Origin of the sequence: Micromonospora sp. NPDC049171, assembly GCF_040648275.1 — a bacterium.
GTDB lineage: Bacteria > Actinomycetota > Actinomycetes > Mycobacteriales > Micromonosporaceae > Micromonospora.
In genome coordinates this window covers 1-57,671 of record NZ_JBEZDJ010000001.1, presented here as the reverse complement: position 1 = coordinate 57,671, position 57,671 = coordinate 1, and the positions used below count along the sequence as shown (strand labels likewise).

Below are 57,671 nucleotides of genomic sequence, written 5' to 3'. Positions count from 1 at the left end.
GGCTGACCGACGCGAGCCGGACCGTCGCGCCCCAGGGCGCGCTCACCATGTCGAACGGCTCGCTCACCGTCACGCTCCCCGCCCGCAGCGTGATGACCTTCGTGACCAGCGTGACCGGCACCACCCCGGTGGGTGACACCTACAAGCTGGTCAACGTCGACACCGGTGTGGTCCTCGGCGTCCAGAACATGTCCACCGCCGATGGTGGTCTGGCCGTGGTGTGGGGCGACACCGGCACCGCCGACCACAACTGGGTCCGGGTCACCGACGGCAGCGCGTTCCGGTTCCGCAACGTCAACAGCGGCAAGGTCCTCGGCGTCGAGAACATGTCGACCGCCGACAACGCCCGCGTCATGCAGTGGAGCGACAACGGCACCGCGGACCACCGCTGGACCCTGGTGGCCAACAGCGACGGCTCCTACCGGATCCGCAACGCCAACAGCGGCAAGGTGCTCGCCATCCTCAACGGCTCCAGCACCTGGGGCACCCAGGCCGTCCAGTACACCGACAACGGCAGCACCAGGAACAACTGGCGTCTGGTGCCGGTCGGCTGACCGAACACCGCACGCCTCCGGTGGGGATCAGGCTGATCACCCGATCCCCACCGGCCGGTCCCCCTCGGTCAGCCCAGGTACTTCTCCCACGGCCCGGTGATCGCCAGCGTGAGGCCGGGGTCCTGCATGTTGACGAAGAGCACCCTGCCGTCGGCGCTGAAGGTCGGCCCGCAGAACTCCGAATCGTTGAGCTGGTTGCGGGCGATCGCGTACGTCGGTCCACCCGGGGTCGTACTGAGCACGTGGGAGGCCCCGGTGCCGTCCTCGGCGAGCACCAGGCTGCCCCACGGGGTGACCGACACGTTGTCCGGGCCGTCGAAGGTGAGGTCGTTGTACTTGACCGGCGCGCCCTCCTCGGAGGCCACCTGGTGCGGGAAGTACGTCACCAACTGGATGGTCTGGGTCCGGAAGTTGTAGAACCACACCATGCCGTCGTGCGGCGCGGCGTCGGCCGGCAGGTCACCGTCGTCCCAGGCGTAGGAGTTGACCACGTAGACGCCCTCGTCGGTGCTCCACACCCCCTCGAACTTGCGTCCGCGGGTGACCTGACCGTCGGCGAACTGCTCGCGCACGGACGTGTGCCGCGCGTCGCGGTCCGGCACCTCGATCCACCGTACGGGGAAGGGGCGGCCCAACTGGGCCGAGGTCAGGTAGGCGACGTCCGGCAGCACCGAGCCGTCATCCATGATGATCTGCATGGCGGCGAGGACACCGGCGTTGGGTGCGAGGCGGGTGAGCACACCGGGGCCGAGCTTGACCCCGGCCGGGGCGGTCCAGCGGTAGAAGAGGCCGTTGGGCTCGTCCGCGTCCTCGGACAGGTAGATCCGGGTGCGGTCCCGGTCGACCGCCAGGGCCTCGTGGGAGTAGCGGCCCAGGCACTTGATCGGCCGCGGGTCCGCACTGCCGTCGGCCCAGACCTCGAAGACGTACCCGTGATCCTTCTGGTAGACGCCCGACCGGGTGCCCTCCTCCCACTCGTCGCCGGCCCGGTCCTCGGTCTCCTCGCAGGTCAGCCAGGTCCCCCAGGGGGTCGGCCCGCCCGCGCAGTTGGAGATGGTGCCGGACAGGGCGACGAACTCACCCAGGTTGCGGCCCGCGCGGTCGGTCCTGATCACGGTGCAACCGCCGGCGTCGGTGGCGCCCGCGTCGTACACCGTGCCCTTGACGTGCGGTACGCCGAACTCGGCGCCCGGGTCGATCTCGTGGTTCTGGATCAGTGTGTAACGGCCGTGGCCGGCGTCGTAGACGGCCATGCCGTCGTGGTCCGACGGCGTCACGCCCTGGCCACGGTCGAGTCGGGTGACGCCGGTCCGGGTGACCACCGTGTAGCTGAAGCCCTCGGGCAGGGCCAGGATCCCCTTGGGGTCGTCCACCAGCGGCGGGAAGGGCACGTGACCGCCCGGGACCGGCGAGTGCGGCCGGCCGGGGCTGGCCTGGGCCAGGGACGGCAGGCCACCGGCGACGGCTAGGCCCACACCGGCGGCGGCGCCGCCCGCGAGGAAGGTACGACGGGAGGAAGGCACGCGGATCAGCTCCTGGTCCAGGGATGTACGACGGCTGACAGCCAACTCCCGTGGACGGACACCGACACGTCGCCCGAGGGTTCCCGTGGTGACATCGAGGTGAAGAATCAGGGCCGGGCACCCGTCGCGAAGCTGGTCACAGGTCTTCGCGGACCTCGATCCGGCGGCGGGATACCCTGACCGCGGTGACCAGCGGAGCCGGACCGGAGGAGTCGATGCGGGAATGACGGCAGAGCGACAGATGCCCTCCCAGGACGACGTACTCGGCTATTTCGACACGCTGTCGAACTGGGGACGGTGGGGCGACGACGACGAACGCGGCACGCTGAACCACATCACCGACGACGTCCGGCTGGCGGCGGCGCGGGCCGTGCGCCACGGCAGGAGCGTGTCCTGCGCGTGGGAGGTCGCCGCACCGGCGGACATGGAGCGGTCGACGACGACGTGCCCGTGCGCCGCCGACATGCCGGGCGCCGAGCACATGCCGCCCCACTTCCACGGCGACCGGAGCTGGGGCTTCTCGTCCGAACGGCTCGGCATCACGTTCCACGGCAACACCCTCACCCACGTCGACTCGCCCTGCCACCTGTTCTGGGACGGCAAGATGTACAACGGGCGGTCGCACGCGTTGGTCGACGCCGAGACGGGATCGGCGTGGGCCGCCGTGACGGCGGCAGCCAACGGGATCATCACCCGTGGAGTCCTGCTCGACGTCGCGGGGGCCCGCGACGTGCCGTGGCTGGAGCCGGGGCAGGGTGTCTTCCCCGACGATCTCGAAGAGGCCGAGCGCCGCCAGGGCGTACGCGTGCTCCCCGGCGACGCGGTGCTCCTGCGCACCGGCTACGGCCGCTTCCGGCACGAGGCCGGCGCGGCCAGCGGTTTCGCGCAGGCCGGCTGGCACGCGTCCTGCCTGCCGTGGCTCCAGGATCGGCAGGTCGCGCTGATCGGCGCGGACAGCCCCCAGGACGTGCAACCGTCGGGGTACGAGCGCGTGTTGATGCCCGTCCACGCGGTGGGCCTCGTCGCGATGGGTCTGTGGCTGCTCGACAACTGCGACCTGGAGGCGTGCGCGACGACCGCCGCCGAGCTCGGCCAGTGGGACTTCCAGCTCGCGGTCGCACCGGTCCGCTTCGCCGGCACGTCCGGCAGCCTGGTCAACCCGATCGCCACCTTCTGACCGCGCGTCGAGCGGCGGCCCACCGGAGCGGCCGGGAGGACTTCCGCTCGGATGGGTGGGACTGACACCGCTCATACCCGTGTGCGTCGCACGCCTAGGAGTGGCGCGTGACTAGGTTGCGGTCCTCGCTCGGTCCGAGGGCCGAGTGCAGCTCACGCCGTAGGCGTCCGCACGGGGTGGTGCGTCGTGGTTGCGGTCCTCGCTCGATCCGAGGACCGAGGACTGAGAACCGAGTGCAGCCTTTGCACTGCACCCCAATATGCGCCGGTCACAGACGTTGCTAGATCAACATGGAAGACAGTGCCGCAGCGGGCCGCTCGATGGCGCCACCAAGTCGCACCACTGCCGCAGTGTCACACGTCGCCCGCCGCGGTCCTGGAAACGTAGCGTTGATTTCCACCCGAATGATTGGCCCGAGCAGTACGTACGAGCAGGGTACAGGGCCCGTCGCGTCCCGCGGGTGTGAGTCCCTGCGGCCCCGGCCTGGCCGCACACGCGTGAAGGGAGGATGACGGTGGCGAAACGAATCAAGTGGTTCGTCCCGGCCCAGGATAGTCGGCAGTACCGGCCGTTCGGCATCGACTGCGAAGGCGCGGCGACGCTGTTCGGTCACCGCAGCGGATGAAACCGGACAGGCGCGGCCGGCCCGGACCAGCCCTCGCCGCAGGGGCTCGCTGCGGAGAACCGCGCCTTCTGGGCGGCTCTCGATCGGGTACCTGCTGATTGCCAGATCGGTCTCGACCTGCGCGGCGACGAGATGCCCGCATGACGCACGAACCCAGCGAACTGCCTATCGTCGAGCCTGGGACGCTGCTGAGGCTCAATCCCGACGACTGGTCTTTCGGCCGGGACCTGGCCCCTGGCTCCCCCGTCGACGTTGTCGTCGCCTGGCTCCGCACCGACCTGGCGCACCGCTGCGACGAGTGGTTGTGGGCACATGGCCACCGGCCCCAGTGCAGCTACCCCGACGTTGATCCACACCCGCCCTGCGTGGAGTTGCGCGTCAACGTCGCCGCGCTGAGGCGGATCGCGCAGACGCCGTGACCGGCACCGACAAGAGCGCCCGACCCGTCGACCACTTCGAGTCGGCCCGCCTAACGGTCCTCCAGCACGTCGGCGACCGCACCTGCTTCCACTGCACGGACAATGAATGCAGGCAGCACGCCTGGGCGGTGGAGGAATGGCCAGCCACGTTGAACGGACCGCTCACTCAGCGGATGCGCACGCCGTGCATCGACGTGGCCAGCGGCTGATCCGCATCTATGCTGAAAACGTGCCATGCGTATACAAAGGATTCTCCTTACCGCGGCCAGCATCCTGGCGGTAACCGCAGGGTGCGCCCAACAACCTGCCGACGACGCAGCGCAGCCAGCGCCCCCGGTCCCTACCACCACCCAGTCCCGGCATCTGGCTACCGGCCCCGCCGCCGTCCCTGGTGACTCCGAGCGAGAGACGCTGATCCGCCACGCCGAACGCGCCTACCCCACCACCTCGTACGCCGGCCTGACCACGGACGGTGCGGCCTTTGTCGTCCACCGCGTGCCTCTGCCGCAGGTGGACCAGATCGACGCCGCCCTGCGCAGCCAACATCCCGCACTCCACATCGCCTTCGCCGACGCGCGGCACGCACGCACCGTCCTCAACCAGGTCACCGAGAGAATCAAGAAGGACATTCCGTACTGGCGAGCCAACGGAGTCGCCGTCGCGGCGGTGGTGCCTCGCGCCGACGGATCGGGGGTCACGGTGCTGGTGCGACAAGTCCCCGCCGACCTGGCAGCAGCGATGCGGGAACGATACGAATTCCCGAACCTGGAGCTCAAGGAGGGCGAGATCATTCCTGCCTGACGAATCTACGTTTCTGCGTGGTGACCCTTCCACTCCTCGGCCGGCGTGAGCGGGACCGGCGTGGGCCGTCGCACCCCGGTCGTCAGCTCGATCCGGCGGCCTTCGGCTGCCGACTGGAGCAGCGTGGTCATCGTTTCGAGTACGTGTGGTGCGAGGTCGCCGCCCGCGCGCGGCGGACGCTGACCGTCGGCCCGGACGAAGTCGATCAGGCCGATGCCGCGGGACGACTCGGCGTATCCGGCCTGCGGTTGGAGAACGCGCCATTCGGTGCCGCCGAGCGCGAAGAGGCGGACCTCGCACAGGGTCAGAAGGCCGGCGCTACTCGGCCGCCGCATCCCGTTCTTGTCGAAAGAACACCAAGCTAGGCTGACCGCGTGACGACCCGGCACCACGCCCAACTGCGCATCGCGGTTGATCTTGTGATCCTGACCGTTCGTGAAGACGCGCTACACGCCCTCGTCATCACCCGTGGCAACGAGCCGTTCGCGGGCCAGTTCGCACTGCCCGGCGGTTTCGTGCGAACGGATGAAGACCTCAACGCCGCCGCCGTACGCGAGCTGCGGGAGGAGACCCGTCTCGACGGCGACGATCTGCACCTTGAGCAGTTCGGAGTCTACGGCGAGCCGCACCGCGATCCTCGCGGTCGAGTTGTCAGCGTGGCCTACCTGGCCATCATGCCCAACCTCCCGCGGCCAATCGCCGGATCGGACGCGAGCGATGCCGCGTGGGTGCCAGTCGATCAGACAAGAGGAAAGCTTGCCTTCGACCATGATCGAATCCTCGACGACGCCGTGGAGCGAGCACGCCGACGGCTGGAGCTGACCACCTTGGCGACCGCCTTCTGTCCGTCCGAGTTCACCATCGGCGACCTGCGCTCGGTCTACGAGGTCGTCTGGGGTGAGACGTTGGACCCGCGCAACTTCAGCCGCAAGGTGATCAACACGGAGGGCTTCATCAGGCCAACCGGCAGAAAGCGCATCCCCGCCACCGGCCGGCCGGCCGCGCTCTACCGCGCCGGGAGCGTCACCATGCTCAATCCCCCGATCCTTCGCCCGCGGACCAACTCCTAGTTATTGTCGAAGAGACATTAAGACGGTACGCTCTGTGTGTTGGTGACACTGGCCGTCTCCGAGGTGGTGCAGGATGTCTCGCGTACGTCAACTCGACCTGATCATCACCGTCGCCGTGGCCATCGCCGTCGGCCTGCTCGGCGCTTTCGGCATGGTCGGTCCGGCAGTCACCGGCGGGGCCACGCTCACCACGCTGGGCCTTCTCGCGATCAGCTCCCTGCACGGCCGGTCGGCGCTGACCGGCCTCACCCGTTCCGTCAAGCAACTCGGCTGGGAGATCGGAGACCGGGCCAGCGCCGACCGCCTCCTGGGCCTGTCGACACCCGGAGTGGGCTTCGACCTCCACTTGGCCTCCGACATCCGAATGACGGGAGTCACCCTCGCGCGGACCCTGCGCAATCATTACGCCGCCCTGCAGGTGCGGTTGGCGGCGGGCGCCACCGTACGCATCGCCCTCATCGCGCCGCACGAGGCCACCCTTGCCGAGGCGGCCCGACGCAGTACCGTCGCGAGCAACCCCTCGATGTTCGAGCACCGGCTACGCGCCACCCTCGACCTTGTCGACGCCCTGGCCGAGCAGGCGGCTACTGGCACTGGCCGCCTCGAGGTCCGTCTTCTGGACTTCGTTCCGGCATTCGGCCTGCTGGCCATCGACCCGAAGACCTCGAACGGCGAGGCTCAAGTCGATATCTACTCCCACCGGTGCGGCGTTCCCGAGCCGACGTTGTCGCTGCACGCCGACCGCGACCCCCGCTGGTTCGGCCACTTCCTTGCCGAGTTCGACCGCATCTGGGCGATCGGCAAACCCTACGAGCACGCCCACCGCTGAGGTGGGGTCCACCGCCTTCCAACCGCGCGCTCCCGTCACGACCCGCCCCTGCCCGGGCCAGTTCAGCCCCGGGCCCGTCGACGCTTGTTCATATCGACACGAGCAATGGACGGTCTGATGCCCTTGCAGACGCTCCACCCCTCCTCGTCAAACGTGGCGGCCGCTCCGCCTCCGCCCGTCGAAGCGACCGCCGCCACCCGCTACCTCAGCGCTGGCGCGTACCTCAACCCCGTCTTCCGGGATCGCTGCCTGCGTGAGGTCTACTACCAGGAACGGCGCTTCACGGCACCGTCCTACGGGTTCGACCTCGTCACCGTTCTCGAGCACTGCCTGCGGGCCCGCAATCTCTCAATGTGGCGAAACGGATCGATCGTCCTCGTGCTCGTCGCGGGCACCTACCTCAACTGGGTCTCTGCCGCATTGGTCGGCATCGCACTGGTCTGCCTTCACGTCACAGCCGCCGCGTGGCGGCTCATCCGTGCCTACCTGGAACGGGTGCGCACCGGTACGGCGGTCGACACGACCAGAAGTCCGAGCCGGGGTCTGCTCCTCCTGCTCCGATGGGCGACTGCGTGGATCGCCCTCATCATCCTGGTCGGCAAGGCTCTCTCCGCCGCTTCTGATTCCACCGGCCTGCGCGTGGGCTTGACGCTGCTGGTGGCACCTACCGCCCTTCTGCTCCCCGTGGTCTTCGCGCTTTGGCAGCAGAAGCGGATCGAGGACTTCACCGTCTACGGCGAGCCACCGCCGATTCGTTGGAACAAGCGCAAGCGGGTGATCAGCGAGCAGCAGGGCGGCAACACCATCGTCTATGGCAACTTCGAGCCTTTCATCGGCGCCGGAGATGTCGTGTCGAGCTGGGCCTTCGCCCAGCGACTCGTTCGCAAGCAGCCCACCAGCCCGGCCGGGGCGTTCGGCGAGCCGACCGAGGGGCAGCGCGAGTTCGACGCGCCGCCCTTCAATGCCGACCAGATCGTCGGCTATGTCCGGCAGCACCTGAGAGAGCTGACCACGGAGGCGCTGCCGGAAATGTCCATTCCGGATCTGACGGTCGAGGATCGCGTCTTCCAGTCCGCCCGGGAGGACGGCCCGCGAACCACCCTCACCACTCCTGAGGAGATGGCCCAGATCATTCGAAATCCCACGAATCCGGCCCGGCACTACCTCGCGTGTCGGGTCGTCTCCTGGGGAGGTGACGTGGTTACGACCGTCTACGTCCACATCGCCCTTCAGGGCCGCTCGCTGTACCTCGAGGTCACCAGTACCACCATGGCACCCTGCAACGAGCGCTACCGGCTCGTCGACGCCGACGGCGGCACCGGCGCCCGGGCCTGGCTCCGGACCGCGATCGACGGGGCCCGCCACACACCACAGACCATCGTCCACGCCCCGGGCAACCTGATCCGCGCACTTGTCGACATGTCCGGGTACGGCAGCCGCACGCAGCGCGGGACGTCACGCCGCCGCAAGGACTACGGCGCCGTGGTGAGCGTCCGTGACATGGGCTCCCGCGACAAGCTCCGAAACTTCACCCAGCGCCAAGACATCCTCAAGTTCCGCCGGTTGATCGAGAGCAGAGTTTTCGCACATGTACTTGACTTCCTCGACGAGCACGACGTCGACACCTCCGAGGTACGCGCCCAGCGGGCCACCATCCTCTACAACAACGGCATCCTCGTGGGCGGTGACATGAGCGTGAATGACGGGAGCGTCAGCAACCAGGTATCCGAGCCAGCACAGGGGTGAAGGGACTCGCATGAACAACCGGGGCATCACGGTCGGCCGGGACATGAACGTGAACCACGGACAGGTGACCAATATCGTCCAGACAGAAGGGCAGCCGCATCGACGGCACGACGTGGATGTGCTGGTCATTACCGCGTTGGTGGAGGAGTACGACGCGGTGAAGCAGGTGCTCGGGCGAGAGCGGTGGGAGGAGCACGGCACCGTCGGATCGGCGCCCTTCGCCACCACCACGGCCGACGGGCTGTCGGTGGCGCTGGCTCGGCCGACCACGATGGGCGGACGGAGCACAGCCCCAATCGCCACCGCCCTCACCGATCGACTGCGACCCGCCTGTTTGGCGATGAGCGGAGTGTGCGCGGGCAAGCCCAGTGCCACCGCCCCTGGGGATGTTGTGGTCGCTTCTCCGGCCTACCAGTGGGACGAAGGCAAGTACGTCAAAGAATTGTTCCGCCCCGACCACCAACAGCTTCCCTTGGACAGCCGGTGGCTACGTGCGGTGCAGGCCTTCGAGCCGTCGGGCCTGCCAAGTCATGGCACCGCCACCGACGAGGAGGCGAAGGTTTGGTATCTGGAACGACTCCTCAAGGACGAGAACCCTCGTACCCATCCCGCTCGGGACCGCTATTTTCCGCGCACAACCTGGCAGGCGCGACTGGCGCAATGGGAGTCGGAGGATCTGATCGCCTGGCGCGACAGCGCCCTGGCGCTGACCGAGACCGGCCGCAAGCTCATCCAACGCGCCCTGTACAACGACGTGGACGGCCCGGACCGCCTGCCCTTCGAGGTCGCCGCGGGGCCGATGGCCAGCGGCGGCGCGGTCATGGCGGATCCCGAGACGTGGAACCGCCTCGAGGTCAACCAGCGCAAGATCCTGGCCCTGGACATGGAGGCTGCGACCATCGCCACTGTCGCGCACGAACGGCAGGTGCCGCACTGGCTTGTCGCCAAGGGCGTGATGGACCACGCGGATCTCGACAAGGACGACCGGTTCAAGGCGTTCGCCGCCCGGGCTTCGGCCGAGGTTCTCTTCGCCCTGCTCGGAGGTCTACTGAGGCCCGTGGCGGCTTCAGCGCCCGTGCCCCGGCAGGGCGGCGCCGTTCCCGAACTGGTCAAAGCCCAGGTTGTTCGTGGGCTCACCTATGACTGGCAGGATCTCGCCGATTACCTCGGGATCCCCTCTCATCAGGTACGCCGGTTTCGCGCTGGCGATGAAGCGTACGAGGTGTGGCTCTGGCTGCAGAGCCGAGACCGTCTGGCGGAACTGCCAGACGCACTGGAGGAGATCGGCCGCGAAGACCTCGCCGGCCTGCTACGCCCGCACCTCTGATGACGTCAGGCCCGGGCGCGGAGCATGACCTCCTCGTCGGTCAGCGGACTGCTCGGGTGGTGACTCAGAGACATCGGAGTACGAGCCTTGTGCGGTGCCTCGCCCTCGAGTGCGACGTAGAACTCGCCCGCAGTCAGGTTGCCGATATCCGGCACGTCGCCCCCCTTCGCCTTTGCCATCTCCCGTGCGGCCTCGATTTGTGCGGGCACGCCGAGCCGGCCGAAGAAGTGAGTTGCGGCATTGCCGGGGATGCGGTTGTGCAAGTTCTTCGGCGCCTGCGTCGCGAAGATCAACCCTAGGCCGTACTTGCGGGCCTGCGAAGCCAGTGCGAGCGTGCTTTGCGTGCAGCCAGTCATCGCTCCCGAAGGTGCGAACGTTTGCGCTTCGTCCATGACCAGCAGACCCAGCAGCGGGCGATCCCTGGCAGGATTTTGCTTGATCCAGCTGAAAAGCCCCATCTGCAGCTGGTTCACGAAGCTCTGCCGGGCTTCATCTCCAGGCAGCCCGATGAAGCTGATGACGGAGATGCGAGCCCGCTTGCCTGGTGACGGAGTCAGCAGCGTTCCTGGGTCGGCCGGGGTACCGACGCCGGCGAACAGCGGATCATTGTCCATTGAGGCCGTCAGGGTCCGTGCCAGGCCCGAGGCGATCTTGGCCGCGCCGGCGAGCTCGCTGACCCCGTCGGGCAAATCCGACAGGAGCGCGATCAGGGTGCGAATGTCCTTGCCACCCTGCCGGCCGAAGTGCTCGATGGTGCGCCGGAGCACAGCCTTTCCCAGATGCGACTTTTCGGTACGGCCGGTGAGATTGGCTTGCGGAGCGATGGTGGTTACCGCCGCTTCGACCGCTGCGGCGAACTCATCGGGATCGTCCAGCACGCTCTCGAAATCTGGCAGCGGCTGGAAGCTCAACGGCCGGCCTGCCTCACGTCGCGGTGTCCACGTGACGACTTCGGTCTCGGCCAGGTACCGGGCCGCGCGGTCGGGATCATCCGGCGCCCAACTACCGGGCGGAGTCGGCCACGCGTCGCCCAACCGCGCCAGGTCATTGTTTGGATCCAGCACGATCGCCGACACGCCCTGCAACGCGCATTCCTCGACGAGGCGGCGCAGCAGCACGGTCTTGCCGGAGCCGGAAGCGGCGAAGATGGCCGTGTGCTTGCGCAGCGCTTCAAGCGAGAGGGAGACGGGCAAACCGTCCTCGATTCCCGCGCCGATGGCGAAGCCGGCAGTGCGTTCGTGCAACGGCGGAGCGTCCGGTTGGACGTCACCAGTCCAGAGGTCAGCGTCAGCCAGCGCCTCCTTGAAGAGCCTGATCTGCTCGGTGGGCCGATAACGGACCAGCCACGCCTGCAGAATGGCCGGGTTCTCGTTCCGCAGACCGTGCAGGGCGGCGAGAGTCCGCAGGTCCGACTCGTCGACCGTCAGCGTCACTCCGCCGTCGCGCTTGAGTTGCTCGATGACCTCCTGCGTCTTGGCCGACTGACTCCACTCGGCGTTGCGCAGCAGGAAGAGTTTCCGCTTGGCGACCTCCGAGGTGAGCCCGGCTGCCGTGCGGGCGCGGCGAATCCGGTGCAGGGCGGCGACACCGTGGTGGGTGTCACTGATCGCCCGGAAGGCCCAATGCACCTGATCCTCGGTACGAGACTGGTCGGGCGAGTGTTCCCGCTCTTCCTCCGAACGCTCATCGAGGTCGCGCCGGAGGCGGGCGTGCAGATCCGGCCTGGAACTCGGTGGCGCATCGATGCTGAACCGCTGGCCACCATCGCCCCGTTCGGCGATCCACGCCTGCAGGCCCGCAGCGAGCATTGCAGGAAACGTGCTGTCCTCCGTGTCGCGTTCAAGGGGGGAGGTGACGTCGGCGTCCCGCTTAAGCTCCTCGAAGTGGGTCTCGATCCGTGCCAGCTCGTCGTCGGCGACGGAGGGCACCGTCACGGGCGCGCTGGTCAGCGCCGTCTCGCTGGGGACATCGCTCAGCTGCTCAAGCTCGCGCACCTCATCGCGGATCAAACAGGCCCGGATGTGCCGGTCCACATCCATGATCAGCTTGCGGGGTGTGTAGCGGTGGGCTCCTTGGAACGCCCCTTCGCGGACGGGCCAGGTCGGATAGGGCGGCGTGTAGCCGATTTCGGCAAAGCGTGGGGCGAAGCGCCTCGCGATGATTTCGCGGGCGATGGTGGCGTCCCGAATTCCCTCGAGCGTCGGACAGCGGCGGAACCGAGGCGCGAACGACGCCGGCGCCTTCTCTACGAGACGAGCCCACGTGGTCGAGAGGGTGGCCACCACCGTGAGCGTCCGCCGGGTCGTGTCCCGCAGGTCGGTCAGGCCGTGGGCGAGGCTGGCGAGCAGGATCGCCTGCCGCGCATCCACCACACCCGAGGAGGCTCCCGTCAGGTCTTCGTGCAGCGCTGCCTGGGCGACCGCTGTGTCGATCTGATCGAACGCCATAACCGAGGGACCGGTGATCGCGAGAAGCCAGGAGATCTCCCGAACAAGCTCCTGAGAGGTGTGAGGTCGGGGACGAATTCCCCACTCTCGCCGCTCCTCGGTGGCCCCCTCTCTACCGGCGTCGAAGAAGTCGGCCGCAATGTCCTGGTGCTCCTCGTTGTCCGAGGCACGCAGGGCGAGTGCGCGCAGGGTGTCGCGGCACTCATGGGCGACGTGGCTGTCGTACCCGCGCAGCCCGCTGACGAAAGAGTCGAGCGCGGGACGGGTCAGCTCGCTCTCGCCGATTACCGCACGCCGGTCGGCTCGTGGTGCCCCGATCCGGGATGCCAGGCGGCGCAGCAGCAACCGCAACTGGGTCTCGCCGTCCGGCATCTCTCGCGCCAGGCCGTCGAGCAGGAAGACCAGCATCCCGTCCCAGAAATGGCGGCCGTCGAGCAGACCGATCAGGAAGAAGTAGCCCCCCTGCTGCTGCACCCGTTCGCGCACCCAACCCAGCAGATGCGTCTTGCCGGTGCCGTGCCGGCCATCCAGCACCAGGCCGATCGGACTTGAGTCCGCGCTCGCCTCGGCCTCGGCGATACCGTCGCGCACGTCCCGCACCACTGACTGGTGAAGCCCATCCACGTGGAAGTGCGATGGACGCCACACGTCGTCGGGCGCCTGGACCCAGCTGAGCCGGAGTGCGGCGAGCACCGTGCGCTGCTCTTCGTTCATCATTGGCCGATCGCCAGCTTGTGCCGATCCTCACCGCCGATGTGGATGGCAGCATTCCGCTCTCGGACGCCGATCCGGTGGCCAAACGGCTCAGGCTCCAGGCTAACGTCCGGCGAGTCCAACATGCCCTCCAGGGCCTTGTCGAGCGCGGACTTCGACACGTCGGCAAGCAGGACACGAAGGTCGGCAAGCTCGACCCAGTCCCCGGGCGCGCTCGCCAGTTTCCCGTACGCGGCGCGCACCCGGCCAGGGAGATCCGTTGGCTCGGCCCGGTCGACCCCGCTCGCCGATCGCTGAAAGAGTTTCTGCTGCGCCAGAACGGCGGCCCAGTACAACTCTCGCTCCTTGGCCGAGCGCTTCTCCCCCTCCGGCACGCGGCCCTGCTCCAGCGTCAGTGGCTCGAGGAGTGCCTTGACACCCTTGTCGGTAATCGAGTGCCGGTACGGGCTCGGCTTGGTCCTGGAGATGATGTAACCGTCCGCGTTGAGCTTCGCGTAGTCCGGGCTCTTCAGCCGGACACCGTAGATTTCGGCCATCTCGCTGTTCGAGATCTCCCGGCCCTCGGCCCGAAGGATGATCAAATACGCGTACTCCGCGGAGGTCAGGTCGGAAGCCATCAAGGGTCCTCTCATTCACGACTAATGATCTGGCCGTTCGCGTCCAGCCCGAAGGCCCGCAGCCGGATCAGCGACGGATGGTCCTGCGCTGTGTACAGGCCCAGGAGCCGCTCGGCCGCACCTGCCGTTCCGGCGTTCAACTCGGCACGAAGGTTCACCTCGTCACGCAGGTCGAACAGGAGCGAGCAGAGCTTCCCCGGGGCCTCGGGATCTCCCTCGTCGACTGCTTTTCGCAGCGCGTCGATCTCGTACGAGGCGTCGGCGCTCCGATCGGCGTCGCGTTCGAGCTTCGCTAACCGAAGCTCGGCGGCCCGGTCCCCCGCCTCGGCGCGTGCCCGTAACAGCTCGACCTCTCCCCATCCGGCGTAGAGGTCGGCCAATGCCTCCGCAGACCGCAAGTCACCCTGCTCGGCCCGTACTCGCAGCTCGCGCAGGCAACCGCGTTCCAACAGAATCTCCACCAGCCGGTCGGTAGCCATCGCGTCACCGGCCGCGGCTTCCTGGCGCAGGCCGTCGCAAACGCCGCCATCGGCAAGGATCTCGGCGATCTCGGCAGGTATCTGCCGCGTCCGGCGGCCGCCTCGCGGTCTGACATGATCTGTCCTGCTCCGAAGCTCCTGCAATCGGGACAGTTTCTTGACGGCCAGCCGGTCCTCCGGGTGGGCTGCTACTCGCTCGGTGAGCATCTGCTGTGCTTCTGCGAGCCGGTCCTGCCGAACGAAAAGATCGACCAGTTCTGCGCTGGCGCGGCCGTCGTCGAACTCCGCCACGAGCCGGCTCAGCGCGATTTCGGCATAGCGATAGCGGAGCCGGGAGGAGGCACCGTCGGCCAGCCGTCGCAGATCATCCCGCCGGTGCAGCATTGTCGCGAGGGCGTGCCACGCCTCGTGCGGGATTGTTTCGGTTCGTCGTTTACTCCGGACGTGCTGGGCGAGATAGTCCGCAATCGTGTAACCGGCGAGCGTGCCCGGACGCCCATCGTCTGCCGGGAGCAAGGGCGAAACGTCCCCGTAGAGGGGGCCGGTCGCGTGCGGCAGTGCCTGGGTCAGCCAATCTTGCGTCGGCTGCACGCGGTGGCGCGGCCGGAGATAGCCGAACATGGCATTCGCCAGCAGTTCCTCGCTGAGCGGAGATTGCACACCGAGCCGGTGTGCGTCGGCTGCGGCGGTGATCATTGCCTTGACGTAGGCGTTGGCGGGCTGTTCCCAACACATCACCAGCCTCGGCCCGCCGGCGAGAACCTGTGTCATGCCCACCTCTTCGGACTTCAGCGCGTCGCGGATCCGGCTGTCCTGGCGGGCAACCTCCTCCGCTTTCGCCCGCTCGGCGGAGTTCAGCGAATCGGGAACGGGTACCACGAATGCCCCTTTTACCAGGGCGTGGACGTCCTCGCGGCCCGCCGTCCAGTGGGCGTACTGATCCGGCCACAGCGTTCCAACCACTAAATTTCCGTGCCGCACCAGGGCGCGGACACACTCGGAGGTGAGCGGTGGATGACCGCCCAGATACTGGTGCAACTCGTCGAGCCAAAAGACCATGCCACGCGGCGGCGAATTCTTCCACTTCAGCAGATCGGACGCCTCGGCCGGCTGAATCAGCCACCAGTCCGGAACCAGTTCGTACACCGCTTCGTACAAGGACCTGGTCTTTCCGGTTGAGGATCCACCCACCAGGACGACAAAGTTCCCGCGGTCGGGCAGCTTCGAGGCCAGTGCGGTCCTCAGCAAGAAATCGAAATCACGCGTCACATAGGACGGTAAGTCGTCGTCACCGGATGCGGTCGGAATGGCACTGTGAATGCCGAGCTCCCGAGGAATTGCCATATCGACGCGTGGCCGGTCCAGCAATCCCCTTCACCGCCCCTTGATCGGTGGCCAACGATCGAACCGAGGCTATCTCACCAGAGCGAAGATCACCATAAGTGAACGGGTTGACCACGGACCGCAGCCACCGGTGCTCCAGAACGGCAGGCTAGTGGCATCCTCGGCCCTGTCCGACACCGTTCAATGTCCGTGCGCGTCGTACGCCTTCCACTCCTCGGCCGGGGTGAGCGGGACTGGCGTGGGCCGCCGCACCCCGGTCGTCAGCTCGATCCGGCGGCCTTCGGCTGCCGACTGGAGCAGCGTGGTCATCGTTTCGAGTACGTGCAGCGCGAGGTCGCCGCCCGCGCGCGGCGGACGCTGAGCGTCGGCCCGGACGAAGTCGATCAGGCCGATGCCGCGGGACGACTCGGCGTATCCGGCCTGCGGTTCGAGAACGCGCCATTCGGTGCCGCCGAGCGCGAAGAGGCGGACCTCCCCGTCGAAGTGGTTCGGGTCGGGTACGGCCAGGGTGCCGGTCTCCCCTCGTACCTCGATCGGCGCGGCAGCCGTCGTGACGCCGTCGAAGCTCGTGGTGATGGTGGACAGGGCACCGTTGGCGTGTTCGAGCACGCCTGTCACGTGGGTGTCCACCTCCACCGGGATCCGCTGGCCGGTGCGCGGGCCCGAGCCGATGACGCGCTCGGCACGCAGCCGGCTGGCGGCTCCGAGCACCGCGCGCACCGGCCCGAGCAGGTGGATGAGCGCCGAGATGTAGTACGGCCCCATGTCCAGCAACGGGCCGCCGCCCGGGGCGTAGTAGAAGTCGGGGTTGGGGTGCCAGCGCTCGTGCCCCGCGGTGACCATGACGGCCGACGCGGACATCGGGCGTCCGATGAGCCCGCCGTCGATCGCCGCCCGCGCCGTCTGCGTACCCGTGCCCAGGACGGTGTCCGGCGCGCAGCCGACGCGTACGCCGGCCGACGCGGCCCGTTCGATGATCGTGCGACCCTCCGGGAACGTCACGGCGAGCGGCTTCTCGACATAGACGTTCTTGCCCGCGTCGATCGTGGCGAGGGAGATGTCGGCGTGCGCCGCGGGGATGGTGAGGTTGAGCACCGTCCGCACGTCCGGGTGGGCGAGCAGGCGCTCGACGCTCAACGCCTCGGCCCCGGGAATGAGGGCGGCGGCCTCGGCGGCCCGGGAGGCGTCGAGGTCGGCCAGTGCGGCGACGCGCACCGCGGGGTGGTTCGCGAGGGTGTCCAGGTACGCGCGGGAGATGACCCCGAGACCTACGATGCCGACGAGGTGCGGGTCGCCCACCGCATTCCCCTCTCGATGACGGTACGGACGCTCGGGTGCTCCAGCACGTCCAGGCTGTGCCCCGGGGTCGTCACGACGATGCGCCCGGCACCCCAGCGCCGGGTCCAGATGGCGGGCGAGGTGACCGGCCGGTGCCACGGGTGCCACGCCTGGGTGGGGTGGGTCGTCACGGCCAGGACGTCGACGAGGTCGTCGTGCAGCACCCAGTACTGTTCGGTGACCAGGTCGAAGTCGTCGATGCCGGCGGTGATCGGGTGCTCCCGGCCGAGGTCGGTGACGCGCACCGGGTGCGGCAGGAAGTTGTCCTCCGGGCCACCGTGCCGCTCGCACGGCTCCTTGCCCGGGTGGGTGGCGAACTGGCCACCGACCAGATGCAGGTATTCGGATGACGCGCGGAACGAGTCGACGATGCCGCCGTGCCAGCCGGTGAACCCCGTGCCGGCGACGACCGCCGCGCTGAGGCCCGCGACCTGCTCCGCGGTGATCTGCGACATCGTCATGCACTGCACGATGAGGTCGGTGTCGGCCATCTCGGCGGCATCGGCGTAGACCTCGGTCGACTCCTCGACCCGTACGGCATAGCCGCTGTCCTTCAGGAAGGGGAGGAACAACTCCGTCGCCCTGACCGGCTGGTGACCCTCCCACCCGCCCCGCACCACAAGTGCTCTCCGCTGCGCCACCCTCGCTCCCTCCCCCGGTTGGTCGCCACCGGGTTGACCGCTCGCGCCCCGACGATGCCCGTGAATGTCACGCACCGAAAACCGTACTAGGGGTTGCTGCGGTGCGCCCGTCAGCCGGCGGCCGGTGTGCTCTCGCGGACCGTACGCCGGGTGGACCGTCTGAGCATCGCGAGTTCCTCCGGGGTGAACGGAGGAGCCTTCAGCGGCGGGTGGGTGGGCCCGCTGCGCAGCGCCGCGAGGACGCGCGGTTCCATCAGGCTGCTCACCGGGGCCGCGAGTGTGACGACGTCGAAGAGTGCCGACGCGATCTCCGGCTGCCGGGCGGCGGCCGTCCCGATCGCGTCCGTCATCTCCCGTCGAGCGTTGGCCTGCTGCGGCAGCAGACGGTCGTCGCCGCTGCGTACCCGGCAGTTGGGGTAGCAGATGTCCTGCGTGGTGGCGAACGTCCAGGCCTCGTCGACGACGTCGGCGAGGCCGCGCATGACGCGCCGCATCGTCGCCGGGCCGGCGTCGCCGGTGGACAGTTCCCGGTCCAGGACTGCGGCGCTGCGGGCGGCGGTGACCATGCCGTGGCCGTACGACGGGTTGAACGAGGCCATCGAGTCGCCCAGCAGGAGCAGGCCGTCAGGCCAGTCGGCGGCGCGCTCCGGGTACAGGCGGCGGTTGGCGGTGCTCCGCGACCGCTGGACCGAGGTCAGTGGCTCCGCGCCACCGATCAACTCCGCGATGATCGGGTGCCGCAGGTTGCCGGCGAACTCGGTGAAGGACGCGTCGTCGGCCGACGGCTCGCCGCCGCGGGTGCCGGACAACGCGACGATCCACCGGTCGCCCTCGATCGGCAGAAGGTATCCGCTCTGACCAGGGCGCCCGTCGCGGTGGTCCGGCTGCACGCTCACCCCGGGAAAGCTGCCGTCCACCCACTCCGGCACCCGGAACAGCCGCGTGGCGTACGTGATGCCGGTGTCGACGAGGTCCTCCTCGACCGGCCGCAGCCCCAACTCCGCGAGCCACCGCCGGGTCGCCGACGAGCGACCGGTGGCGTCCACGACGAGGTCGGCGGCCAGCTCGGTGGTCTCGCCGTCGGCCACCGAACGCACCGCGACGCCGGTCACCGTCTCGGCCGAGCCGAGCAGGCCGTCCGCCTGCGTGCGATCCCGCACCACGATCCTCGGATCGGCGCGCACCCGCTGGCGGACGGTCCAGTCCAACAGGTCCCGGCTGGCGGAGAGCATGAACTGCGCCTCGGGGAACCGGTGCTGCCACCCGTACGCGCTGAACAGGGCGTTGCCGGTGGGGATGCTGACGCGCTTCGCGCCGGCCCGCAACAGCTGCTGGGTCAGGCCGGGCAGCAGGGTGTCGAGCACCCGCGCGCCGCTGGACCACAACTGGTGCAGGTGCCGGGCCTGCGGAAGCCCGGTACGCGGCTGTGGGCCGGGCGCGCCCAGGTCGTCCCGGTCCACCACGGTGACCGTGCCGAAGTGCCGGGCGAGGACCTGCGCGGCGAGCATGCCGGCGAGTCCGCCACCGAGGACGACGGCCCGGCGCTCCGCCGGGTTCACCGCGTGGCCCGGGTCGTCGGGGCCGCCGTACGCGCCACGCGGCGGACCGCCGAGGCGTGGCGGGCAGGGTCGGTCATGGAGTGTCCTCTCGCGTTCGATGAAGGTTGGTGCGCGGCGGGGTGAACCCGCCGGCCGCTGCCGTCACTGAGGTGCGGGACCCCACCGGAGCAGGCTCGCGCCGAGGCTCATGCCGCCGCCGAAGCCGGCGAGCAGGACCAGGTCACCGGGGCGTAGCCGGCCTTCGCGGTTGGCATCGTCGAGCGTCACCGGGACCGAGGCGCTGCCCACGTTGCCGTACCGCTCCAGGGTCCGACAGGTGTGTGCCCCGGCCAGGCCGCACCGCTGCACCAACTCGCTCAGCAGCACCCCGTTCGGCTGGTGCGGCACGAAGTGGTCGATGTCGTCCAGGCCGACGCCGGCCCGTTCCGCCAGACCCCGCATCGCGGGCGGGACGTGCTCGAAGACGAAGTCGCGCACCCCGCGGCCGTCCATCCGGAAGAAGTGGCCGCCGGCGGCCACCGTCTCCGCCGACGCCGGCAGGCGGCTGCCGCCGGCCGCCACGTGGATCAGCCCGTGTGCGGACCCGAAGCTGGACAGGTCGAAGGCCAGGAAGCCGCTCCCCTCGGGCGCGGGGCCCACCACCGCCGCGCCCGCCCCGTCACCGAGCAGCACGGCGGTGCGGCGGTCGTCGAAGTCCAGCGACCGGGAGTACACGTCCGCACCGATCACCAACGCGTAGCGGTCGTCCTCGCCCACCGCCAGCAGGCTGTGCGCGAGCGCCAACGCGTAGACGAAGCCGCTGCACACCACGTTGACGTCGAAGCACGCCGCCCGGGTGGCGCCGAGCGCGTCCTGCACGAGGTACGAGGTGGGCGGCTGCGGTGAGTCCCCGGTGGAGGTGGAGACGATCACGTAAGCCAGTTGGTCCGCCGACAGTCCGCTCTGCGCCAGCGCCCGCTCGGCGGCCTTGACCGCCAGGTCGGAGGTGGCCTCGTCGGGGGCGGCGTAGCGCCGGGAGGCGATCTGGGTCTTGCGCTCGATCCAGGACGGGTCGAGCCCCATCCGCTCGGCCAACTCCACGCTCGTCACCTCCTGCTTGGGCAGGTAAGACCCGGTGCCGAGGATGCCCGTGCCGCGCGCCCTCACAACGCCTCCGCCGCGACCGGCAGGCGCAGCGGGTTGATCCGCTGCTCGCCGATCCGCTCCCGGGCCGCCCGGTCGGTGACGCCGAGCCCCGGCTCCGGCGCCAGGCAGAGCACCCCGACCTTGCCGATGTGCGAGTTGGTCTGCACCAGCCGGGCCGCCTCACCCACCTCGGCGAGCTGGTAGCTGCGCGACAGCGCCGGCGACAGGTGCCCCAGGTCGAACAGGCGGATGCACTCCGTGTTCTCCTGGAGATTGGCCACGTGGCTGCCGATCACCCGCTTCAGGTTCATCCACAGGTACCGGTTGTCGTACTGGTGCTGGTAGCCGGTGCTGGAGCCGCAGGTCACCACCGTCCCGCCGCGCCGGACCAGGAACACCGACAGGCCGAAGGTCGCCTTGCCGACGTAGTCGAACACGATGTGCGGGTCGCCGCCCGCCCGCTCCCGGATGATCCGGCCGAGGCGCTTGCCGGCGGCGACGGTCTCCTCCGGCCCGTCCTCCGCCCCGCCCAGGCCCAGCTCCTCGCGGTCGACGACGATGTCGCAGCCGAGCCGGCGCAGCAGCTCCGCCTTCTGCGGCGAGCTGACCACCCCGACCGGGATGCCGCCACCGTTCTTCACCATCTGCACGGCATAGGCGCCGAGGCCGCCGGTGGCGCCCCAGATCAGCACGATGTCGCCCTGCTTCATGTCCGCGCCCTGCCGGCTCACCAGCATCCGGTACGCGGTGCCGGCGCAGAGCGTCACCGAGGCCGCCTCCTCCCACGTCAGGTGGGCGGGCTTGGGCAACAGCTGGGTGGCCCGGACGACCGTGTAGTGGGCGAGCCCGCCGAAGTTCGTCTCGAAGCCCCACGCCCGTTGTTCGTTGCCCATCATCCCGTCACCGTGGGTGGCGGGCTCCTGGTCGTCGACGTAGGCGGGGCTGACCACCACGTGGTCGCCGACCCGCCAGTGCCGCACCCCGACGCCGACGCGCACCACGACGCCCGCGCCGTCGGAACCGACCACCTGGTACGGCTGGTCGTGCCGGCCGGCGAAGCCCCCGGTGGCGGCGAACCGCTTCAGGAAGCCGAACGACGGCATCGGCTCGAACATCGCCGACCAGACCGTGTTGTAGTTGATCGAGCTGGCCAGGACGGCGACCAACACCTCGTCCGGGGCCAGCTCCGGCATCGGCACCTCGCCGACCCGCAGGGACTTACGGACGTCCTTGTCCTCGACGCCGGTGAACATCTTGACGTCCTCGACCCGCAGGTGCGCGGCGAGGTAGCGGTCCGGCACCGGCGCCGCGGACAGCGTCTCCGGGGAGGCGCCGGCGAGTACGGCCTCACTCAGTGGGTCCATCGGTCTACTCCTGCGGGTCGGCGAGGTCGGGGAGGATGTCGCCCAGGGGACGTTCCGGATCTGCGGCGATGGACGCCAGGAGCCCCTCGAAGGCTCGGCTCCAGCGGGCGACCGCGCCGGCCGGGAAGAGGCCCGACCGGTGGTTGATCGAGATGAAGATGTTGTCGTACGCCACCGCCGCCTCGACCCGCAGCGGGTGCTCGGTCTGGGCGAGGACCTGCACCGGCGCGGCACCCAGGAGGGACATGAACTGACCCAGGTTGGTGCCGAAGCCCGGCAGGGTCTCGCTGACGAAATAGCTCTCGAAGATCGGCTGCTCGACGGGAACGCCGGTGATCTCGTACAGGGCGGCCGGCGTCACGTACTCGTGTTGGTTGAGCGTCGAGATCCGCTGGTGCAGTTCGTTGAGCCAGGCCAGCAGCGGCGTCGACCGCTCCACCCGAGCCCGCACCGGCAGCACGTTGAACAGCAGACCGACCGCCTGGTCGACGTCGACCGAGGTGGTGCTGCGGCCGGAGTAGACAGCCCCGCAGACCACGTCCGGCGACGCGCTGATCGCGCTGAGCATGAGTGTCCAGGCGCCGTGCAGCACCGTGTTGAGGCTGATCCCGGACTCGGCGGCCAGCCCGCTGAGCCGGATCGACACCTCCTGGCTGACCTGCACCGTCTCCTGCAACAGCGTCGGCACCAGCTCGGTGCTCCGCTGCGCCGGGGGCAGGGTGATGGGTGCCAGCGGGAACGCCACGTCCGCGAGTTCCCGTCGCCAGAACTCCTCGACCGACGTCGTGTCCCGCTGCGCCTGCTCGGTGCAGAAGTCGCCGTACACCCGGGACACGGGCCACGCCGCCGGCTCGCGACCCGCCAGGATCGCGCCGTACGTCTCCAGCAGGTTGACCACCATGATCTGGTAACTCCAGCCGTCCTGCCCCGGGAGGCTGAACATGTGGATGTGCTCCCAGGTGTCGTGCTCCAGGCGGAAGAGCGCCAGCCGCATCTGCGGCGGCGTCCCGTCGAACCCGCGCCGTCGCTGCGCCTCGACGTACGTCTCGATCCGCCGGTGCTGCTCGGTCTCGGAGACCCCGCGCAGGTCGAACCGCTCGATCGGCAGTCGGACGTCGCGGTGGACGACCTGGATCCAGCGGCCGGTGTCATCGCGCTCGTAGCTGGCCCGCATCGACTGGAAGCGGTCGATGGTGTGCTGCCAGGCCCGCTCCAGCGCGTCCGGGTCGAGGCCCCCGTTGGTGAACCGGAACCGCTGGTGGGTGACGTTTATCCCCAGGCCAGGGTTGCGCAGCGCGGTCTCCAGCATGCGCTGCTGGGTGCCCGTGGTCGGGAAGGCGTCCTCCGCGTCGGAGAAGTGCGCCCGGGCCCACTCCAACAGGGCCGGGTCGCGCTCGGCGACCTTCTCCGTCTGCACCGCCCCCCGGGCGCCGACGAGTTCGGCCAGCTCCGCGATGGTCGGGCTCTGGAACACGTCCTGCGGGTTCAGCGCCATGCCCCGGGCGTTGGCCCGGCTGACCATCTGGATGCCGAGCAGGGAGTCCCCGCCGAGGGCGAAGAATCCACTGTCGACGCTCACCTCCTCCAGGCCGAGCACGTCCCGCCAGATCGCCGCGAGTTGCTGCTCCACCTCGGTACGTGGGGTGACCACCTCACCGGTGGCGTGCAGCGCCCGCACCGGCATCGGCAGGGCCCGCCGATCGAGCTTGCCGTTGGCGTCGGTCGGGAACTCCGCGATGGCGACGACGGCCGAGGGCAGCATGTAGTCGGGCAGGCTGTCCCGGACGAAGCGCGGGATGTCGGTGCTCAACCACCGGCTCAACTCGAGCAGGCGGGGATTGTTGGTGTAGTGCCGCGAGGTGCGGCCGGGCAACACCGGGTCGGCCCAGTCGGCGACGTACGCCGACCCGGGCCGCCGGAACGTCACCCGGTAGCGGCCGTCGTCGGCACCACCGACCCACGCCACGTCGACAACGTAACCCAACTCATCGGCGAGCGCCCACCACGTCTCGGGCTCCACCCCGTCGGCCGGCTCGTAGCGCAGGTCGGACACCAGCCGGTCGTCGGCGGCGTCCCGGGCGGCCCTGCGGAAGCCGTTGATGCCGGCCAGCCGGGCGTTCGGGACGTCGTCCACCCGCAGCGCCTCGGGCCGGTCCTCGGTGAGCAGGCGGCGGACCTCCGCCACCGACGTCCACGGTGTACGGATCGGCTCGGCCGACGGCGTGACCGGCTCCCCGATGTGCAGGATCACGTCGTAGCGGTAACGGGTGAGCTCGTTGTGGTGCTCGCCGCGCTTGAGCATCAGCTCGACCCGTGCGATGCCGGGCACCTCCTCGCGCAACGCGGTGAAGAACTCCGGTGCCACGACGAGCTCCCGCTCGTGCTGGGTGCGCTGCTGCACCCGGCCGCGGAGTCGTCCGAGGGTCAGACCGGGCTCGGCGCGGGCCACCTCGACCTCGACGTGGAAGGCGTCCAGGGTCGGCAGGTGCCTGAGGTCACCCAGGAAGACCGCCCCACCCGGGCGAACCTGGGCCACCACCTGAGCGATCACCGCACGCAGGTAGGAGGGGTCGGGGAAGTACTGTGCCACCGAGTTGACCACGACCGCGTCGAACCGCTCGTCGGCCAGGCCGGTGAAGTCGTTGGCATCGCGTTGGAAGAGCTCGATGTCGACCCCGTCGGGCAGCCCGGGCAGCAGGTTCTCCCGGACGTAGTCGAGCACGGTGCCCGAGATGTCGGTGCCCCGGTACGCCTCGGCGTGCGGTGCGATCCGGGCCAGCAGCATGCCCGTGCCGCAGCCGACCTCCAGCACCCGGCGCGGCATCAGGGCGAGGATGCGCTCCACCGTGGAGTCCAGCCAGATCCGCATCTCCGCTTCAGGGATCGGCTCGTCGGTGTAGCTGCTGTTCCAGCCGATGATGTTGAAGTCGGTCTCGGTGACGTCGGTGTCGCGCCCGTAGCTCTGGTCGAACAGGTTCTGCCACTGCGCCACCCGGTCCTCGGCGGACGCCTCCGGGGCGGTGGCGTCCTCGGCGGGGATGACGTACGCCACGAGCTGCTTGTCCTCGGCGTCGTGCGGCAACTCCCGGGCCAGGACCACCACCTCGTCGACGGCCGGGTGCCCGGCCATCGCCGTCTCGATCTCCTCCAGCTCGATCCGCATCCCGCGCACCTTGACCTGGAAGTCCGTGCGGCCCAGGAACACCATCGTGCCGTCGGGCAGGAACCGGGCCAGGTCGCCGGTCTTGTAGAGGGTGGTGCCCAGGTCCGGGCGGAACGGGTCCGGCAGGAACCGCTGCTCGGTCAGTTCCGGGCGGCGGTAGTAGCCCCGGGCCACGCCGATGCCACCGATGTACGCCTCGCCGGGCGTACCGATCGGCACCGGGTTGAGGTGTCGGTCGAGGACGTAGGTCTGGGTGTTGGCGATCGGCGGCCCGAGCGACACCACACCCGGGTCGCGGGGGCACTCCCAGCAGGTGCTGTCCACCGAGCATTCGGTGGCGCCCCACAGGTTGTGGATGGTCGCGCCCGGCCAGCGCTCGTAGAGCGCGCGGATGGACGTCGGGGGCAGCGCCTCGCCGCTGGCCATCACCCGCACCACGGACGTACACCGCTCGATACCGGGGTGTTGCAGGAACACCCGGAGCATCGACGGCACGAAGTGCAGGGTCGTGATCCCGTGTTCCTGGATCAGGTTGCTCAGGTACTCGGGGTCCTTGTGCCCCTCGGGTCGAGCCACCACCATCCGGGCGCCGGTCAGCAGCGGCCAGAAGAACTCCCACACCGAGACGTCGAAGCTGAACGGGGTCTTCTGCAGGACCCGGTCGTCGAGGGTGAGACCGAACGCGTCCTGCATCCACAGCAGCCGGTTCACCACGCCCCGGTGCGTGATCATGGCGGCCTTCGGCTGGCCGGTCGACCCGGAGGTGTAGATCATGTAGGCCAGGTCGTCCATGCCGGCGACGTTGTCCGGACGGGTGTCCGGCTCGTCGTCGAACTCTCCCGGCCGGTCCAGCGGCAGGGTCACCGCGCCGTGCTCGGGCAGGCGCTCCACCAGCCGCTCCTGCACCAGCAGCAGGCTCGGCTCCGCGTCGGCGAGCATGAACGCCACCCGCTGCGGCGGGTACGTCGGATCGATCGGGACGTACGCGCCGCCGGCCTTGAGGATGCCCAGCAGACCGACGACCATCTCCACCGAGCGTTCGACGCAGATGCCGACGGGCTGGTCCGGCCCCACGCCCATCCGGCGCAGCCGGTGCGCCACCCGGTTCGCCCGGCGGTCCAGCTCGCGGTAGGTGACCTCCACCCCCTCGAAGGTCACCGCGACCACGTCCGGCCACCGGTCGGTGGCATCCTCGATCAGCGTGTGCAGGCAACGGGTGAGCGGGTACGGCACGTCCGTGTCGTTCCACTCCACCAGGAGCTGGTGCGCCATCGCCGGCGGCAGCACCGGCAGCTGCGAGACCCGCCGGTCGAGCGGGCCGGCGAACGCCCCGAGCAGCGTCCGGTAGACGTCGAGCAGACGCTCCACGGTGGCGTGGTCGAAGATCTCGCTGTTGTACTCCACGTCCACCAGCAGGGTCTCGGCCTGCTCGGTCACCGAGATCTCGATGTCGAACTTGCTGGTGTCGGTGTGCACCTCGGCCACGTCCACGGTCGCGGCACCGGGCCGGGAGTCGCCGCTGTAGCGCTTCATGTCGAAGACGACCTGGAACAGCGGGTTGGTCGTGGCGCCCCGGTCGGGGGCCAGCTCGGCGAGCAGCGCCTCGAACGGCAGGTCCTGCTCGTCGTAGGCCCGCTTGACCGCCTGCCCGACCCGGTCGAGCAGTTGCGCGACTGTCGGATCGTCACCCAGCGCGGTCTTGAGCACCACCGTGTTGACGAAGAAGCCGACCAGGTGTTGCACGGCGTCGTGCTGCCGGTTGGCCATCGCGGTACCGATGATCACGTCGCCGGTGCCCTGCATGTCGCCCGCGTACCGGTAGAGCGCCACCTTCAGCGCGGTCAGCAACGTGGTGAACAGCGTGACACCGTGCTCCGCGCTGAATCCGCGCAACGCCGCCGAGGTGGCGGTGTCCAGGTCGAAGCTGAGGCTGCCGCCGCTGAACTTCTGCACCGCCGGTCGGGGCCGGTCCGTCAGCAGCTCCACGCCGGTCGACCCGCCGAGCAGCTCGCGCCACTGCGCCAGCCTGGCGGCGAGCCGGTCCTCGCCGAGCCGCTGCCGCTCCCAGATCGCGTAGTCGGCGTACTGCACGGGCAGCTCCGGCAGCTCCGGGCGACGGCCCTCGACGAACGCCTCGTAGGCGACCGCCAACTCCCGGGCGAAGATGCCGCCGGACCACACGTCCACCACGATGTGGTGCACGGTGACGAGCATCCGGTGCTCGGTCGGGCCGAGGCGGTACAGGACGACCCGCAGCAGCGGCCCCTCGGCCAGGTCGAACGTCCGGCGCGACTCCACCGTGACCAACCGCTCGCACTCGGCCTCCCGCTCGCCGTCGGGCAGGTCGGCGAGGTCGACCACCGGCACCGGCACGGTGAGGTGGGGTGCGATGCGCTGCCAGGCCTGGCCGTCGCGGCTCGGGAACGTGGTCCGCAGCACCTCGTGCCGCCGGACGAGCTCGTTGACCGCGTGCTCGACGGCGTCCGGCCGCACCGGGCCGTCCAGCGCCAGCGAGAACGCGGCGTTGTACGCGTAGCTGTCCGGCACGAGCTGGTCGAGGGTCCAGAGCCGCTGCTGGGCGAAGGAGAGCGGGATCTGCTCGTCCGGGGTCGCCACCGCCCGCCGTCGGCGCGCGATGCGCAGCAGCTCGACGCCGTCGTCGTCACCGCCGTCGGACGCGGCGAGTTGCGCGAGGACGAAGTCGGCGAGCGCGGTCGGCGTCGCGTGGTCGAAGACCATGCTCACCGGCAGGGTGAGCCCGGTGGCCCGGTTGAGCCGGTTGCGGACCTCCAGGGCGGTCAGCGAGTCGAACCCGAGGTCGAGGAAGTCGGCGTCCGGTGCGATCTCCTCCGGCTGGCGGTAGCCGAGCACGCTGGCTACCACCCCGGCGACCAGGCCGCCGGCGGCCGTACGCCGGGTCTGCTCGCTTCCGGTGAGCAACAGCTCGCGGGTGTCGTCGACGGTCTCGTCCTCCGCCGGCAGACCGGCGAACGGATCCTCCCCGTCGGCGGCGACGCCCGGCGCGACGGTGTCGATCCAGAACCGCTGCCGCTGGAAGGCGTACGTGGGCAGCTCGACGGCCGTGCCGTCGCCGGCGGGCAGGACGGCGTCCCAGTCCAGCCGGACGCCCGCGACGAACGCCTCCCCCAGTGACGTCAGCAACCGGTCGCGGTCGCCCTGACCGCGCCGCAGCGTGCCGAGCGTGGCGAACGGGTCGCCGACGGCCTCCAACGTCTCCTGCACCCCGGACGCGAGCACCGGGTGCGGGCTGACCTCGATGAACGTGTCGAAGCCCTGCTGGCGCAGGGCGGTGGCGGCCGACGCGAGCTGGAGCGGGCCGCGCAGCACCCGGAACCAGTACTCGGCGTCCATCTCGGTGGTGTCCAGCCACTCGCCGGTGACCGGCGAGAAGAACGGCACCGTCGCCCGAGTGGGGCGCACCTCGGCCAGGTCGGCCAGCAGGGTGTCCCGGATGCCGTCCACGTGCGGCGAGTGCGGCGCGTACCCGGCGGCGACGCGGCGGACCCGCGGCCCGCCGGCCTCGCCCGCGGCGACCAGCTCGTCGATCGCGCCGGCGTCGCCGGAGACCAGGATGGAGGACGGCCCGTTCACGGAGGCCACCACGAGTCGCCCGGACCAGCGGTCGAGAAGCTCGGTGACGGTCTCCTCGGTGGCGGAGACCACGGCCATCCCGCCCCGGCCCTCCATCACCTGGGCGATGGCCCGGCTGCGCAGCGCCGCCACCCGGGCCGCGTCGGCGAGGCTGAGCGCGCCGGCCACGTGGGCCGCGGCGATCTCGCCCTGGCTGTGCCCCAGCACGGCGTCGGGCTCCACGCCGTAGGAGCGCCACAGGGCGGCGAGCGACACCATCACGGCGAAGAGCGCCGGCTGGACGACCGCGACGCCGTCCAGCTCCGGGGCGCCGGGCGTCGCCCGCAGCACGTCGACCACCGACCAGTCCAGGTGCTCCCGAAGGGCCGCGTCACAGGCGGCCATCTCCCGCGCGAAGACCGGCTCGGTGTCCAGCAGGTCGGTGGCCATCCGTGCCCACTGTGACCCGTGGCCGGGGAAGACCAGGACCACCCGGCGACCGGCCCGGCCGGTGCCCCGGGCCACGCCCGCCGCGTCGACCCCGCGGGCCACCGCCTGCAACCCGGCGACCAGGTCGTCCCGGTGGCGGCCGACGAGCACCGCGCGGTGTTCGAAGGGAGTGCGGGCGGCCAGCGCGCGGGCCAGGTCCGCGGGGCGTAGGTCCGGCTCCGCCTGCACGTACGCGAGCAACCGCGCGGCCTGGGCGCGCAGCGCGACGGCCGACCGGGCGGAGACCACCCACGGCATCGCCACCTCCGGGGCGGCCGGCGGCTGCTCGACGGCCGGCGGCTCGGGCGCCTCTTCGAGGATGACGTGCGCGTTGGTGCCGCTCAGCCCGAACGAGGAGACCGCCGCCCGGCGCGGGCGGTCGGTGTCCGGCCACGGCCGGGTCTTGGTCACCAGCTCGACGGCGCCCGCCGTCCAGTCGACCTGCGGACTGGGGGCGTCCAGGTGCAGGGTGCTCGGCACGGCGCCGTGGCGCAGGGCCAGCACCATCTTGATCAGACCGGCGACGCCCGCCGCGGCCTGGGCGTGCCCGATGTTGGACTTGAGCGCACCCAGCAGCAGCGGCCGGCCGAGCGGCCGGTCCGCGCCGTACGTGGCGAGCAGCGCCTGTGCCTCGATGGGGTCGCCGAGGGTCGTGCCGGTGCCATGCCCCTCCACCACGTCCACGTCGGCAGTCGTGAGGCCCGCGTTGGCCAGCGCCTGCCGGATGAGTCGCTGCTGCGACGGGCCGTTCGGGGCGGTCAGGCCGCTGCTCGCCCCGTCCTGGTTGATCGCCGACCCACGGACCACCCCCAGCACCCGGTGGCCCAGCCGCCGCGCCTCGGAGAGTCGTTCCAGCACCACCACCCCGGCGCCCTCGGCCCAGCCGACCCCGTCGGCCCCCGCCGCGTACGACTTGCAGCGACCGTCGGGTGCCAGCATCCGCTGCTGCGAGGTCTCGACGAAGACCTGCGGGGTGGCCATCACCGTCGCGCCACCGACCAGGGCCAGCGAGCACTCGCCCTGGCGCAGCGCGGTTCCCGCCGCGTGCAGCGCGACAAGCGAGGACGAGCACGCGGTGTCGACGGTCATCGCCGGGCCCTCCAGGCCCAGGGTGTACGAGATCCGGCCCGAGGCGACGCTGCCGGAGCTGGTGTTGCCCAGGTAGTCGTGGTACATCAGCCCGACGAACACGCCCGTCCGGCTGCCCGCCAGGGACTTCGGGTCGATCCCGGCGCGCTCCAGCGCCTCCCAGGAGCACTCCAGCAGCAGCCGCTGCTGCGGGTCCATGGTCAGCGCCTCGCGCGGGGAGATGCCGAAGAAGGCCGCGTCGAATTCGGCGGCGTCGTGCAGGAACCCGCCCTCGCGCACGTAGGAGCGGCGTGGCCGTCCCGGCTCCGGGTCGTAGATCGCGTCGACGTCCCATCCCCGGTCGACGGGGAACGGCCCGACCGCGTCCTCACCGTCGGTGACGAGTCGCCACAGCTCCTCGGGAGTGCTGACACCGCCGGGCAGCCGGCAGGCCATCCCCACGACGGCCAGGGGCTCACGGGCAGCGTCCGCCAGCTCCTGGGTCTGTCGGCGCAGCCGCTCGTTCTCGAGCAGAGACGCCCGCAGTGCCTCGACCAACGAATCGGAAGTGTTGCCCACTACTGGTACCCCCATGGATGTGTCGGGTGACGGCTGGCGGTCGGCTCGCTCAGAAGGTTTCGAGCTGCTCGTCCAGGAGGTCGAAGAGTTCGTCGGCCGTGGCGGACTCCACCTGCACCGCCGGCTCCTGCGGGCGGACGTCGAGCTCGCGCATCAGCTCCCGCAGGCGGGCGGTGAGCCCGGCCCGAGCCGAGTCGTCCGGTGGCTGCGCGGCGACCACGGCACGCAGGTGCTCCACGGCGGCGGTCACCGGGTCGGCCCCCGTGGCCTCGTCGCCGACGAGTTCGGTGCGGAGGAACTCCGCGAGCGCGGACGGGGTGGGGTGGTCGAAGACCAGCGTCGCGGGCAGCCGCAGCCCGGTGGCCGCGCCGAGCCGGTTGCGCAGTTCCACGGCGGTCAGCGAATCGAACCCGAGCTCCTTGAAGGGGCGATCCGCGTCGATCGACGCGCCGGCGGCGGGCGGGTGCCCGAGGACCGTGGCGACCCGGGAGCGAACCAGGTCGGTCAGCCGGACGAGTTGGTCGTCCGCCGGCAGCCCCGCCAGGTCCCGCCGCCACGTCGCGGCGTCCCCGACCGAGGCGTCCGCCGCGCCGTCCGGCCCGGACGAGGCGGCCGGTACGCGCACCAGCGAGGTCAGCACCGGCGGCAGCGGGCCGGCGCCGGCCGCCGTACGCAGCGCGGAGAGGTCCAGCCGCGCGGCGACCACGGCGGACTCGCCGGACGCCCGACCGGCGTCGAGCAGGGCCAGCGCCTCCTCCGACGGCATCGGCACGATCCCGGCCGCGGCGAGCCGGCGCAGGTCCTTCTCCGCCAGGTCGCCGGTGAGCCCACTGGTCTGGGCCCAGTGCCCCCAGGCCAACGACAGGCCGGGGAGCCCGAGGTGACGGCGGTGCTGTGCGAGGGCGTCCAGGAAGGCGTTCGCCGCGGCGTAGTTGGCCTGGCCCGCGCCACCGAGCACCCCGGCGAGGGAGGAGAAGAGGATGAACTCGTCGAGATTGTCGCCCCGGGTCAGCTCGTGCAGGTTGAGGGCACCGTCGACCTTGGGCCGCAGCACCCGGTCCAACCGGTCCGGGGTCAGCGCGTCGACCAGACCGTCGTCGACCAGGCCGGCGGTGTGCACGATGGTGGTCAGCGGGTGCTCCGCCGGGATCGCGGCCAGCAACTCGGCGACGGCGGCGCGGTCCGCCACGTCGCAGCGGGCCACCGTGACGGCCGCGCCGAGCGCGGTCAACTCCTCGACGAGCTGATCCGCCCCGGGGGTGTCGGCGCCCCGGCGTCCCACCAGGAGCAGGTGCCGGGCGCCCCGCTGGGTCACCAGGTGCCGGGCCACCGTCGCACCCACCGTGCCCAGGCCGCCGGTGACGAGGACCGTGCCGTCGGCGACCGGCCCCGGCTCGGTGCTGGGGGTGGCGGCCCGGACCAGGCGGGCGACCCGCACCGACCCGGCCCGCAACACGCACTGCGGTTCGGCACCGGCGAGCACGTCGGGCACGACCGCGCCGGAGGCCGGGGTGCCGTCGATGTCGACGAGCAGGAAGCGCCCCGGGTGCTCGGACTGCGCCGAGCGCACCAGCCCCCACACCGCCGCGCCGTCCAGTCGTGGTGTCTCGTCGCCGTCCACGGCCACCGCGCCCCGGGTGACGAGCGCCAGTCGGGTCGCCTGCAACCGGTCGTCGGCGAGCCAGGCCCGCAGCAGCGCCAGCGTGCCGTCGAGCGCCGCGCGCACCGCCTCGGCCGTCGAGGACCCCTGGTCGGCCGGTGCGACGCCGGCGACGACCACGTCCGGCGCGGGCCCGCCCGCGTCCAGAGCCGCGCTCAGCGCCGTCAGGTCGGCGTACCGTTTCGCGGTCGCGACGCCCGGGACGTCGCCGAGCAGCGCGAACTGCGGTGGCCCGGCCGCCTCCACGGTGGGCGCGACAGGCGTCCAGTCCAGGCGGAACCAGGCGTCGCGCAGGGCCCCCCGGGCCGCCCGCAGTTGTTCCAGTGTCACCGGGCGGGTGGTCAGCAGACCGACGGAGACCACCGGCGCGCCGCCGGGGTCCACCGCCGCCATGGTGACGTCGTCCGCACCCCGGTAGGCGAGCCGGACCCGCAGGGCCTCCGCGCCGCCCCGGTGGACCACCACGTCGTGCCAGGCGAACGGCAGGCTCAGCGACCCCGCGCCGGTCGCGCCGTCCGCGCGGTCGACCAGAACGGCGTGCATCGCCGCGTCGAACAGCGCCGGGTGCAGGCCGAAACCCGCGGCCGGTACGCCGTCGGGCAGCGCCACCTCGGCGAAGAGCTCCGCGCCGCGCCGCCACACCCCGCGCAGGCCCTGGAAGGCGGGGCCGTACTGGTAGCCGAGGGTCGCGAGCCGGTCGTACACCCCGGTCACGTCGACCGGGTCGGCGCCGACCGGCGGCCAGGCGCCGCGGAGGGCGGACCAGGCCGCCGGGTCCGGCTCGGGCAGGTCGGCGCGCACGATGCCACCGGCGTGTCGGACCCACGACGCGTCGGCCGCCGTGCCGGCCGGTCGGGAGTACACGGCGAACGGCCGTCGGCCCGTCTCGTCCGGGTCGCCGGCGGTCACCTGGAGAGCCAGCTCGTCCTCGTCGGGGATGACCATCGGCACCTCGATGGTCAGCTCCTCGACGCTGCCCAGGCCGGCCCGCGCCGCCACCTGGCCGGCCAGTTCCACGCAGACCGTGCCGGGCACGAGCAGGGTGCCGCCGGCGGCGTGGTCGGTGACCCAGCTCTGGTCGGCCGGGGACAGCCGACCGGTGAGCACGGCCCCGGCAGCACCGGCCAGGTCGACAGTCGCGCCCAGGAGCGGGTGGTCCACCGGCAGCAGGCCGGCGGCGCGGACGTCGCCCTTCGCGCGGGCCGGCTTGTCCAGCCAGAAGCGGCGGTGTTGGAAGGCGTACGTGGGCAGCGGCACCCGCCGGGCGCCGGTGCCGGTGAAGAGCCCCTGCCACTCGACCCGGCCGCCACGGACGTGCAGCTCGGCCAGGGAGGTCAGGAACCGCGCGGGGCCGCCGTCGTCGCGGCGCAGTGAGCCGGTCACCGTCACCTCGAAGCCCCGGTGCTCGGCCAGTTCCTCGATCCCGTGCGTCAGCACCGGGTGCGGGCTGCACTCGACGAAGGCGCGGTGTCCGTCGGTCAGCAGCGCGTCGACCGCGCCGACGAAGTCCACCCGACGACGCAGGTTGTCGAACCAGTAGTCGCCGGTCAACTCGCCGCCGTCGAGCGGGCCGGCGGTGACCGCGGAGTAGAAGGGCACCCGGGTGCCAACGGGCCGGACGTCGGCCAACACCGCCCGCAGTTCGGTCTCGACGGCGTCGACCTGGGGCGAGTGCGAGGCGTAGTCGACCGGGACCCGCTGGGCCCGGACGCCGTCGGACGCGCAGGCGTCGAGGAGCGCGGTGAGCGCCTCCGGGTCGCCGGAGACCACAGTGGAGCCTGGGCCGTTGACCGCGGCGACGAAGAGCCGCCCGTCGTCGAGGAGCCGCTCCACCTCGGCCACCGGTCGGGCGACAGACGCCATGCCACCGTGGCCGGCCAGTGTGCTGCGGATGGCGCGGCAGCGCAGGGCCACGGCGCGGGCGGCGTCCGGCAACGTCAGCGCGCCCGCCACCACGGCGGCGGCGAGCTCGCCCTGGCTGTGCCCGACCACGGCGACCGGTCGGACCCCGCGGGCCTCCCAGAGCGCGGCCAGCGAGACCATCACGGTGAACAGGCTGGTCTGGACGACCTCGACATCGTCCAGGCCCCGCGTCCCGGGGGTGGCGCCGCGCAACACGTCGGCGAGGGACCAGTCGAGGTACGGGGTAAAGGCCGCGACGCACTCCTGTGCCCGGTCGGCGAACACCGGCTCCGCGTCGATCAGCTCGCGGGCCATCCCGACCCACTGCGAGCCCTGCCCGGGAAAGACGAACACGGCGCCCGGGGCGGGAGCGCCGGTCGCCACGCCCTGGACCAGGTTCTCCGCCGGCTCGCTCGCGGCCAGCGCGGCGAGCCCGACCCGCCGGCTGTCCCGGTCGTGGCCGATGATCACCGCCCGGTGCCGCAGGGCCGCCCGGTCCGCGGCCAGCGACAGGGCGACGTCGGAGTCCGACGCCGCGGGCTCCGCGTCCAGGTGGGCGAGCAGCCGTACGGCCTGCGCCCGCAGCGCCGGCGCGGTCTTCGCCGACAGCACCCAGGGCAGGGCGGGCAACTCCCGCACCGGCTCCTCGGCGCGGGCCTCCTGGGCGACCGGGGCCTGCTCGACGATCACGTGGGCGTTGGTGCCGCTGAAGCTGAACGAGGAGATCCCGGCCCGCCGCGGCTCGCCGGTCCGGGGCCAGGGGGTGGGCTCGGTGAGCAGCCGGACCTGGCCGGCCGACCAGTCGATGTGCGGGGTGGGCTCGTCGACGTACAGGCTCGCCGGCAGCACACCGTGCCGCATGGACAGCACCATCTTGATCACGCCCGCCAGGCCGGCGGCGGCCTGGGTGTGGCCCAGGTTCGACTTGACCGAGCCGAGCAGCAGGGGGTGGCGTCCGGCGCGTCTGGTGCCGTAGGTGGCGAGCAGCGCCTGGCCCTCGATGGGGTCGCCGAGGGTGGTGCCGGTCCCGTGCGCCTCCACGGCGTCCACCTGGTCGGGGGTGAGCCCGGCGTTGGCGAGCGCCTGCCGGATCACCTGCTGCTGGGCGATGCCGTTCGGGGCGGTCAGCCCGTTGGACGCGCCGTCCTGGTTGAGCGCGGAGCCACGGATCACGGCCAGCACCTCGTGGCCGGCGCGCTGGGCGTCCGAGAGCCGTTCCAGCACGAGCATGGCGACGCCCTCGGAGAAGGAGGTGCCGTCCGCGGCGGCGGCGAAGGCCTTGCACTGCCCGTCCGGGGCGAGGCCACCCTGTCGGCTGAACTCCACGAGCAGCCTCGGTGTGGTCATCACCGCCGCCGCGCCGACCAGGGCCGTGGCACAGCCGCCCTGGCGCAGCGCGTGACAGGCGTCGTGGATCGCCACCAGCGCCGAGGAGCACGCGGTGTCGATGGTGACGGCCGGCCCGTGCAGGCCGAGCGCGTACGCGATTCGGCCGGAGGCCACCGCGCTGCTGTTGCCGTTGAGAAAGAAGCCACCGAACGCCGATGTGCCCTGCGCCGATCCGGTGAGCCAGCTGCCGTAGTCGTTGTGGATCATGCCGACGTAGACGCCGGTGGGCGTGCCGCGCAACGAGTCCGCCGGGATGCCCGCCCGTTCCAGGCTCTCCCAGGCGACCTCCAGCAGCAGGCGATGCTGCGGGTCCATCGCCAGCGCCTCGCGGGGCGAGATCTCGAACAGCTCGGCGTCGAAGTCCGCGGCGTCGTGCAGGAAACCACCGGTGCGAGGGGCGGGCGGCGCGTCGCCGTCGGTGCCGGCGTCAAACTCGGCCAGATCCCACTCCCGGTTGTCCGGCAGGCTGCCGATGCCGCTGCCGCCGCGCTCCAGCAGCCGCCACAGATCCTCAGGTGACCGAACGCCACCGGGAAAGCGGCAGGCCATGCCGACGATCGCGATCGGCTCGCCACCACTCGCGAGTCGCTGCCGGGCCTCCAGCAGCTCGGCGGTGACCCGCTTCAGGTAGCCGCGGAGCTTTTCCTCACCGCTCACCGGACATCTCCCCCCTGTCGCCGACCGTGTCGGGCGGCGTCCGGACGCGGCGGCCGGTGGATCGGACGCCAGCGGCTCGACGGTTGTCGGCCGGGACCCGCAACCACGTGTCCACCTGCGAATGATTGGTAGAGACGGCCCACCCGGTCCAGGCAGAACCGGCGGCAGATCACGGGCCGGGGATCGAACCGCGCCCATGGCCGGCGGTCACGGCCCGGTCGGGATGACTGGTCAGAGCCGGTACCCGCCGCCGTCGGCGCCCCCCGGCACGTCGCCCGTGGTGCCGATGGGAGGAGCCAAGTCCACCTGATCGGCCGCTTACGCAAGTCGCCGTCGGTTCTGCCTGGACCCGGCGTCCACGCCTCGTCGATTATTCGGACGCTAGGCGGTAACTCGGCACCGCCCGTCCGAGCCCGCTTCCCGCCCCCGTCAGGCCCGTGTCCGCGGCAGGACGGGACGAGCCGAAAACGGAGGTCGACAGTGGTCTTCAATCCCACCCGTGGTGAGCTGCCCGTGCGCTTCGGGCAGAGCGTGCCGGCGGTCCCGCCGATCGGGCCCTCGACGGTCGACGCGAACGTCTACCGCGACCCACAACGGTACGAGCTGGAACGGACACGCGTCCTCAACCGGAGCTGGCAGCTCATCTGCCGTTCGGAACAGATCCCCAACCCCGGTGACCACCACGTCTGGGAGGGGCACGGTGAGAGCATCGTCATCACCCGCCGACCGGACGGCGGCCTGGCCGGCTTCCACAACGTCTGCCAGCACCGGGGCGCGCGCATCGTCGCGGAGAGCGGCACCGGTGCCCGCCGCTTCACCTGCCGCTGGCACCGGTGGGCGTACGACATCGAGGGCAAGGTGACGGGCGTCCCCGACCGGCACGACTTCGACCAGGAGGTGCTCGCCGGCCTCTGCTCCCCCGCTCTGGACCTGGACGAGTGGGGTGGCTGGGTGTGGGCGGTGCTGGCCGGGCCGGGCGTGGCCGGGCCACTGCTCGACTGGATCGGGCCGGAGATCTCCGCCGACCTCGGCGCCTACCGCATGCAGGACATGAAGCTGGTCGAGAAGCTGGAGTGGGAGGTGAACGTCAACTGGAAGGTGTGCATCGACGCCTTCAGCGAGTATTACCACGCCCAGGCGCTGCACAACGTCCCGCCGAAGGAGTCCCGGGACGCCCGCCACTCCACGATGGACGTGTTCGGGCGCAACGGGATGATGGTGGTGCCGTTCATGGGGGTGCTGGAGGAGTTGCAGAGCACCCTCGACCACATCAACCTGGCGATCTGCAACTACCAGCTCTTCCCCACCGTGGTGGTCAACGCCAACCGCCTGCACACCCAGATCTTCCGCGCGGTCCCGCTCGACGTCGGCCGGACCCGGTTCGAGGCCTGGGAGCTCCAGTACGACTCCGACGACGCGGAGTACCAGGAGAGCGTGTCGTTGTTCTGGACCATCTTCAAGGGCGTCATCCAGGAGGATGTCGACGAGTGGGCCGACGTCACGGCCACGCGGCAGTCGTCCGCGTACCGGCGCAACGTGCTCAACGAGCGGGAGTGCCTGATCACCCACTTCCACCGGGTCTGCGACGACATGCTCGCCGGAGGCGACGGGCTCGGTCTCGAACCGGGGCGCGGCGAGGACACGCCGGCGACGGTCGCCGGGACCTGAGCAGGTCTCAGCTGGCTACGGCGATGGCGGTGCCGGCCAGACCGGCCCGGATCCGCCATCGCCCACCCAGCCGGGCGAGCGGAACGACGCAGTCGGTGGGCACCGGCCTGAGCAGGGTGGCCGTGAAGACACCGGACGGGTCCAGGTCGATCCGTGCCTCGTGGAAGTCCAGCCACAGGCCGGTCACCGGGAACCACGTCTTGTACACCGACTCCTTGGCACTGAACAGCAGCCGGTCCCAGGGGACCTCCGGGTACGTGACGGCCAGCCGTCGGACGGCCAACTCCTCCTCGGGCAGCGCGATGGCCTCCAGCACCCCCTCGGGCAGCGCGGCGGCGGGCTCGGCGTCGACGCCGAGCGCGGCCACCTCCCGGCGCAGGGCCACCGCGCTCGCGCAGTAGCCCTCGCAGTGGGTGATGCTGCCGACCACGCCGTCCGGCCACCCCGGCGCGCCCCGGGGGCCGGGAAGGATCGGCACCGGGTCGAAGCCGAGCCGACCGAGTGCCGCCCGGGCGCAGTGCCGGGCGGTGGCGAACTCGCGGCGCCGCTTGTCCACGGCGCGCGCCACCACCATCTCCTCCTCGGGCATGAGCACCACGTCGTCGCGGTGCCCGAACGCCTCGACGACCACCACACCGGCGGGAACCAACCCGCCCACCGGACCGACGGGCGTGCTCACGCCGGAGCGAGCAACTGCCGGGCGACCAGGTCGGCGACGGCCTGTCGCTGCTCGGCCAGGTAGAAGTGGCCGCCGGGGAGGACGTGCAGGCGGAATTCGCCGGTGGTGTGGTCGCCCCAGGAACGGGCCTCGTCCTGGTTGACCTTGCCGTCGTCCTCGCCGATGATCGCCGTGATCGGGCAGGTCAACGGCGGCCCGGGCCGGTAGCGGTAGCTCTCCACCGCACGGTAGTCGCTGCGCATCGAGGGCAGGATCATCCGCAGCACGTCCTCGTCGTCGAGGATCCGGCTGTCGGTGCCGCTGAGGGTCTTCAGCTCGGCGATCAGGCCGGCGTCGTCACGCAGGTGCACGCTCTCGTCCCGGAACCGGGAGGGCGCCCGGCGGCCGGAGGCGAAGAGGATGGTCGGTGCCGCGTCCAGCCGCTCCCGCATCAGGGTCGCCACCTCGAAGGCGATCATCGCCCCCATGCTGTGGCCGAAGAACGCCACCGGCCGGTCCAGCAGCGGGCGCAGCGCCCGGTACGACTCCTCGGCCAACTCGACGATGCTGCTGAGGCAGCGGTCGCGGAGCCGGTCCTGGCGGCCCGGGTACTGGATGGCGAGCACCTGGAGAGTCGACCGCAACTCGGCCGAGAACGAGGTGAAGTAGCTCGCCGACCCGCCGGCGTGCGGGAAGCAGACGAGTGTCGGCCCGTTCTCCGGGCCGCGGTGGAAGCTACGGACCCACACGTCGTCCACAGTGGTCTTCGTCATCACAGCTCCAATCGTCGAGGAAGAGTACCGCCCGAACCGGGTCAGCGGCTCCCGCTCAGGTAGGCGGCCAGGCCCTCCAGCAGGCGGTCGATGTCCTCCTCGGAGGTGTAGGGCGCCAGCCCCACCCGGACACCGCCGGTCTCGCCCAACCCGAGCCGCCGGGACGCCTCGACCGAGTAGAACGTCCCCGAGCCCACGTCGACGCCCTGGCCGGCGAGGTAGCGGTGCACGTCGCGGGGGTGGTGGTCCGCGACGCCCAGCAGCAGGGTCGGCGTACGCCGGGCGGCGCGGGAGTACACGGTGACCCCCGGCAGCTCGGCCAGCCCGCGTTCGGCGCGTACCCGTAGTGCGTCCTCGTGCTCCTCGACCGCGTCGAACGCCGAGGCGAGCCGCGCCCGCCGGTCGCCGTCGCGCAGCGGGCCCAGACCGGCGAGAAAGTCGACTGTGGCGCGGGCGCCCGCGAGCACCTCGTAGGGCAGGATGCCCAGCTCGAACCGCTCCGGCACGTCGTCGGTGGCGGACACCAGCTTGTCCGGTCGCAGATCGTGCAGCAGCTCGGGGCGGGCGGCGAGGACGCCCAGGTGCGGGCCGAGGAACTTGTAGCAGGAGCAGGAGAGCAGGTCCGCGCCGAAGGCGTCCAGGTCGACGCTGGCGTGGGCGCTGTAGTGCGCCGCGTCCACGTAGAACAGGGCGTCCGTCTGGTGGACGAGGCGGGAGAGCGCGGCGACGTCCGGTCGCGTCCCGATCAGGTTCGACGCGGCGGTGACGGCGACCAGGCGGGTCCGGTCGGACAGCACGGCGGCGAGGTGTTCGGGTGTCAGCTCGCCGGTGGTGGGGTCGAAGTCCGCCCAGCGAACCGTGGCGCCGCGCCGCTCGGCCGCCTGCACCCAGGGTCGGACGTTGGCCTCGTGGTCGAGCCGGGTGACCACCACCTCGTCGCCCGGGCCCCAGTCGCGGCTCAACGCCCGGGAGATGTCGTAGGTGACCTGCGTGGCGCCGCGGCCGAAGACGATCCCCTCCGGCGTCGCACCGAGCAGGTCGGCGAGAGCACGGCGGGCCTGCACGACGATGGCCTCGGCGTTGCGCTCGCCGGCCGTGTGCGCACCGCGGTTGGACACCGGGTTGGCCATCGCCTCGGCCATCGCGTCGATGACCGGCTGCGGAATCTGGGTCCCGCCCGGCCCGTCGAAGTGGGCGGACCCGGCCTTGAGGGCGGGGAACTGCGCCCGGAGGGCGTCGACGTCGTAGTACCAGGGTGCTCTGTTCACGGATCTCTCCGGGTGTCAGGGCGGAGCGCGGCTGCGCTACCGGGCTGCGGTCAGGTCCGGGGTCCGCGGGAGGTAGGTCAGGTAGCGGTCCCTGAGCGGGCCGTCCGGGAAGGACTCCTGCCACGGCTTCTTCTTGCCGGCGAAGTGGATGATCCGGGTCTCGTCGACCGCGCCGAGTTCCTGCTCGAACCGGAAGAAGTCCATGTCGTTCCAGCGCGGGTCGAGGCGCAGCCAGCTGTCGTCCACGGCGACGTTCATCGCGTCCTGGACCGCGAAGCGGAGTTTCCCGGAGTTGGTCCGGATGTAGTCCAGCGACCGGGTGGACAGCTCCGCCGCGCGGCAGCGGGGCAGGTCCATCAGGAGTACGCCGGAGTTGAAGTAGTCGCTGCGCTTCGTGAGCCGGCCAACCGTCGGGTCCAGGCCCGGGATGCCGGTCGCCGCGCCGACGGTCGGGGAGCCGATGTCGACAGCGGCGCCGAGCAACGCGCCCTCCAGGTCCGTCTGCCACAGCTCGGTGAGGTCGCCGGTGCACATCACGTCGGAGTCCAGCCAGAGCATCCGATCCACGGAGTCGGGCACCAGATCGGGCAGGAGCAGCCGGTAGTAGGCGGCGTTGGAGATCCGGGACGACATCATCCGCCACGACGACAGCGGCAGCTCGTCCAGCTCGGTCGGCACCCGCAGCACCTGGGGGTCGCCGACGCGCTCGCCCTCCTCGACGACGGCGGCGAGCACCTCCGCGGGGACGTCGGGTGCCGGCATCAGCCACCAGGTCACCGCGCCGCCCGGCGGGATCCCGGCCGCCGCGACCGATCTCATCGTCGCCACCGTCCACGGTACGAAGCCGAGGTCGAAGGCCACCGCGACGTGCATGGGTCCACTCATGTCTCTCCGCTCACCTGTCGATGGTCAGGCCGGTCCCGGCTTCGGTGTCCGGTCGTACGACCGCGTCGCGGCCCGTCCGTCACCGCCCGTGCCGGCGGAACCCGGTTCTGCCGGGTCCCGCCGGTTCGGCGCGTTGGGCTCGTAACACCGACGCGGACGCCCGGCCGTCACCGCGGCGTCTCTCGGCGCGCCCGGAACTCGTGGTCGGCGGACGCGCGGTTCTCTCTGGAATCATCGGTACGGGGCGGCCGGCGAACCAGGCAGAAACGGCGGTGGAAACCCCACCCCCGGCGGTCAGGCTGTTACCGGCTGATCCCAGTCGATGTGATGTCCCCACAGGCCGGCCATGTCGCCGCCGGTCAGCTCACCCCTGCGCCGCAGGGTCCGGCCCTCGTACCAGAGCGCCACCGACACCGCCAGGTTGCGCACGAACGCCTCGGTGCGGCTGTTCGTCCGCATCCGCGTGTCCATCTCGATACCGATCTTGATCACGTGTTCGATCCGCCCCCGCCGGACGCGCTCGTACCTGTCGAACGCCCCGCGCAGGTCCGGCGTGTCCCGCAGGCAACGGGCGAGCGTGGCGGCGTCCTCCAGGGCCATCGACGCGCCCTGGCCGATCGAGGGACGCACCGGGTGGGCGGCATCCCCGAGAAGCACCACGCGGTCGGTGAACCAGGGCCGGCCGTTCGGCAACGCCTGGGCCACGCTCGGCGGGTATGACTCGACGGTCTCCGCCACGATCCGCGGCGCCGGGGTCCGGTCGACCTCCAGCATTCGGAGCAGTTCCGCCCGCCACTGCTCGGCCGGCAGGGCGGCCAGTGCCACGGCGGCCTCCGGGGTGTCGATGGCGGGCGTGGCCAGCCACTGCACCGTGCCGTCGGGCTGCCGGACGTAGCCGAAGAACGCCTGGGTGCCGAAGAACGTCTGGAAGTCGCCCGGTTCGCCGGGCACGTCGAGCACGCCGGTACGGCCACCCACCCCGACGATGCAGGTCGGCTCCAGGGCAGGACCGCCCGGGTCGACCGTCTCCCGGACCCTGGACCAGACCCCGTCGGCGCCGATCACGACGTCCCCGTCAGCCGAGCCGCCGTCGTCGAAGAAGACGCGTACCCCGTCGTCGGTCTCCTTGAGGTCGACGAACCGCTTGCCGTACTCGACCGGCACACCCTGGCGCTGCGCCTCCTCCAGCAGCGCGCCGTACAGGTCCGTCCTGTTGATCATCTGGGTGGGTGTCGCGTCGGCGCGATGCCGCCCGAACGGCGACGAGCCCAGCCGGCGGCCGGCGTGCGAATACGCCACGACCGACCTCATGTCCAGGCCGCGCCGCACGATCTCGTCCTTCATCCCGAAGGAGTCCAGCGCGTCCAGCCCGTTCGAGGCGAGGAAGAGGTAGGCGCCGACGTCGTGGGCCGACCTCCCGTACGCCTCGAACACGACCGGATCCCAGCCGATCCTCCGCAGGGTGATGGCCGCGGCGGCACCCGCCACCCCGCCACCGACGATCAGTGCCCGCATGGGGGCCTCCTCGTTGTCTCGTGCGTCTCAGCGCGGGTAGGTGTGGAAGCCACGGCCGGCCTTGCGACCGATCGCCCCCTCCGCCACCAGGCGGAGCAGCAGCTCCGGCGGGGCGTACAGGGGCTCACGGAACTCCCGGTGCAGCGCGTCGGCGGTCGAGGCGACGACGTCCAGCCCGATCAGGTCGGCCAGCTCCAGCGGCCCCAGCGGGTGGTTACAGCCGAGCTTCATCGCCTGGTCCACCGCCTCCGCCGTGGTCAGCCCGGACTCGACCATCCGGACGGCACTCAACAGGAACGGGATGAGCAGCCCGTTGACCGTGAAACCGACCCGGTCCGGCGACCAGACCACCTGCTTGCCGAGTTGTTCGGCGGCGAACCGGTGCACGGTGCGGCGGGCGTGCTCGCCGGTGGTCTCGGAGGCCACCAGCTCCACAAGCGGCAGCACCTGCACCGGGTTGAAGAAGTGGATGCCGGCGACCCGCTCGGGCCGGCTGGTGACCTCGGCCAGCCGGTGGATCGGGATGGAGGAGGTGTTGGAGGCGATGACCGCGTCCGGCTGCGGCAGCGCCCGGTCCAGTTCCTTGAAGAGGGCGAGCTTGGCCGGCTCGTCCTCGGTGATGCTCTCGATCACGAGCTGCCGGTCGGCAAGCGCGTCGAGCTCGGTCACGAAGCTGATCCGCCCGAGGGTCGCGTCCCGGTCCGTCTCGGTCAACCGCCCCTTGGCGACCAGCCGGCCCAGCGACCCGGTGATCCGGGCGCGGGCCCGGTCGGCGGAGGTCGGGCGGGAGACGACCACTCGGACGTCGACGCCGGCTCGAGCGCTGATCTCGGCGATACCAGCGCCCATGGTGCCACAGCCGACAATTCCGACTCGTGCCACGTACATGCGCAGTCCTTTCGGTCCAGGTCCCGGGAGAGGTCAGTGGAGTCGGTCCAGGGCGGCGAGCACGTGCCCGGCCCCGTCCTCGGTGGCGATCCGGTCGCGCAACCCGGCGGCGGCCGACCGGTACGACGGGTCACCGAGTGCGGCCGAGAGGGCCTTGGTGAGACGGTCGGCGGAGAGCTTGCCATAGGGCACCGGGGCTGGTCCGGCGCCGAGCCCGACCACCCGACCCGCCCAGAAGGGCTGGTCACCGAGGATCGGCACGCCGACGGTCGGCACGCCCGCCCGCAACCCGGCGGCGGTGGTGCCCGCCCCGCAGTGGTGCACCACGGCGGCCATCCGCGGAAACAGCCACTCGTGCGGGGTCTCCCCGATCGTGATCGTCCGCTCCGAGCGACCGGTCAGGTCGCCCCAACCGGCGTGGATCACGCCCCGCGCGTCGACCCGGCGCAGCGCCTCGTCCACGGTCTCGGCGATCCGCGCCGCGTCGGAGATCTTCCGGCTGCCGAAGCCGACGTACACCGGCGGTGGGCCGGCGGCGAGGAAGTCGACAAGCTCGGCCGGCGGTTCCCAACCCGCCGGCACGGCGGGCCAGAAGTAGCCGGCCACCTCCAGCGCGGGACGCCAGTCCGCGGGGCGCGGCAGCACGCTGGGGCTGTAGCCGTGCAGCACCGGCCAGGCGTCCATCTGCGCGCCCAACTCCCGGCGGCTCAGGGGCCGCAGGCCCAGCCGCGAGCGCAGCTGCCGGGTGGCACCGGAGACGAGCCGTCCCATCACACCGAGCAGCAGATGCCCGCTGGCCCGGTTGCCCCACGCGCCGAGCGAGCCGCCGGTGCCGATGAACGACGGCGGGTGGTCGGCGGTCGGGAAGACCGGCTGGAGGAACACGCCCATGCTGGGGATGCCGAGACTCTCGGCAACGTGTACGCCCTGCTGCGCCGGCATGGACAGCAGCAGGACGTCGGCGCCCTCCTTGGCCGCGGTGAGGATCGACTCACCGAGTTCCAGGGTCTTCGCCGTGATCCCCCGCATCGCCTGCGACGAGTTCTCCGCCTGCGTCCACTCCCCCACCACGGCCGGATCGCCGGGCATCTCCCGGAACTCGGCCCCGGCGGCCCGCACCAGATCCGCGAAGCGCGGGTACGCGGCGATGGCCACCTCGTGCCCCACCTCCCGCAGCCGGGGCACCAACCCGGTGTACGGGGCGACGTCCCCCATCGTTCCCAGTGCGACGATGAGCACTCTCATGGCATCTCCCCAGGTTGTTGCTGCACGGATGTCACGCGTCCAGGTCCCGGTGCTGGAGGGTCAGCTTCTCCAGCGTCGGCACCACGTCGTTCGGTGTCGGGTCGCTCATCGACTCCCGACGCAGCCGGTCCGCCCCCTCGGCGAAGCGCGGTTCGGTCAGCACCCGCAGCAGGCCGTCCCGTAACGCCTGGGGGGTCAGCTCGGACTGCGGGATCACCAGGGCCGCCCCCACCTCGGCGGTGCGCCGCGCCCGGTACGAGTTCTCGAAGACCATCGGCGAGATCAGTTGCGGCACGCCGTGGTACGCCGCGGTGGACCAGGTGCCGGCACCACAGTGGTGGGCCACCGCGGAGCAGGTCGGCAGCAGCGCGTGCAGCGGCACGAAGTCCACCGCTCGCACGTTGTCGGGAAGCCGGGAGACCTGCTCCCGCTGCGCCGCGTTGAGGGTGGCGACGATCTCGACGTCCAGGTCGCCCACCGCGTCGAAGAGCCCGTCGAGCGAGCCGAGCAGGTAGTCCGCGCCGTCGCGGGCGGTCAGCCCGAGCGTCAGGCAGACCCGGGTACGCGCCGGGGGCACGCGCAGCCAGTCGGGCACCACCGCCGGCCCGTTGTACGGCACGTACCGCACCGGCACGGTCGGCTCGCCCAACGGCATTCGGATGCTCGCCGGGAGGGTGTCGATGGTCCACTGTCCTCGGACAACTGTCTCGTGGAAGTCGAGCCCGTACCGGTCGAGGAGCCCGCCGAGCCAGTCGCCGAGCGCGTCGTGCGCGGCGCCGGCCGGGCGGTCGCCGAGTTGGCTCAGAAACCGCGCCCGCAGGTCGATCAGCAGGTCGGCACCCCACAGCAGCCGGGCGTGGGCCGCGCCGACGGCCCGGGCCGCGATCGCGCCCGCCACGGTGAACGGCTCCCAGACCACCAGGTCGGGGCGCCACGACCTGGCGAACTCGACCATCCCGTCGACCATCGAGTCGTTGTTCGCCTGGGCGAAGAAGCGTTCCGGCAGGATGCCGTTGATCGCCTTGAGGAACTCCCAGCTGTGCACCTCCGGCCGGGCCGGGTCGAGGTCCACGGAGTTCCAGCTGCCGTCGGCCCCGTCGCTGACACCGAGCACCGCGTCGAGCAGACCGTGGTCCTCGCCGACCGGCACGGCGGTCAGCCCCGCGGCGGTGATGGCCCGGGTCAGCCCCGGCTGGCTGGCCACCCGCACCTCGTGCCCGGCGGTCCGCATGGCCCAGGCCAGCGGCACCATGCTGAGGAAGTGGGTCTCCATGGCGAACGACGTGAAAAGGACTCGCAAGGGGGATCAGTCTCCTCAGGCCGGCAGCAGGTCGGGGCGGGTCATCCGACGCCGATCTCGCGGTCGATGAGCGCGAACATCTCGTCGTCGGTGGCGGTCACCAGACCCGCCTGACCCGGGCTGTCGCCACCGTGGCGGGCCAGCAGGGTGCGCAGCCTGGTGACGAGCGCGGACCGGTCGGCGTCGGTCGTGTCGAGCGCGTCGAGCGCCTCGTCCAACCGGTCCAGTTCGGCGTGCAGCCGCTCGGCCGGCGTCGGTTCGGCACCGATCAGCTCACCGCGCAGGAAGGCCAGCAACTCGGCCGGGGTGGGATGGTCGAACACCATGGTCGCGGAGAGCCGCAGCCCGGTGGCGGTGCTGAGCCGGTTGCGCAGCTCCACCGCGGTCAGCGAGTCCAGGCCCAGGTCGCGGAACGGCCGGACCGGGTCCAGCGTCGTCTCCGAGCCGTGCCCGAGCACCGCCGCCACCTGGGCGTACACGAGGTCGGCCAGGGCCTGCTCGCGGCGCGTCGCCGGCATCGCCGCGAGGCGCTCGGCAAGCGTCCCGCCGTCTCCGGCCGCGGCGGCGGCGACCCGTCGGCGGGTGCCCGACAGGTCGCGCAGCAGCGCGGACGACATGCTGTTCGGGTCCAGTCCGACAGGCACGAGTACCGCCTCGTCGCGGAGCATCGCCGCGTCGAACAGCGCCAGCCCCTCCGCGGCGGAGAACGGGCGGATGCCGCTGCGGGCCATCTGGCGGCGGCGTTCCTCCGGGTCGAGGTGCCCGGCCATGTCGCTCTGCTCCTCCCACAGACCCCAGGCCAGCGAGGTGGCCGGGAGCCCGGCGGCCCGGCGCCGGACAGCGAGCGCGTCGAGGAAGGCGTTCGCCGCACCGTAGTTGGCCTGACCCGGCGCACCGAAGGTGCCGGACGCCGAGGAGAAGAGCACGAAGGCGCTCAGGTCGGCGTCGCGGGTCAGCTCGTCCAGGTACGTCGCCGCGTCCACCTTGGGGCCGAAGACCGTGTCGACCCGCTTCGGGGTCTGCGCGGACAGCAGCGCGTCGTCCAGCACTCCGGCCGCGTGCACCACGGCGGTCAACGGCCGGTCGAGCCGCTGCAGCAGGCCGGCCAGCGCGTCCCGGTCGGACACGTCGCAGGCCTCGAACCGCACCTGGGCGCCAGCCCGGCCGAGCTCGTCGACGAGATCCGCCGCACCGGGGGTGTCCGCGCCGCGGCGAGACGCCAACACCAGGTGACGCATGCCGTGCTCGGTGACCAGGTGCCGGGTCAGCAGCCGGCCGATGCCACCGCCGCCGCCGGTGACCAGCACCGTCCCCTCCGGGTCGGGCATCCGGCCGAACGCGGGACCGGCGACGGTGCGGGAGAGTCGGCGCGCGTACAGCCGCCCGTCGCGCACGGCCACCTCCGGCTCGCCGGACGCCACGGCGGCGCCGACGAGCGCCATCTCCCCCGGTACGTCCACGTCGACCAGGACGAAGCGGTCCGGGTGCTCCGCCTGCGCCGCCCGGACCAACCCGTGCACGGCCGACTGGGCGGGATCGGCGCCCGCGCCGCTGGTGACCACCGCGAGCGTGGACAGCTCGGACCGCTCGTCGTCCAACCAGTCGTTGAGCAGGGCGAGCACCCGACCGGTGTACGCCCGCGCGGCCTCGTTCGCCGGCCGGACGTCCGACGCCGCCAGGGCCACCGCGACGACGTCCGGCAACTCGTCCGGCAGGTCGGCCACATCGTCGACGACGAGCGCGTCCACGGTCGGCTGCTCCGGCAGCGGGACCCACCCGAGCGAGAACAGCGAGTTGTCGACGACAGCCCGGGTGTCGAGGGGGACGTCGAGCTGCTCACCGGTCAGCGGCCGGGCCACGATGGCGGCCACCGAGGCGACCGGCGCGCCCTCGGCGTCACACACGTCGACCCGACGCCCGTCCGGACCGGCCGCGGTGATCCGCACCCGCAGCGCCGAGGCCCGCACCGCGTGCAGGGCGACCCGGCTCCAGGAGAACGGCAGGCTGAGCGTGCCCGACCCGGCGGCGAGGTCGGCCACCACGGCCGCCTGGAGTGCCGCGTCGAACAGGGCGGGGTGCAGGCCGAAGCCGTCCGGGTCGAGCCCTTCCGGCAGGGCCACCTCGGCGTAGACGTCCCCGTCGGCACTCCACAGCCGGCGCAGGCCCCGGAACGCCGGGCCGTACCGGAACCCGCTCTCCGCCAGCCGGTCGTACGCGTCGTCGAGGTCCACCTCGGTCGCGGGTGGCGGCCACTGGGTCAGCGACACCGCGTCGGTCCCGGCGGCGGGGACCAGGGTGCCGACCGCGTGCGGCGTCCACGAGGCGTCCGGGGACGCGGTGTCGGGCTGGCCGTACACGGTCAGCGGGCGGCGCCCGTCCTCCTCCGGCGGACCGACCACCAGTTGGAGCCGCACCCCACCCTCGGCGGGCAGGGCAAGCACGGCCGGGATGGTCAGCTCGTCGACCAGGTCACAGCCGACCTGCTCACCGACGTGCAGCGCCAGCTCCACGAAGGCCGTACCGGGCAGGATCGCGACGTCGTGCACCGCGTGGTCGGCCAACCACGGGTGGGTACGAAGCGACAACCGCGTGGTGAACAGGAAGCCGTCGGAACCGGGCAGCGCCACGGCCGCCCCGAGCAGCGGATGCCCCGGAGCGGCCAGCCCGAGGGCCGCCGCGTCCTGCTCGGCGGGCCCGACCACGTCGAGCCAGAAACGGCGCCGCTGGAACGTGTACGTCGGTAGGTCCACCCGTCGGCGCGCGCCGCCGTACACGGCCGTCCAGTCGAGATCGACACCCCGGACGTACGCCTCGGCCAGCGAGGTCGGGAAGCGGTCCCCCTCGTCGCGGCGCAGCGAGCCGAGCACGGCGGCCTCCACGCCCGCCTCGTCCACGATGCCCTGGAGCGCCATGGTCAGCACCGGGTGCGGGCTGCACTCCACGAAGATCCGGAAACCGTCGGCGAGCAGGGCGTCGACACCGCCGGCGAAGTCCACCGGTTGCCGGCAGTTGTCGAACCAGTACTCGGCATCCAGCTCGGCCGTGTCCCGCGGGCCCGGGGTGACCGTCGAGTAGAACGCGACCTCGGACGAGACGGGAGAGAGCCGGCCGAGCCGTTCGAGCAGAGGCTCGCGGATGCTGTCGACCTCCGCGCAGTGCGTCGCCGCCGTCGCGGAGACCACCCGGGCACGCAGGTCGTCGGCTACGCACGCGGCGACGAACTCCTGCACGGCGGCGAGGTCACCGGCGACGGTGGTCGCCTTCGGCCCGTTCATCCCGGCCACCGTGAGCCGGGCGCCCCAGCGCGCCATCCGCTCGCGCACCCGCTCGACGGGGAGCACCACGGAGGCCATCGCACCCTTCAACTCGGCGACGATCAACTGGCTGCGCAGGGCGATCACCCGGGCGGCGTCGGCGAGCGGCAGCCCGCCGGCCACGTGTGCGGCGGCCAGCTCGCCCTGCGAGTGGCCGATCACGCCCGCCGGATGCACCCCGTACGACCGCCAGAGCGCCGCCAGCGAGACCATCACCGTGAACAGCGCCGGCTGGGCCACCTCCAGGTCGTCCAGGCTCCGGGCGCCCGGACTGCCGAGCAGCACGTCGAGGAGGGGGAAGTCGAGGTACGGCGCGAACGCCGTGGCGCACTCCCGCGCCCGCTCGGCGAAGACCGGGTGCCGCATCAGGCTCTCCGCCATGCCGGTCCACTGTGAGCCGTGGCCGCCGAAGACGAAGACCACCCCGCCGTCGACCACGCCGCCCTGGACGACGGCGGGGTCCGGCGTACCCTCGGCCAGCGCGGTGAGGCCGGCGAGCAGCGCCGGCCGGTCGGCGCCGAGCACCACCGCGCGCTGGTCCAGGGCGGCGCGGGTGGTGGCCAGCGACCACCCGACGTCGACAGGTGCGGCGTCGGAGTCGGCGAGGAAGGCGTGCAACCGTTCGGCGTGCCCGCGCAGCCCGGCGTCGTCGCGAGCCGAGACCGGCCACGGGACCAGGGCCGGGACCGGCGCGTCGGCCGGCGCGTCGACCGGCTCCTCCGGTGGGGCCTGCTCCACCACGATGTGCGCGTTGGTCCCGCTGAGCCCGAACGACGACACGCTGCCGCGCCGGGGCCGGTCCACCGCCGGCCAGGACGTCTCCTCGGTGAGCAGCTCGACGGCTCCCGCCGACCAGTCCACCTGCGGGGAGGGCTCGTCCACGTGCAGGGTGCGCGGCAGCACACCGTGGCGCATCGCCTGCACCATCTTGATCACACCACCCACACCGGCAGCCGCCTGCGTGTGCCCGATGTTCGACTTCAACGACCCCAACAACAACGGCCGCTGCCGGTCCTGCCCGTACGTCGCCAGCAGCGCCTGCGCCTCGATCGGATCACCCAACCGGGTGCCCGTGCCGTGCGCCTCCACCGCGTCCACGTCCGAGGTCGTCAGACCCGCGTCGGCCAGGGCCGCCCGGATCACCCGCTGCTGCGCCGGCCCGTTCGGGGAGGTGAGCCCGTTCGACGCGCCATCCTGGTTCACCGCCGAACCCCGCACCACGGCCAGAACCTGATGCCCGTTGCGCCGTGCGTCCGACAGCCGCTCCAGCAGGAGCAGCCCCACGCCCTCCGCCCCGGCGGTGCCGTCCGCGGCGGCACTGAACGCCTTGACCCGCCCGTCCGGTGCGAGACCCCGCTGCCGGCTGAACTCGATGAAGAACGACGGGCTGGACATGACCGTCACCCCGCCGGCCAGCGCCAGCGAGCACTCGCCCCGACGCAGCGCCTGCACCGCGAGGTGGATCGCCACCAGCGACGACGAGCAGGCCGTGTCCACGGTCATGGCCGGCCCCTCCAGACCGAAGGTGTACGCCACCCGCCCGGCCGCGACGGCCACCGCGTTGCCGTTGGCCAGGTAGCCCTCGTACTCCCCCGCCGCGCCGGGCGAGATCATCTGCCGGACGCCGTACCCGCCGGCCATGACGCCGGTGAAGACCCCGGTCAGGCTGCCGCGCACCGAGACCGGGTCGATGCCGGCGCGCTCGAACGCCTCCCAGGCGGTCTCCAACAACAGCCGCTGCTGCGGGTCGATGGTCACCGCCTCGCGCGGCGAGATACCGAAGAATGCCGCGTCGAAGTCGGCGACGCGCGGCAGCAGCCCGGCCTGGCGTACATAGCTGCGACCCGTGCGCTCCGGGTCGTCGTCGAAGAGGTTGTCCAGGTCCCAACCCCGGTCGTCGGGGAAGTCGCCGATGGCGTCCGTGCCCGACGACACCAACCGCCACAGGTCCTCCGGCGAGCTGACGCCGCCCGGGTAGCGGCAGCTCATCGCCACGATGGCGACGGGCTCGCGGCTGGCCTCGACCTGCCGCCGCAGCCGTTCGGTCTCCTTCAGCGACACCCGGAGGGCATCGAGAACCCGATTGTCCGAACCAGTCATTGTGTTCCTCCGCTCGGGGGCGTCGTCAGGAATCAGTGCCGAGCGCCATGGCAACCAGGGCGTCCTCGTCCATCGCGTCGATGTGGTCGTCGGTGCTGCGCTCGTCGCCCGCCCGGTGGCCGGCGAGCTTCAGCAACTGGTCGAGCAGCCCGCTCTCGCGCAGCGCCTGCACCGGGATGGTGGCCAACGTCGCCCGGACGTCGGTGTCGCCGTCGTCCGTGGTCGGCTCGGGTGGCGCGGCCGGGGCCAACTCGGCGAGCAGGTGGTCGGCCAGCGCCCGCGGGGTCGGGTAGTCGAAGACCAGGCTGGCCGGCAGCCGCAGGCCGGTGACCCCGTTCAACCGGTTGCGCAACTCCAACGCGGTGAGCGAGTCGAAGCCCAGCTCCTTGAAGTCGCGCCCGGCCTTGACGGTGTCCCCCGGCTGGTGGCCGAGCACCGCCGCGGTCTCCGCGAGCACCGTCGACACGAGCACCTGGTGCCGCTGGGCGGCCGGCAGCCGCTCGATCCGCTGCGTCAGGGTGTGGCGGGCCGCCTCCCCGGACGCGGCCCGCCGGGAGCTGACCTGCACCAGCCCTCGCAACGGGGCCGGGAGCGTCCCGGCCTCGGCCCGGCCCCGCAGCGCGGCGCGGTCCAGGTGGACCGGCACCACGGCCGGCTCGTCGAGCGCCACCGCCGCGTCGAGCAGGGCCAGGCCCTGCGTCGAGGTCATGGCGACCACTCCCGCCCCGGCGAGCCGGTTGCGGTCGGTGTCGACGAGCCCATCGGTCAGGTCACTGCTCTCCTGCCACAGCCCCCACGCCAGCGAGGTCGCCGGCAGACCGTCGGCCCGCCGATGCGCCGCCAGCGCGTCGAGGAACGCGTTCGCCGCGGCGTAGTTGCCCTGCCCCGGTGTGCCGAAGACCCCGGCCGCCGAGGAGAAGAGCACGAACCCGCGCAGGCCCCGCTCGCGGGTCAGCTCGTGCAGGTGCACGGCCGCGTCCACCTTGGAGCGGAAGACCCCGTCGATCCGGTCCCGGTCGAGCGAGCCGATCAGGCCGTCGTCGAGCACGCCGGCGGTGTGGACCACCACGTCCACCGGGTACGCGTCGAGCAGCGCCGCCACCGCGTCCCGGTCGCCGAGGTCGGCGGCCACCACCACCGTCTCGGCGCCCCGCGCCGACAACTCCGCCACCACGTCGTCCGCGCAGGGTGCGGCCGGTCCGCGCCGGCTGGCCAGCACGAATCGGCGTACGCCGTGGGTCTCGGCCAGGTGCCGGGCAACCAGGCCGCCCAGCGCGCCGGTGCCACCGGTGACCAGCACCGTCGCGTCCGGTGCCCAGGTCGGGCCGTCGCCGGCCGTCGGGAGGGGCGCCCGGACCAGCCGGGGCGCCTGGGCCCGCCCACCGCGCAGGGCCAGTTGCGGCTCGTCGTGCGCGGCCACCGCGTCGACGAGCTGGCCGTACGGTTGGTCGGTGTCGGTGTCCAGCAGGACGAACCGCCCGGGGTGCTCCGACTGCGCCGACCGGACCAGGCCCCAGGCGGCGGCCGCCGCCGGGTCCTCGATCCGCTCACCGGTGGCGCCCCTGGTCACCAGGACCAGGCGGGCGTCGGCGAACCGGTCCTCGGCGAGCCAGCCCTGGACCAGGTCGAGTGCCAGCCCGGTGCTGTGCCGCGCGGCGTCGGCCAGGTCCGACCCGGCCGAGCCGGCGAGCGGAGCCACCACCAACGCCGGCAGCGGAGCGCCCGCGTCGAGGGCCGCGCCCAGCTCCGCCAGGTCGGCGACGTTGTCCGGGCCACTCCCGCCGACCGACACCCAGGAGGGTGTGGCGGCCGCGGTGGCCTCCGGCAGCGGGGACCACACCAACTGGTAGAGGTGGTCGCCGGGCCGGTCCACGGGTTCGGTCATGGTGCGTACCAGCAGCGAGTCGACGGTGACGACCGGAGCGCCGTGCGCGTCGGCGGCGAGGACGGCGAAGGAGTCCTCCCCGGTCGGCGTGATCCGGATCCGCAGCATGGCCGCGCCGGTGGCGTGCAGGGCGACACCGCTCCAGGTGAACGGCAGTTTCGGCTCGCCCAGCTCCGCGCCGAGCGCGGCGGCGTGCACCGCCGCGTCGAGCAACGCCGGGTGCAGGCCGTATCCGGCCACGGTCAGCTCGCCCGCCGGCGCGATCTCCGCGAAGACCTCGTCGGCACGCCGCCACGCCGCCCGTACGCCCTGGAAGGTGGGTCCGTAGCCGAGCCCGGAGGCGGCGAGGCGGTCGTACAGGTCGGTGACGTCCAGCGGTTCGGCTCCGGCCGGCGGCCACTCGGTGAGCGCGTCGCCCGGCGCCTCGACCAGTGGCGCGAGGGTACCGGTGGCGTGCAGGACCCAGTCCTCGCCGCCGCCCACCCGGGCGTACACGGTCAGCGGCCGGCGGCCGGACGGGTCGGCGGCACCGGCCGCCACCTGCACCTGCGCCGTTCCCGACCCGGTCAGGGCCAGCGGCGCCGTGATGGTCAGCTCCTCCACCAGCGGGCACCCGGTCTCGTCGCCGGCCCGGATCGCCCACTCCACGAACGCGGTGCCCGGCACCAGGACCGTGTCGCGCACGGTGTGGTCGGCGAGCCAGGGGTGACTGCGGGCGGAGACCCGTGCGGTGAACACGTGACCGTCGGAGCCGGCCAACGGGACCGCCGCACCCAGCATGGCGTGCTCCACCGCGTCGAGGCCGGCGGTGGAGACGTCGAGGGACTCCCCGGCGTCGAGCCAGTAGCGGCGGCGTTGGAAGGCGTACGTGGGCAGCTCCACCCGCCGGCCCCGGACGACTGTGTGCCAGTCCACGCCCGCGCCGGCGACCCACGCCTCGGCCAGCGACAACCCGAGTCGCCGCCCACCCCCCTCACCGCGGCGCAGCGAGCCCACGGCCCGTCCGTCCACGGCCGGGACCAGCACCGGGTGGGCACTGCACTCGATGAGGAGGTGATCGTCGAGCGCCCGTACCGCCTCGTCGAAGCGGACCGGCCGGCGCAGGTTCTCGTACCAGTACTCGGCGTCCAGGCCGGTGCCGTCGACGAACTCGGCGGTGACCGTGGAGTAGAAGGGCACCTCGGCGGCCCGCGGCGCGATGTCCGCCAGTACCGCGACCAGGTCGTCGCGCAGCAACTCGACCTGGGCGGAGTGGGAGGCGTAGTCGACCGGGATCCGCCTGGCCCGCTCCCACTGGACCAACACCTCGTCCAACGCCTGCGGGTCGCCGGAGAGCACCGTCGAGGTCGGCCCGTTGACCGCCGCCACCGACACCAGGCCGTCCCAACGACCCAGTGCCGCGTCGACCTCGGCCACCGGCAGCGGCACCGACACCATGCCCCCACGCCCGGCCAGCACCGCACCGATCAACCGGCTCCGCAGCGCCACCACCCGTACGGCGTCCTCCAGCGACAACGCCCCCGCCACGTAGGCCGCCGCGATCTCGCCCTGCGAGTGCCCCACCACGGCCACCGGCTCGACGCCGCGCGCACGCCACACCGCCGCCAACGACACCATCACGGCGAACAGGACGGGCTGCACCACGTCCACCCGCCGCAGCGCCTCCTCGTCACCCAGCGCCTCGAACAGGTCCCACTCGACCACCTCGCGCAGCGCCGCCGCGCACTCCGTCATCCGCGCCGCGAAGACCGCGTCGCCGTCGACCAACTCGCGAGCCATGCCCACCCACTGCGACCCCTGCCCGGGGAAGACGAACACGGCCCGGGTGTCTCGGCCGGCGCCGGTGACGACCTGCGCCGACGGGGTCTGCTCGACCAGGGAGGTGAGCCCGGCCAGGGCCTCGGCCCGGTCGTCGCTCCACACCACCGCGCGGTGTTCCATGGCCGAACGGCCGACGAGCGAGTACGCGACGTCGCCGAGGGCGACCTCCGGCCGCGCGGTGAGGTACGAGAGCAGCCGTTCCGCCTGCCCGCGCAATGCCTCGGCGTCCCGTCCGGAGAGCACCAGCGGGACCGGCCCGGTGGTGTCGGGTGCCGGTTCCTCGGCGGGCTCCTCGGCGACCGCCGCCTCGAGGATCACGTGCGCGTTGGTGCCGCTGACGCCGAACGACGACACCGCGGCTCGGCGCGGCCGGTCGGCCTCGGGCCAGTCGAGTTGCTCGGCGAGGAGTTCGACAGCACCCGCCGTCCAGTCGACCTCGGGGGTGGGTTCGTCGACGTGCAGGGTGCGCGGCAGCACGCCGTGGCGCATCGCCTGCACCATCTTGATCACACCACCCACGCCGGCAGCCGCCTGCGTGTGCCCGATGTTCGACTTCAACGACCCGAGCAGCAGCGGCCGCTCCCGGTCCTGCCCGTACGTCGCGAGCAGCGCCTGCGCCTCGATCGGATCACCCAACCGGGTCCCCGTCCCGTGCGCCTCCACCGCGTCCACATCCGCCGCCGACAGACCCGCGTCCGCCAACGCGGCCCGAATCACCCGCTGCTGCGCCGGACCATTCGGCGCCGTCAACCCGTTCGACGCACCATCCTGATTCACCGCCGAACCCCGCACCACCGCCAGAACCTGATGCCCGTTACGCCGCGCGTCCGACAACCGCTCCAGCAACACGATGCCGACACCTTCGGACCAGCCGGCCCCGTCGGCCTCCGCCGAGAAGGACTTGCAGCGACCGTCGGCGGCGACGCCCCGCTGGCGGCTGAACTCGACGAAGACCTGCGGGGTGGCCAGCACGGTCACGCCGCCGGCCAGCGCCAGGTTGCACTCGCCGCGCCGCAGCGCCTGTGCCGCGAGGTGGATCGCCACCAGCGACGACGAGCAGGCCGTGTCCACGGTCATCGCCGGGCCCTCGAACCCGAACGTGTAGGACACCCGGCCGGAGGCGACGCTGCCCGCGCTGCCGTTGCCGAGGTAGCCCTCCACGTCGCGGGGCACCTGCCGGACCCGGGAGCCGTAGTCGTTGTACATCACGCCGGTGAAGACGCCGGTCTGGCTGCCGCGCAGCGCCGCCGGGTCGAGGCCGGCCCGCTCGACCGCCTCCCAGCTGGCCTCCAGCAGCAGTCGCTGCTGCGGGTCGATGGTCAGCGCCTCCCGGGGGGAGATGCCGAAGAAGCCGGCGTCGAAGTCGCCCACCCGGTCGAGGAAGCCACCGCTGGTGCTGTACGTCGTCCCCGGGTGGGCCGGGTCCGGGTGGTACAACGCCTCCACATCCCAGCCGCGGTCGTCCGGGAACGGCGTGATGCCGTCCCGCCCCTCGGCCAGGAGTTGCCACAACTCCTCCGGGGAGCTGACCCCACCCGGGTAGCGGCAGCTCATGCCCACGATGGCGATCGGCTCGTCGGCTCGGACGACCACCGGAGCCGGGGCGTCGTCGCCCTGCTCGGCGCCGAACAACTCGGTCTGCACCATGGCGGCGAGCTCGTCCGGGGTCGGGTAGTCGAAGATCAGCGTCGCCGGGAGTCGCAGCCCCAGCGCGCCGTTGAGCTTGTTGCGCAGCTCGACGGCCGTGAGCGAGTCGAAGCCGAGGTCCTTGAAGGCGCGCTCGGCCCCGACCGTACGGGTCGAGTCGTGCCCGAGGACGTCGGCCACCTGCTCCAGCACGACCTGGGTGACCGCGCCGCGCCGCTCGGCGACGGGCAGGGCGGCCAGCCGCGCGGCGAGCGTCCCGTCGGCACCGGCGGTGGCCTGCACAGCCGCCCTCCGGACCGGGACGCGCACCAGGTCACGCAGCACCGGGTGCAGGTCTCCCGCGGTGGCCCGTTCCCTCAGTGCCGCGCCGTCCAGGGCGACCGCCACCACAGCGGGGGCGTCGACACGGGTCGCGGCGTCGAGCATGGCCAGGGCATCCGCAGTCTCCAACACCGCCAGACCCGACCGCGACAACCGCGCCAAATCCCGCTGCGACAACCCCCGCGT

32 protein-coding genes (1 of these 32 running past the window's edge) are annotated in these 57,671 nt (G+C 71.8%); 10 read left to right on the top strand and 22 right to left on the bottom strand.

All coding sequences use genetic code 11. The features are described 5' to 3' along the window. Nucleotides 1–554: the 3' end of an RICIN domain-containing protein gene (locus tag AB0B14_RS00160; RefSeq protein ID WP_357520252.1), read on the top strand. 1,189 nt of this gene lie to the left of the window's left edge; only the last 554 of its 1,743 coding nucleotides appear in the window; its start codon lies off the left edge, out of view; the stop codon is at nt 552–554. A 68-nt stretch (nt 555–622) separates the two neighbouring features. Here the strand turns inward: AB0B14_RS00160 and AB0B14_RS00155 are convergent, their stop codons facing one another. Next, nucleotides 623–2,077, bottom strand: coding sequence for an alkaline phosphatase PhoX (locus AB0B14_RS00155; RefSeq protein WP_357075184.1), 1,455 nt, complete (start codon nt 2,075–2,077; stop codon nt 623–625). Between the two features lie 223 nt (nt 2,078–2,300). On the opposite strand from AB0B14_RS00155, the gene AB0B14_RS00150 reads away from it, so the two are divergent. From AB0B14_RS00150 to AB0B14_RS00135, 4 genes are all read left to right on the top strand, one after another. Beyond that, nucleotides 2,301–3,254: a cyclase family protein gene (locus AB0B14_RS00150; RefSeq protein ID WP_357520250.1), complete on the top strand. Its 954-nt coding sequence runs from the start codon at nt 2,301–2,303 to the stop codon at nt 3,252–3,254. A 765-nt stretch (nt 3,255–4,019) separates the two neighbouring features. Continuing rightward, entirely contained in the window at nt 4,020–4,298 is a 279-nt protein-coding gene (locus AB0B14_RS00145; protein ID WP_357520248.1) for a hypothetical protein, read from the top strand. Further along, nucleotides 4,295–4,507 (top strand): hypothetical protein, encoded by a 213-nt coding sequence (locus AB0B14_RS00140; protein ID WP_357520247.1) that lies wholly within the window; start codon nt 4,295–4,297, stop codon nt 4,505–4,507. Before AB0B14_RS00145 ends, AB0B14_RS00140 begins: the two co-directional genes overlap by 4 nt. Before the next feature lie 301 nt (nt 4,508–4,808). Continuing rightward, nucleotides 4,809–5,099 (top strand): hypothetical protein, encoded by a 291-nt coding sequence (locus AB0B14_RS00135; RefSeq protein WP_357520245.1) that lies wholly within the window; start codon nt 4,809–4,811, stop codon nt 5,097–5,099. A 5-nt stretch (nt 5,100–5,104) separates the two neighbouring features. On the opposite strand, the gene AB0B14_RS00130 is transcribed toward AB0B14_RS00135, so the two are convergent. After that, entirely contained in the window at nt 5,105–5,434 is a 330-nt protein-coding gene (locus AB0B14_RS00130) for a hypothetical protein (protein WP_357520243.1), read from the bottom strand. Nucleotides 5,435–5,473: 39 nt separating this feature from the next. Between AB0B14_RS00130 and AB0B14_RS00125 the strand changes: the two genes are divergently transcribed. The 4 genes from AB0B14_RS00125 to AB0B14_RS00110 all read left to right on the top strand — a co-directional run bounded on the left by AB0B14_RS00125 (nt 5,474) and on the right by AB0B14_RS00110 (nt 10,071). Further along, nucleotides 5,474–6,169 carry an NUDIX domain-containing protein gene (locus AB0B14_RS00125; protein ID WP_357520241.1) on the top strand — a complete coding sequence of 232 codons (696 nt, stop codon included), beginning with the start codon at nt 5,474–5,476 and terminating at the stop codon, nt 6,167–6,169. Between the two features lie 115 nt (nt 6,170–6,284). Continuing rightward, a complete protein-coding gene (locus AB0B14_RS00120) occupies nt 6,285–6,998 on the top strand; it encodes a hypothetical protein (RefSeq protein WP_357520239.1) in 714 nt (237 codons plus the stop codon). A 117-nt stretch (nt 6,999–7,115) separates the two neighbouring features. After that, complete coding sequence (locus tag AB0B14_RS00115; RefSeq protein WP_357520237.1) at nt 7,116–8,744, top strand: hypothetical protein; 1,629 nt, start codon at nt 7,116–7,118, stop codon at nt 8,742–8,744. A 10-nt stretch (nt 8,745–8,754) separates the two neighbouring features. Continuing rightward, entirely contained in the window at nt 8,755–10,071 is a 1,317-nt protein-coding gene (locus tag AB0B14_RS00110) for a hypothetical protein (protein WP_357520235.1), read from the top strand. A 5-nt stretch (nt 10,072–10,076) separates the two neighbouring features. Here AB0B14_RS00110 and AB0B14_RS00105 read toward each other — a convergent pair whose 3' ends face one another. The 10 genes from AB0B14_RS00105 to AB0B14_RS00060 form a co-directional block, all read right to left on the bottom strand. Then, nucleotides 10,077–13,235, bottom strand: a complete 3,159-nt coding sequence (locus AB0B14_RS00105; RefSeq protein ID WP_357520233.1) for a DUF87 domain-containing protein — start codon at nt 13,233–13,235, stop codon at nt 10,077–10,079. After that, nucleotides 13,232–13,849: a hypothetical protein gene (locus AB0B14_RS00100; protein ID WP_357520231.1), complete on the bottom strand. Its 618-nt coding sequence runs from the start codon at nt 13,847–13,849 to the stop codon at nt 13,232–13,234. Before AB0B14_RS00100 ends, AB0B14_RS00105 begins: the two co-directional genes overlap by 4 nt. A gap of 11 nt (nt 13,850–13,860) precedes the next feature. Beyond that, nucleotides 13,861–15,597, bottom strand: a complete 1,737-nt coding sequence (locus tag AB0B14_RS00095) for a hypothetical protein (RefSeq protein ID WP_357520229.1) — start codon at nt 15,595–15,597, stop codon at nt 13,861–13,863. A 255-nt stretch (nt 15,598–15,852) separates the two neighbouring features. Further along, nucleotides 15,853–16,971 carry a Gfo/Idh/MocA family oxidoreductase gene (locus tag AB0B14_RS00090; protein ID WP_357520227.1) on the bottom strand — a complete coding sequence of 373 codons (1,119 nt, stop codon included), beginning with the start codon at nt 16,969–16,971 and terminating at the stop codon, nt 15,853–15,855. Then, a complete protein-coding gene (locus tag AB0B14_RS00085) occupies nt 16,941–17,651 on the bottom strand; it encodes a ThuA domain-containing protein (protein ID WP_357075195.1) in 711 nt (236 codons plus the stop codon). Before AB0B14_RS00085 ends, AB0B14_RS00090 begins: the two co-directional genes overlap by 31 nt. A 110-nt stretch (nt 17,652–17,761) precedes the next feature. After that, a complete protein-coding gene (locus AB0B14_RS00080) occupies nt 17,762–19,210 on the bottom strand; it encodes an FAD-dependent monooxygenase (protein ID WP_357520225.1) in 1,449 nt (482 codons plus the stop codon). 141 nt (nt 19,211–19,351) lie between these two features. After that, nucleotides 19,352–20,356: a ketoacyl-ACP synthase III gene (locus AB0B14_RS00075; RefSeq protein ID WP_357075200.1), complete on the bottom strand. Its 1,005-nt coding sequence runs from the start codon at nt 20,354–20,356 to the stop codon at nt 19,352–19,354. Beyond that, a complete protein-coding gene (ccrA, locus tag AB0B14_RS00070; RefSeq protein ID WP_357075203.1) occupies nt 20,353–21,699 on the bottom strand; it encodes a crotonyl-CoA carboxylase/reductase in 1,347 nt (448 codons plus the stop codon). Before ccrA ends, AB0B14_RS00075 begins: the two co-directional genes overlap by 4 nt. A gap of 4 nt (nt 21,700–21,703) precedes the next feature. Beyond that, on the bottom strand, nt 21,704–30,589 hold the full coding sequence (locus AB0B14_RS00065; protein ID WP_357520223.1) for an amino acid adenylation domain-containing protein: 8,886 nt from the start codon (nt 30,587–30,589) through the stop codon (nt 21,704–21,706). Nucleotides 30,590–30,638: 49 nt separating this feature from the next. Further along, complete coding sequence (locus AB0B14_RS00060; protein WP_357520222.1) at nt 30,639–36,197, bottom strand: type I polyketide synthase; 5,559 nt, start codon at nt 36,195–36,197, stop codon at nt 30,639–30,641. 480 nt (nt 36,198–36,677) lie between these two features. On the opposite strand from AB0B14_RS00060, the gene AB0B14_RS00055 reads away from it, so the two are divergent. Beyond that, on the top strand, nt 36,678–37,865 hold the full coding sequence (locus AB0B14_RS00055; protein ID WP_357075209.1) for an SRPBCC family protein: 1,188 nt from the start codon (nt 36,678–36,680) through the stop codon (nt 37,863–37,865). Nucleotides 37,866–37,872: 7 nt separating this feature from the next. Here AB0B14_RS00055 and AB0B14_RS00050 read toward each other — a convergent pair whose 3' ends face one another. From AB0B14_RS00050 to AB0B14_RS00005, 10 genes are all read right to left on the bottom strand, one after another. Beyond that, the gene (locus AB0B14_RS00050; protein WP_357520220.1) at nt 37,873–38,544 is read right to left on the bottom strand and encodes a 4'-phosphopantetheinyl transferase superfamily protein; all 672 of its coding nucleotides are present in this window, start codon (nt 38,542–38,544) and stop codon (nt 37,873–37,875) included. Further along, a complete protein-coding gene (locus AB0B14_RS00045; RefSeq protein WP_357075215.1) occupies nt 38,541–39,296 on the bottom strand; it encodes an alpha/beta fold hydrolase in 756 nt (251 codons plus the stop codon). Before AB0B14_RS00045 ends, AB0B14_RS00050 begins: the two co-directional genes overlap by 4 nt. Before the next feature lie 41 nt (nt 39,297–39,337). After that, a complete protein-coding gene (locus tag AB0B14_RS00040; protein ID WP_357520218.1) occupies nt 39,338–40,564 on the bottom strand; it encodes a cysteine desulfurase-like protein in 1,227 nt (408 codons plus the stop codon). 36 nt (nt 40,565–40,600) lie between these two features. Further along, the gene (locus AB0B14_RS00035; protein WP_357520216.1) at nt 40,601–41,449 is read right to left on the bottom strand and encodes a glycosyltransferase family 8 protein; all 849 of its coding nucleotides are present in this window, start codon (nt 41,447–41,449) and stop codon (nt 40,601–40,603) included. Between the two features lie 294 nt (nt 41,450–41,743). After that, on the bottom strand, nt 41,744–42,964 hold the full coding sequence (locus AB0B14_RS00030) for an NAD(P)/FAD-dependent oxidoreductase (protein ID WP_357075225.1): 1,221 nt from the start codon (nt 42,962–42,964) through the stop codon (nt 41,744–41,746). 27 nt (nt 42,965–42,991) lie between these two features. Beyond that, nucleotides 42,992–43,852 (bottom strand): 3-hydroxybutyryl-CoA dehydrogenase, encoded by an 861-nt coding sequence (locus AB0B14_RS00025; protein WP_357520214.1) that lies wholly within the window; start codon nt 43,850–43,852, stop codon nt 42,992–42,994. Nucleotides 43,853–43,885: 33 nt separating this feature from the next. Next, nucleotides 43,886–45,097 carry a glycosyltransferase gene (locus AB0B14_RS00020; protein WP_357075230.1) on the bottom strand — a complete coding sequence of 404 codons (1,212 nt, stop codon included), beginning with the start codon at nt 45,095–45,097 and terminating at the stop codon, nt 43,886–43,888. 31 nt (nt 45,098–45,128) lie between these two features. Next, a complete protein-coding gene (locus AB0B14_RS00015) occupies nt 45,129–46,397 on the bottom strand; it encodes an activator-dependent family glycosyltransferase (protein ID WP_357075233.1) in 1,269 nt (422 codons plus the stop codon). Between the two features lie 41 nt (nt 46,398–46,438). Further along, nucleotides 46,439–51,811 (bottom strand): type I polyketide synthase, encoded by a 5,373-nt coding sequence (locus tag AB0B14_RS00010; RefSeq protein WP_357520212.1) that lies wholly within the window; start codon nt 51,809–51,811, stop codon nt 46,439–46,441. Between the two features lie 25 nt (nt 51,812–51,836). Then, nucleotides 51,837–57,617, bottom strand: a complete 5,781-nt coding sequence (locus AB0B14_RS00005; RefSeq protein ID WP_357520210.1) for a type I polyketide synthase — start codon at nt 57,615–57,617, stop codon at nt 51,837–51,839. Nucleotides 57,618–57,671: the final 54 nt, after the last annotated feature.

Bases quoted from the DNA above. Each gene is read 5' to 3' on its own strand.
- AB0B14_RS00150 (WP_357520250.1), top strand. From the start codon at position 2,301: ATGACGGCAGAGCGACAGATGCCCTCCCAGGACGACGTACTCGGCTAT.
- AB0B14_RS00145 (WP_357520248.1), top strand. From the start codon at position 4,020: ATGACGCACGAACCCAGCGAACTGCCTATCGTCGAGCCTGGGACGCTG.
- AB0B14_RS00130 (WP_357520243.1), bottom strand. From the start codon at position 5,434: ATGCGGCGGCCGAGTAGCGCCGGCCTTCTGACCCTGTGCGAGGTCCGC.
- AB0B14_RS00115 (WP_357520237.1), top strand. From the start codon at position 7,116: ATGCCCTTGCAGACGCTCCACCCCTCCTCGTCAAACGTGGCGGCCGCT.
- AB0B14_RS00110 (WP_357520235.1), top strand. From the start codon at position 8,755: ATGAACAACCGGGGCATCACGGTCGGCCGGGACATGAACGTGAACCAC.
- AB0B14_RS00105 (WP_357520233.1), bottom strand. From the start codon at position 13,235: ATGATGAACGAAGAGCAGCGCACGGTGCTCGCCGCACTCCGGCTCAGC.
- AB0B14_RS00100 (WP_357520231.1), bottom strand. From the start codon at position 13,849: ATGGCTTCCGACCTGACCTCCGCGGAGTACGCGTATTTGATCATCCTT.
- ccrA (WP_357075203.1), bottom strand. From the start codon at position 21,699: ATGGACCCACTGAGTGAGGCCGTACTCGCCGGCGCCTCCCCGGAGACG.
- AB0B14_RS00045 (WP_357075215.1), bottom strand. From the start codon at position 39,296: ATGACGAAGACCACTGTGGACGACGTGTGGGTCCGTAGCTTCCACCGC.
- AB0B14_RS00035 (WP_357520216.1), bottom strand. From the start codon at position 41,449: ATGAGTGGACCCATGCACGTCGCGGTGGCCTTCGACCTCGGCTTCGTA.
- AB0B14_RS00030 (WP_357075225.1), bottom strand. From the start codon at position 42,964: ATGCGGGCACTGATCGTCGGTGGCGGGGTGGCGGGTGCCGCCGCGGCC.
- AB0B14_RS00025 (WP_357520214.1), bottom strand. From the start codon at position 43,852: ATGTACGTGGCACGAGTCGGAATTGTCGGCTGTGGCACCATGGGCGCT.
- AB0B14_RS00020 (WP_357075230.1), bottom strand. From the start codon at position 45,097: ATGAGAGTGCTCATCGTCGCACTGGGAACGATGGGGGACGTCGCCCCG.
- AB0B14_RS00010 (WP_357520212.1), bottom strand. From the start codon at position 51,811: ATGACTGGTTCGGACAATCGGGTTCTCGATGCCCTCCGGGTGTCGCTG.